The following is a 51,641-nucleotide window of genomic DNA, read 5'->3' on the forward strand; positions in this document are numbered from 1 at the left end:
TGATGGTCGCGGTGCACGGCGGCGGCGCGGAACACCAGCTCGGTAAACGGCAGGTCGAACAATGCGGCGATTTCCTCGCGGCTCCAGTCGGTGCGCACCGTCGGATTGGTGACGGGGGCTTCGAGCGTGGCAAGGTCGGACATCGGGCGACTCCGTTGTGGCGGGACGGGATGAAAGCGGTTTAATCGTGCCCTTAGTCAAAGAGCGCGGACAGGGGAAGGCCCACCGTTGCACGGGGTGAACGCGCGCTTTGCTGTCCTTTGGGTAGGGCAGGGGCCATTTGCGGATTGGTAACGCCATGGGATTATGGCCAAAGGCAATTGGCATCAGCAGGAATGGAACAGGCGTGCAGGGCAACGGGGTGTTTTCGCAGACGGGCGGTCCCAGGATCGGTGTGGTCGGGCTGGGTTATGTGGGCCTGCCCCTGGCGATTGCCTTTGCCCGCAAGTTTGCCGTGGTGGGTTTTGACGTCAGCGCCCATCGCATCGCCACCTTGCGCGCCCATCATGACTATACTGGCGAGGTTTCGGCCGAGGACCTGGCTGCATCCACGCTTGTGGTGACCGACGATGCCACGGCGCTGGCGGATTGCCCGGTGATCATCGTGACCGTGCCCACGCCGGTGGATGAAAGCCGCCGCCCCGATTTCACCCCGGTGCGCATGGCCTGCGAAACGCTGGGCAAGGTGATCCGTCCGGGCACCGTGATCGTGTTCGAATCGACCGTCTACCCCGGCGCGACCGAGGAAGTCTGTGCCCCCACGATCGAGCGGGTTTCGGGGCTGAAGGCCGGCGTCGATTTCAAGCTGGGGTACAGCCCCGAGCGGATCAATCCGGGCGACAAGGAGCATCCGTTCGAAAAGATCGTCAAGGTCGTGGCCGGCGAAGACGCCGAAACGCTGGACCTGCTCGCCGATCTCTATGGCGCGGTGGTGGAAGCGGGCATTCACAAGGCCAGCTCGATCAAGGTGGCCGAAGCCGCCAAGGTGATCGAGAACACCCAGCGCGATATCAACATCGCCCTGATGAACGAGATTTCCAAGATCTGCGATCTGGTCGGCATCCGCACCAGCGAAGTGCTGGCGGCCGCTGGCACCAAGTGGAATTTCCTGCGCTTCTATCCCGGCCTGGTCGGCGGCCACTGCATCGGCGTCGATCCCTATTACCTCACCGCCAAGGCCGAACAGCTGGGCTATCACCCGCAGGTGATCCTGGCCGGGCGGCGCATCAACGATGGTATGGGCGCCTATATCGCGCAGCGCACGGTCAAGATGCTGGCCGGGGCAGGATGCGCGCTGAAAACCGCGCGTGTCGGCATCCTGGGGCTGACGTTCAAGGAAAACGTGCCCGATATCCGCAATTCCAAGGTGGAGGATATCTGGCGCGAGCTGGCCGATTTCGGCATCGCGCCGCTGGTGCACGATCCCCTGGCAGAGCCGGCCGCAGCGGCGCACGAATTTGGCATCACGCTCAGTTCGCTCGATGATTTTGCCGATCTCGACGCGGTGATCTATGCCGTGTCGCACCGTGAATATGCCGCGCTGGGCGGCGCGGCGATTGCCGCGATGCTGCGCCCCGGCGGGGTGTTGATCGACGTGAAATCTGCGCTTACGCCACAAGCGCTTCCGGCTGGGGTGCAGTACTGGAGCCTGTAAGCGGCACGGGCGCCCAAGCAGCCGGGCTGCCTGGCATATGCGGGGGAATCGGTGGGGGCGCCATGGCGAGGCCAGTGGCGCTGCCGCGCACTACGCGGCGGTAAAAGCTGCCGTTGAGCAGCGCCCGCGCCATGATCGTGCGTTCCAGTGCCAGCCACAAGGCGCGGTTCGGCGCCGCCTGCGGTGCTTCGTGCCAGAAGCGGTGCAGCGGGCCTTGGTAGGTCAACCCCGGCATGTCGTAAAAGGCGCGGCCCACGGTCTTGGTCGCGCGGCCGGCGCCCAGCGCGCTCAAGCCAACGGTGCTGTTGATGGTGATCACCCCGCGGCAATGCTGCAACAGCAGCAGGGTGGGCTGATCGTGCAGGCACAGCACCCGTTCGGCGCAACCGTGTCGCCCGGCCTCGCTCGCCACCAGGGCGCGATAGTCGCGATACCCGCGATCCATCGGGTGATGCTTGATCACCAGCAGGCAATCGGGCGGCGCATGGCGTGCAAACGAGGCGATGGTGGATGCGATGAACCCGGCCACGCCGCCGGTATCGGCATGGTGCAGCACCTGCGAATCGTTGTGCACCTGCAAGGGCACCAGGAACCAGCGCCCGCTCTCGGCCCCGGTCAGCCGTGGCAGTAGTGCCCGCTGCGCCCGCGCGCGCAGCGGCTTGCGCCAGGCAGAGCGCAGCCAGGGCAGCGCCTGCACCAGTTCGAGCGGGCGATGGTGGACATAGTGGGGAAACCGCCAGGCAAACAGCGCCCCGGCCGCGAAATAGAGCATGGCCCACAGCGCCATGCGCCAGAACGTGGGCGGGACCGGCACCACCGGCGCCGTGCCTTGCGGCCTTGGCCAGGACGGCCCGGCTGGCGTCGCGCCAACCAGCGCCTGGGCATCACGGGGCAGGGTGCTGTTGGCGTTGACCCCACCCCATTCGAACGTGAGATGGTTGGGCCGCAGATAGCCTTCCTCGAACACGCCCACGGGCACGCCGTGGCGCTGGCACACCGTGCGCGCGGCCTGGTGCACCGGGCGGCAATCACCGAACAGCATCACGCAATCGATCTGCCAGGCGGCCAGGTGCCGCTCCAGCCAGGCCGGCCATGCCGCCATCGGCCCGCGCCAGGTGTGGCCGCCGGGAAAAAACATCTGATCCCCGGCATGGAAGTTCACTTTCCACACTTGGGCCCCGGCGCGGCGCAGATCGCGCGCGAGACGGGAAAAGAACGGCCCGACTGGACCCTGCAACAGCAAGATGCGCTTGCCGGCAAAGCTCGCCCATCCCCCGTCTGCCGCATGGCCACGCCCGCCAGCGCTTGTGGCAATCCGGGCATTGCGGCTTTCGCTGCCTTCGTGCACCGTCCGTCTCCACTCCATCATGGTCGTGCCAACCGGATGATGGGTGATCGCGATCGCGCCGTGTCACCAGCGCGGAAACAACCGTTTCGCAGGCAGTAAACGCCCGATTTCCGTGGGGTTGGTGGCAAGGCAGCGTGCGGCAGATCGCGCAGCACCGTAACGCGCCACCGGAATGGGCCCTATGCCGCTCGCCCGCCTGGCAAAGCCTGTTCGATATGGAGCCATTCCCCCGGCCGTTTGCCGCCGACGTTGCAGGATTAGACCCCGGCCACGGCCGCCACTTCGGCCAGGCGCCGGTCCCAGGTGTGGTGCGCGGCGACATGCGCCGCCCCGGCGCGGGCGCGTTCCAGGTCATCCCGCTGCGGGCCGTGGCGCAACCGGGCAAACAGGTCTTGCGCCTGCGCGCCATCGCGCACCACGTGGCAGTACCGGGCAAACAGCGTATCCACCGATCGCGCGGCAGAGGTGACGGCAATGCCGCCACAGGCCAGGATCTCCACCAGCCGGCGGGAAAACATCGTGGCCGAATCCGTCACCGTGTTGACGTTGAGCGAGACCAGGTTTTCCTTGTAGATGCGCGCGGTTTCGGCGTGGGCTACGGCCGGATGCACGGTCAACCCGGCGCTGGCGGGATAGCGATAGATCGATGATGGCCGCGCTGAATTGCGGTCATAGACCGTCAGCCCCAGGCCACTGTTTACCGCTGCGGCAAAGACCATGTCCTGCCAGGCACGGCGCGCCGGGTGCACATGGGTGGAATAGCTGCCGACGAAATTGGCCTGGCGGCGGGCAAAGGCAAACCCGGTAAAACGGTGATAGGCCGGCTGCACCGGAAACGGCAGCACATGGACCGAAGCACCCGCGCCCATCGCCGCGCGATAGCGCGCCAGGCAATTGGCATCGACGGTAAAGACATGATCGAACAGCCGCGCACTGGCGATGAAACGGTCGAAATGAACCCCGTCTTCCTTGTTCCAGAACACCGTGGGAATGCCCATGTCGCGGGCGATGCGGACCAGCACGCGCAGCCGCCGGTTGGAACGCAGCCAATGATCGGGATAGCTGGCGACGCGATATTGCCAGGTCTGCGCCCACCCGGCCCAGGTGCTTTCCACCAGCAGCATGTCGGGCCGCGCGGCGGCGAGCAGGCGGTGAAAGCCATAGGCTGTGGCCAGTGCCGGCACGTCGATGATCTGGCATTCCGGCGCCAGGCAGGCGCGCGTCAACTCATCAGCCACCAGCGCGATCTTGAGCCGGGCAAAGGGCGCGGGCATCACGGCAGTGTCCGCCCGCCATCGAGCAGAAAGCGCGGCGCCGTGGCGCTGCCCGGCGGACACCACGACAGCGCCACGCGCGATCCGCGCACGATCACGCGGCGGTCTGCCGGCAGGTTGCCGAAATCGTTGCTGGTCACGCGGATACCGGTGGAGGGGCATTCCCCGCCCGCCTTGGTGCAGGCATCGGTGCGCGTCATGTCGCAGAACCACTCCTCGATGGCCGGCGCGCCATCGGCATCGCGGAAATGGTTGGCGCGGATCGTCGCCCCGCCCGATGCATCGCGCAGCTTGATCGCGCTGCCGCAGAAATCCTGAAAGGTATTGCCCTCGATCTGTGCGCCGGTGGAATGACTGGCCAGATAGATCGCGTGAAGGCCGCCGCATTTATCGCGCGGGGCGTTGCGGATGGTGTGGAAGAACACCCCGTGCACCACGGTATCGCGCGCATTGACCAGGCGGATCGCGGCGGTCGACGGGGCCAGGCCTGGCGCGACGCCTGTGTCCGTGCCGATCTGCGCCAGCACCAGGTTTTCCAGCACGGTGCCCCGGTTGAACGCGGCCGGATCGTTGCGGTTGCCGTTGAGGCTGATCGCCGTGGCATAGTGCGCGATGCGCAAGGCCCGCACCGTCAACCCGCTGTCGCGCCCCTCTGCCCCGCGAAAGCGCAGCCACGTGCCGCTGCCATCCCCCACGAACGCCGGATAGGCAGCCGGATCGGCGTTGCTCCCGGCCAGGGTCAACGGGCCATGCAGGCGCCGCCCGTCGATATTGGCACTTTGCCCGCGATAGACGCCGGGCAGCACGATCACGCGGGTTTCCTCGCCCGCCGGTGCCTGCTGCGCACGGGTGATGGCCGCGCCCAGCGTGGCAAGGGGCGCCTTGGCGCTGTGGCCATCGGTCGCATCGTTGCCATCGGCCGCCAGATAGAGCGTGGCCCCGTGCGCAGCAATCGGGGCCAGCAAGGCCAAGGCGACAAGCCAGGCGCGGATCATGCCGCCACCGCCTCTGCCACCGGCAGGCGCAGCGCCAGTGCAGTACCGAACCGAGCATTGTAGGCGGCAATCGCTTCTTCCAGCCGGCCAGCATGGCGCGCCATGTCGTCATGGTCTGCCGCGCCAAGCACCGTGGCCCGCGCGTTGCCGGTGGCGCGCGCCGTGGCGTTGCGGTTGTCTGTCGTGGTGGCGATCCGCGTGAGCTCTTCGGGCGAAGGCGCCAGGCCCAGCGGCGCAAACAGCTGGCACCCCAGCCAGCCCGGTTTGTCTGCCGCCGCGATGAAGGCATCGAGATCGAGCGGGCTGATCCGGGTGTCGAGACCCTCGGCGGCCGGCGCATCGGCAATCGCCCGCGCCTGGTCCAGGCTGTCGCAATAGCGCTCCACGAACTGGTCCATGTCGTCGGAAAACCAGGGCATGGCTTTGAGCGAGAGCCAGCAGTCGGCCGGGTTGCGGATACAGTGCAGCCACACCAGCCGGGCAAATGCCGGCTGCACGATGGCGCTGATCGCGGCGCTCTGCCGCTCCATCTGCGGGCACTTGAAGCCGTGCAGATCAGCCCCTGGCTTGCTGATCCGCCGCGCCTTGGACAGCAGCGTAAACAGGTCGATCACGCCCTGCGCGCGCTTTTGCCGGTAATAGTTGGCGGCATACCCCGTGGCATAGGCGCGATCCCCGGCGGCCAGCGTGGCGCGAATGGTCTGGATCAGGCCGCTGCGGATTTCGCCCTGCAGGCACAGGCGCGGATGGGCATTGAGGAAATCGGCAAACTGGCGCGTGCCGCAGCGAGGCATGCCGCACAGCACGATGAAGGTTTCAAGCGGCAGGCGCTGGGATGGGGGCACGGGCGTCATGGTCCTTGGCCAAGAGGGGGGCGTCACAGGGTCTCGGTAATGCGGCCTTCCTCGCAGATGGCCTCCGGCTCGGCTGCGGCAACGTGGCCCTGCGGGGCAAAGGCTCTGGCCAGCGGGCCGGCGAAGAAATGGCGCATCACCAGATCCACCCCCATCGCGTTCACCGTGCGCAGATCGGGGTTGAAGAACATGCCCCGGCTGGGATGCCCGGTGATGATCTCATAGCTGGGGAAATAGCTGATATCGTGATGATCGGCGGCGAGATCACCCGCCACGGCGCGCAGCACCGATTTGGAATAGACCGTGGCCGGCAGCACATGCTCCGCGCTGGCCGTGGCCATCAGCGGTACGGGCGACACGGTCAACAACATGCGCGCGGCGGGGTTCACCTCTTTCACCAAGGCCCAGAACGCGGCCATGTCGGCCAAGACCTCGTGATGGCGCAGATTGCGAAAGGCGTGGGCTGCGGAATCGAAACTGCCCGCCAGGGTGCCGGGCGCCGTGGGGTAGACCGTGCCATCGGCCAGGCTTTCCCAGCATTCGGTCAGGCCCAGGGTGAACACAATGACATCCATGGTTTCCAGCATGGTGCGCACCGCCCCCAGATGCAGGCGCCGCGCCAGCAGCACCGTGTCGGCCGTGGCGTGCCCGGCGGGATCGACGGCAGGGCGCAGCGCGTCGTAAAAGCGGCCCTCGCGCTCCCACACCACCTCGGCCGGGCGCCGGCGGGCCAGCGCCTCTTGCGCCAGTTGCAGCATCTGCCGCGCGGTATAGACGTTGCCATAGCGGCACGAAAATACGCCATAGCCAAAGCTGCGCGCCTCGGCCGCATCGGCAAAGACCGGCGGCGGCGGCTCGCAATCGAGGAAGTGCGCGCCGCGCGCGGCCAGGGCATGGCCGATATGCTGGGCAAAGCAGCTGCCGGCGGTGGCGATGCGGTCTTCGGGCGAGAGCGCGATCGGGTCCCACAGTTCGGCAATGTCTGCCAAGTGGCGCTCGGCCACGGCGCTCGTCCAGAAGGCGCGCGGCGGCAGGCCGCGATAGGGGTTGCGCATCAGGCAGGTTCCTTGGCTGGTGCAGGCAGTGAGGGGGCAGGCGTGGCGGCATCGGCGCCGGTGAACTGGTGCCGCAGCCAAGCTTCCAGCCGCGTACCGGCGGCCTGCGCGGCGGCATCCACCTGGCCGGGCTTGGCCTTGGCCTTGGCCGGTCCGCCGCGCGGCACTGCGGGTGGGGCCGGGCGCTGGCGCAGCGCATGCCAGGTATCGAGCAGATCGGCCGGCGTGGCGGTGGGGCTGATCACGGCCGCGCGCAACCAGTCGGCATAGGCATCGCGCGGCAGGCTGTGGCCGTGAACACCATGGAATTCGCTGTGGAACACCACGCGATCGGCCTCGGTCAGCCCAGCAATGGCCGCCGCAAACGGCAGCATGTGCGCGCGCCGGTGGTGCCGATCGCCCAGCGACTGGATATAGACCACCAGGTTGCGAAAGCCCGCGCCATAGAGCGCGGTGCAATCGGCCATGGTCACCCCGTCGAGCGCGGCATTGCTGGCCAAGCCTGGCCAGCACGCCGTGCGATAGGCGCTCACCAGCGGGGCGTGATAGCGGGTGATGCGGGTCTGCGGGTTGCCCACCACGGCAATCGATCCGGGCATGGCGTGCGATTGCGCCAGGGCGGCAAATCCGCCACCCGACGTGCCGAAAAAGATCGTGCGCTCTATGCCCCAAGCTTTGGCCATTTCGGCAAAGGCGCGGGTGAGCAGCGCGGGCGTGTCGAAATCCCGGTGTCCGGCAAACCAAGCGATGGCGAAATCGCCCGGCACCTGCAGCGAGGGATCGCTGACCGCCACCTGGATGCAATCGGCCAGATCGGGATTGAAGCCATTGAACGCGCCGCGGTGGCGTCGCGCCGGATCGGCCGCGCCGTGCAGGCTTATCACCATGCGCGTCGCCTGCGGAACAAGGCGCACACGGAATGCGATCGGCACCGTATCCAGGCCGCGCGGGGCCAGAAGCGTGTGGGTGCGCACGTTGAAGCGGTTGTCACCGGGGCGCAGCGTGGCGAGCTTGCGGCGCAGGCTGCGGACAAAGGCGCTCATGTTGGTCATTGCGCCGCCTCCAGCATCAGCGGTGTATGATCCAGTGCCAGCAGCGGGTGCAACAGGCGCGCTGCGCTCTCGCCCACCCCGCGCCAGGTGCGCTCCGCCGCAACCCATGCGCGGCCCTGGCGGCCGAGGCGGGCGCGCAAGCCAGGATCAGCGATCAGCTGCGCCAGCGTCCCCGCCAAGGCAGGCGCATTGCCCTTGGCAAAGGCCAGCCCGGTGTGCCCGTCGGCGATCATGTCGGCCAGCGCGCGCACATCGGAAACCACCACCGCCTTTTCCATCGCCAGCGCTTCCAAGGGTTTCATGGGCGACACCATTTCGCACACCGGCCAGGGCTTGCGCGGGAACGGGCAGATATCGATCAGCGAGTACCAGCTTTCCACTGCCTCATGCGGCACCCGGCCGGGCATGATCAGCCAGTCGGCAAAGCCGCCGTTCTCGGCCATGGCGGCAATGGCTGCGCCAATCGGTCCGTCCATGGTGCTGCTGGTATTCTCGCTGCCCACCAGCAGCAGGCGGAAAACGTGGCCCTGGGCCTTGAGCAGCGCGCAGGCAGCGGCAAGATCGTCCAGCCCTTCGTAATCCACGAAAGTGCCGATGTAGCCGATCACCGGCACGTCCGCAGGAATGCCCAACTGGCGGGCCAGCGCAGCATCGCGTGGGCGTGGGGCAAAGCGCGCCGGATCGCAGGAATTGGGCAGCAGCGCGATGCGGCCCGGTGCCACGCCGCGTGCCGCCAGTTCCTCGGCCATCGGCTCGGTCAGCGTGAACACCTGGTCTGCCGCCTGGGCAATCGCGGCCTCCAGCCGTTCCTGCACCTGATAGGCCGGCGTCGCGCGATAGCTTTCCTCGCGCGACATCTTGGTCACTTCCCAAAAACCGCGCACTTCATAGGCAAAGGGAATGCCCAGCCGTCGCGCCGCGATCAGCGCGGGCAGCGCCACCAGATGGTTCGATGCCGCCATCACCAGCGCCGGGCGCAGCGCGTGATAGCGTTCTTCCAGCGCGCGGGCGGCGGCGGGAATATAGTGCACATAGCGCAGATCGGTGCGGGCCGGCGTGGGCGTGCGCAGATAGGGCACACCGTCGATCACGTCAGCCTCGGGCACGGCGCTGTCCGCCAGGTCTTGCAGCACATCATGGGGAAAGCCCGGCCGCGTCATCGCCAGCACATCGGAACCCGCCGCGATCAGTCCGCCCGCCAAGCCATGGGTGCGCGTGGCATAGCCGCCGGTGGCATAGGGCAGGCTGTTGTGCAGCATGTAGCAGATACGGCCTGGCACCGGCGCGAGCAGCCGTGGCCCGCGTGGGGCGATCAACTGGAGCAGGTCCAGCTGCCCGGCCAGCCCCAGGCCCAGGCGCTCGATCCGGGCCTGCGCGACAGGATTGGCCCGCGCATCGGGATGGTGGCGCATTTCCAGCATCCAGCGCGCGCAGTGGTCAAACGCCCCCGCGCGCTGCGCGGCGGCATAGGCGCCGGCGAGGGTGCTCAGGCCCCGGTCGATCGCCACGGCTTCCTGCGCGGCGCGGCATTCTGCGGCAAGCTGGCCCGCTTCGCCCGCCGCCTTGCCCAGGCGCAGCCACTCGCGCGCGGCCTGTGCCGGATCGGCAAACGGCGTGGCGGCCATGGCGGCGTGCACGCTGGCCAGATCTGCGTCGCCCAATGCGGCGATCAGCCGAGGCGCATCGGCCACGATCCAGCCACTGTCGCCCGCTTCGGCCAGGTCCGCCGCCTCATCCTGCGCATCGATATCGCGGCTGGGCAGCGTCTGCGTGATGGCTTGTGTGATGCTGGCCCAGTCGCGGTGGGCGGTGGCATGGTCGCGGGCGGCCTGGCCCATGCGGTGGGCCATGCCGGGATCACGGGCCAGGGTGGCGATGGCCTGCGCCAGGTCTACGGCATCGCCGGGGGCGAAGAACAGCGCAGTTTCGCCCTCCTGCGCCTCGGCACGGAACACCGGCAGATCGGGCACCACGGCGGGCAGGCCCAGGGCCATGGCGTCGACCAGCTTGATCGGCGGGATCAGTTCGGTCACCGCGCTGCGGCGGCGCGGCAGGCAGGCGATGTGGCAGGCGGCCATGCGTGCCCGCGCGGCATCGGGTTCGAGCCGGCCGGTAAAGCTGACTGCCTGCGCCAGGCCCAGGCGCGCGGCCTGCTTTTCCAGGCTTTCGCGCAAGGGGCCATCGCCCATGATCACCAGGTCGATGCGCAAGCCCTGCTCATGCAGCATGGCCAGGGCATCGAGCAGCAGGTCCAGCCCTTCATAGGCGACCAGCGCCCCGGCATAGCCGATGGTAGTGGTGGCAAGCGGCGCGGCGGCAATCGTGGCAAAGGCGGGCGCGTCGATGCCATTGGGCAGCAGGGCCACGCGGGCGGGATCAAGGCCCCATTGCCCGATGACATGATCGGCCAGCGGCGCCGAGATGGTAAAGACCCGATCGGCTTGGCGCGCCACCAGGGCTTCCAGGTCCAGCCCCAGGGCATGGCGCTCGGTGCCGGCAAAGCCGGGCACATTGGCCGCGCGGCTCATTTCCCACAGACCGCGCAGTTCATAGTGGAAGGGAATGCCCAGGCGCCGCGCCGCGATCAGCGCTGGCAGGGCGTTGACGTGGTTGGACGCGGCGTGGATCGCGGCGACGCGGCGTGCCTTGGCCAGGCGGGCAATGCCGATGCTGGCCCGCTCGATATAGATGTCGAGCGGCAGGGATTGGCTGGGCTGGCGCAAGTGTTGCCAATCGAGGCCTTCATGGCTGCTGGCCAGGGCCTCTGGTGTGCCGGCGCTGTCGGCGCGGTCCCAGGGATAGCCGGCGCGGGTCAGGGCGACCAGATCGACGCCTTGCGCCAGCAGGGCGCGCAGCAGGGCCTGGGTGCGGGTGGTATAGCCGCTGGTGTGCCAGGGCAGGGCGCTGGCGGCGCAATAGAGCAGGCTTTGCGGGCGCGGATCATAGGCCGGCGCGGCCACGGGCGGCAGGTCTGGCAGGGCCTGCGCCATGGCGGCCAGGGCCTGGATCTGCTGCGCGCGGCTGCTTTCCGATCCACTCAACGCGGTATCGGCAGGCAGGCCGGCCAGCAGCGCGGCGGGCCGGGTCAGTTCGCCAGCGTCATAGAGCCGGAATGCCAGCCACTTCGCCCGCCACGGTTGCGGATCGGCGGCATAAGCCCGCTCGCCCAGCCGGGCGGCCGCCAGCGGATCGCTGTCCTGAATCTGGCGCGCCTCTTCGGTCAGGGTGCGGGCCAGTGCCTGGGCCTGTGCCCGTTCCCGCGCCGCTTGCGCGGCGGCCAGTTCCGCCGGATCGGGGGCCGGTTCGGGCGCGGGTGGATGCAGGATCTGCTGGATGCGCCGCGCTTCCGATCGGCTGAGCGGCAGGTCAGCGGGCAGGGTCTGCAGCATGTCTATCGCCCGCGCCGTTTCGCCGGCCTCGTGCAGGCGCAGGCCGAGCCACTTGGCGCGCCAGGGCTGCGGATCGATCGCATAGGCCTGCTCGCCCAGCCGGGCCGCCGCCAGTGGATCGCGGCCTTGAAGCTGCATCGCCTGTTCGGTCAGGGTGCGGGCCAGTGCCTGGGCATGGGCCCGTTCCCGCGCGGCCTGCGCGGCGGCCAGTTCCGCCGGGTCGGGGGCCGGTTCCGGCGCGGGGGGATGCAGGATCTGCTGGATGCGCCGCGCTTCCGATCGGCTGAGTGGCAGGTCTGTGGGCAGCGACTGCAACAGGTCTATCGCCCGTGCTGTCTCACCGGCCTCGTCCAGGCGCAGGCCCAGCCATTTGGCGCGCCAAGGCTGCGGATCGATGGTCTGGGCCTGTTCAGCAATGGCAATCGCGGCTGGCAGATTTGTTCCGGCCAGGGCGCGCGCCTCGCGTGTCCATGTTGCAGCCTGGGCCAGCGCTTGTTCGGCAGCATGGCGCGCAGCATCGCCGTCAGTTGTGGCCGGCAGGGCAGGCTCGGGCAGGGGGGCGGGCGCAGGTTCCGGCTCGCGCAGCGTCTGGGCAATGGTCAGCGCGATGGTGGCCCAGTCGCGATGGGCGGTGGCATGGTCGCGGGCGGCCTGGCCTATGCGGTGGGCCATGCCGGGATCATTTGCCAGGGTGGCGATGGCCTGCGCCAGGTTTGCGGCATCGCCGGGGGCGAAGAACAGCGCGGTTTCGCCCTCCTGCGCCTCGGCACGGAACACCGGCAGATCGGGCACCACGGCGGGCAGGCCCAGGGCCATGGCCTCGACCAGCTTGATCGGCGGCACCAGTTCGGTCACCGCGCTGCGGCGGCGCGGCAGGCAGGCGATGTGGCAGGCGGCCATGCGTGCCCGCGCGGCATCGGGTTCGAGGCGCCCGGTGAAACTGACGGCCTGCGCCAGGCCCAGGCGCGCAGCCTGCTCTTCCAGGCTGTCGCGCAAGGGGCCATCGCCCATGATCACCAGATCGATGCGCAAGCCCTGCGCATGTAGCATGGCCAGGGCATCGAGCAGCAGGTCCAGCCCTTCATAGGCGACGAGCGCGCCGGCATAGCCGATGGTGGTAGTGGCATGGCGCGCGGCGGCAATCCCGGCAAAGGCAGGTGCGTCGATGCCATTGGGCAGCAGGGCCAGGCGCGCAGGATCGAGGCCCCATTGCCCGATGACATGATCGGCAAGCGGCGCCGAGATGGCAAAGACCCGATCTGCCTGGCGCGCCACGAAGGCTTCCAGCTCAAGGCCCAGGGCATGGCGCTCGGTGCCGGCAAAGCCGGGTACATTGGCCGCGCGGCTCATTTCCCACAGACCGCGCAGTTCATAGTGGAAGGGAATGCCCAGGCGCCGCGCCGCGATCAGCGCGGGCAGGGCGTTGACGTGGTTGGACGCGGCGTGGATCGCGGCGACGCGGCGTGCCTTGGCCAGGCGGGCAATGCCGATGCTGGCCCGCTCGATATAGATGTCGAGCGGCAGGGATTGGCTGGGCTGGCGCAAGTGTTGCCAATCGAGGCCTTCATGGCTGCTGGCCAGGGCCTCTGGTGTGCCGGCGCTGTCGGCGCGGTCCCAGGGATAGCCGGCGCGGGTCAGGGCGACCAGATCGACGCCTTGCGCCAGCAGGGCGCGCAGCAGGGCCTGGGTGCGGGTGGTATAGCCGCTGGTGTGCCAGGGCAGGGCGCTGGCGGCGCAATAGAGCAGGCTTTGCGGGCGCGGATCATAGGCCGGCGCGGCCACGGGCGGCAGGTCTGGCAGGGCCTGCGCCATGGCGGCCAGGGCCTGGATCTGCTGCGCGCGGCTGCTTTCCGATCCACTCAACGCGGTATCGGCAGGCAGGCCGGCCAGCAGCGCGGCGGGCCGGGTCAGTTCGCCAGCGTCATAGAGCCGGAATGCCAGCCATTTCGCCCGCCACGGTTGCGGATCGGCGGCATGGGCCTCTTGCGCGGCCTGCGCGGCCGCCACGGGATCAGACTGGCGCAGCGCGCGCGCCCGTGCCGCATGGGCGTCGGCCCGCGCGATCTGCGCGCGGCGTTCGTGTTGCGCTGCCTTGCGCGCGGCCTGGGCCTCTGCCCGTGACAGCGCGGTGGGTGACAGGCGCGGCAGGGGCGGGAGAGCGGCGGGCGGCGAAACCTGTGCCAAGGCATCGTCCTGCGCCGGGGTGGCTTCGGGCAAGGCGGGGATGGCGGGGGAGGGACGCGTTGCCGGACGGCGCAGCGCAAGCAGCGCGGCAGGCATGCCGAGCCAGCGCTGCGGCTTGCGCCAGCGCTGCAACAGCGTGTCTCCCAGGCGATAGGCCGGCGAATCTTCCAGCGCCGCCACGCGTGTTTCGTAGCTGGCGAGGACGCGCTCGTGGCGCTCGGCCTGCTGCGCGGCGGCCAGGCGCGCATGCTGGGCGGCGGCGCGCCACGCTGCCGCCTCTGCGGCATAGGCGGCGAGATCGGCCGCGAGCAGTGCCACGTCGCCAGGGTTGACGCACGGAGCGGCGGCGGCATCTGCGGCAGCGTCGCTGTGGTCGCCATCGCCGGGGGAGATACCGGCGCCGTCATTGCCGCCTTGCATGACCCCGCTTTCCTGGCCCAGCGCTGGTGACAGGGCCAGTGCCGATGCAGTTGCCAGCGCGGGTGCATGGCATGATGGCGCGGGCAGCGCATGGGCAAGGGTTTGCGTGTCGGTCATCGGCTCCCCACGGCGCCCCGGCCAGGCGGGGCGAGCATAGCTGTGGCGAACACCCGATCCGAAACGCATGGCCGGTATCGGTGGCAATGTTGCCACCCTGGCCGCGTTATCCGCCGGCCCGGCTGCGTATAAGGCAGCAGGCCTGGCGGATCGGGTGCTCAGTCTGTCCAGATCCCGCGCGCGTCGACGATCTCCACCCCGTCGCGCCGCTTGGGCGAAACGGTCTTGAACGGACGATGGTCAACCAGCAGGGTCCAGACATCGGCTTGGTCGAGGGCGGCAAAGCCATCGATCAGTTCCACGCCGCAGGCCGCCAGCGCGGGCGGCAGCACGGCAATGTTGGGTTCCACGACCAGCAAGGGCCGGGTGAAATGGGTGGCCAGTTCCTTCACGATATCCACCGCCGGGCTTTCGCGCAGATCGTCGATATCGGGCTTGAAGGCGAGGCCGAAGGTGGCGACGCGCACCTGATCGGCCGTGCAGCCCTTGCGCGCGGCGACGGCGCGGGCGGCGGCCAGCACCTTTTCAACCACCCAGTGTGGCTTGCTGTCGTTAACCTGGCGCGCTGTGTGGATCAGCCGCGCCTCTTCCGGGCTGCGGTTGACGATGAACCACGGGTCCACCGCGATGCAGTGTCCGCCCACGCCCGGGCCGGGCTGCAGGATGTTGACGCGCGGATGGCGGTTGGCCAGCCGGATCAGTTCCCACACGCTGATGTCCAGCTTGTCGCAGATGATCGACAGTTCATTGGCAAAGGCGATGTTCACGTCGCGAAAGGCGTTTTCGGTCAGCTTGCACATTTCCGCCGTGCGCGCGCTGGTCACCACGCATTCGCCCTTCACGAACGTGCTGTAGAGCGAAACCGCCTCGGCCGAGCAGCGCGGGGTGAGGCCGCCGATCACGCGGTCGTTCTCCACCAGCTCGCGCAGGACATGGCCCGGCAGCACGCGCTCGGGGCAATAGGCCACGGCGATATCTGCCGCCCCGCCCGCATCTTGCGGGAACGACAGATCGGGCCGTGCCTGCGCCAGCCACGCGGCGATCTGCTCGGTCGTGCCGACCGGCGAGGTGGATTCGAGCACCACCAGGTTGCCCTTGGCCAAAACCGGGGCGATCGCGTTGGCAGCCGCCTCGATATAGGAAAGATCGGGTTCGTGCCCATCGCGGAACGGGGTGGGCACGGCGATCAGAAAGGCATCGGCCGGTTCGGGGCGCAGCGTGGCGCGCAGGCGACCTTCGCGGGCAGCGGCGTGGACGACCATGTCAAGATCGGGCTCCACGATGTGGATGCGCCCCTTGTTGATGGTCTGCACGGCGATTTCGTTGACGTCCACACCGATCACTTCGATCCCGCGCGAAGCGAAGACGGCGGCCGTCGGCAGGCCGATATAGCCAAGGCCGATCACGGAAACCCGCTTGAAGCGGTGGGCTGGGGTCATCATCTCTTCGGTTTCATCCCTCAAAGGCGCCGCAGTGGCCATGGCGCATGCCCCCTTTCCTACGTGATATCCCGTGGCAAAAGCCTTAAGATTGCAGAGCCCCGGGCTTTGGACGGGATGCCGATGGCGGCACGCCCGGCCAAAGCCGCGAAACCGGTGCGCAGTGGGCCGCCATGGCGGGCGGTGGTTCGGCCAGTGGATGGCAGACCGGAGCCACCGCCGCGCGGGCGACCGTATTGCGAGTGATCGGCGGCGTGTTGCTGCCGGTGAAAGGATCATTCCCCAGTTCCGCCCGCCTCGCGAGCCCAGAAACCTCCGGAAGCAATCAATCGCGGACGCGGCTAAAGCGCCATCCGCACAAATACTGAGTATTTACCTTCGTTTCGGATGCGACCCGCTGCATGCACAAAGCTGGCGCACGATTTCACCCGCGCCACAGGGCGGGAATCGCTGCAGATTCGGATTTCCGGAGGGCGCCTGGAGCCCGTTAGTGGGGCTGCATCATGCCAGGCGGCGGCAATGGTCGAGATAGCCGGCCTCGTGCCGGGCGGCGAGATCGACCACGCTGCGCCACAGCCACGATGGTGCCTGGTCGTCGGCAGGGGCTGGTTGCAATGCGTCTTGCCAAGCGCGGCGCACATCGTCGCTCATCTGCCGGGCATGGGCCATGCCGACGATATAGGCGAGATAGGAGGCCGCCGACACGGCCTGGCGGCGCGAGAACTGCTCCACCTCGATCTTGAGGTCCTGCGGCGCCAGTTCGCGCAGCACCACGGGCTTGCCCAAGAGATGGGCCGGGATCATCCGTTCCCCCAGATTGGGCGCCAGCGCACAGGCCCCCGCAACCACGCGCGCGGCCGGGTTGCTGGGCATCGCCACCCCATCGGCAGCTGGCGCCACGGAATGCACCGCTTCCTTGATATCCACCAGCGCCAGGTATTCCGGGCCTTTGTCCTGCGCGCCAACGCCAAGCACCACGGCATAGCGCAGCCGGCCCAGCGAACTGCATCCCTTGCGCCAATAGGCCGCATCCAGCACGCGCACCCGCCCTTCGCCGGCATGCCCGGCCAGGGCCAGCGCCTTTGTCCGCACGGTTGGATCGTCGAAAAGAGCAGTAATGGCTTCGCGTTCGGCCGCCGCCAAGGGCCAGAAACGCTTGCCCAGCGGCAGGCTGGGCGTGGGGCCGTCGATCCGCTCGTTGGCAAGATGACGCCATTTGCGCCCGGCCGCACGGCGACGCACTGCGCGCACCACCTTTGGCTCGGTGGGATCGTCTTCGGGCTCGGGGGAAAGCGCGCGGGAATAGCCGTCGATCATCGCGGCCAGCATCTGCGCGGTGACAATGCCCGGTAGGTCTGAACTGCGCGCCGCCGTTTCCAGCGAAAGGCCCAGGCGAATAAGATCTAGCGCCGGATTGCCGATCACCGTCTGGTCAAGATCGCGGATCTGGACAGCAAAATCGTGGTGCCGATCGGCCAGCGGCCCGAGATTGCCAAGATGGCAATCGCCACAGATCCACACCTTCGGCCCCACCGGCACTTGGGCCATAGCCGGCGAGGCTTCCAGCCATTCATAAAATTGTGCCGTATTGCCGCGCACATAGGCGTGCACCGAGCGCGCCATTTTCAGCGCCCGGCGAGCCTCCAGCGCGGCATGCCGGCGTTCCGGGGTGATCTTCAACCCGGATGGCCTGCGTGCGCAGCGGCCTTGGCTTCACGGGCCTTCTTGGCATAGTGGTGATGGGCAACGATGCAACCTGCCGCAGCACCGGCCAGCGCATGGCCCTTGCCAACGAAGTGACCGGCAACGCCGCCGGCCATGGCGCCGCGGATGCATCCCTTGGCCATGGCCGGCTGGACCGAAACGGTCGCAGTGGCAGCCATCGCAGCGATCAGAACCAGAGCCTTGCGCATCGAGAAATCTCCTTCGCGGCGATAAAGCGCGGGGTGGAGGATGTGTTCCATGACAATTTGGTCATGGCCGCCCCCCGGCCCGGCCCGCCACGCCTGATGCCACCTTGCCATGCGCCAGCGCCCAGTTCATACAGGTATGATAATTCTAATTTGGAGAGGCCAATGCAAACCCGCCGCGCAACCATCAAGCTCGCGCTCGCCAGTGCCGTGGCAGGCTCGGGCGTCGGGGCGGGCGCGGCGTCGGGGCAGGCGCTGGCAACCGACGACCGGCGTGCCTGCGGCCAGTCGTTCCGGCCTGCCTGGCCGCGCGGCATAGAGGGCCAGCGCAAGGCCGACATGGGTGATGGGCGCTACCTCAACCCCATCCTGGCGGGCGACTATCCCGATCCTTCGGTGCTGAAGGACGGCGATGATTATTACATGACGCATTCGTCGTTCGATGCGGCGCCCGGGCTGCTGATCTGGCATTCGCGCGATTTGGTGAACTGGCGCCCGCTCGGCCCGGCCTTGGCCAAGCCCCTGGGCACCGTGTTCGCCGTCGATATTGCCAAGCACGGCGATCGCTATTTCATCTACATCCCGTTCATGAAGGCGCCGTGGTCACCGCCGCTCGCCAGTTTCGCCAATATCTACGTCATCCACGCGCCGTCGATGGAAGGGCCGTGGAGCGATCCCATCGATCTTGGGATCGGCGAACTGATCGATCCTGGCCATGTCGTGGGCGAGGATGGCCACCGCTACCTGTTCTTCAATGGTGGCAAGCGGGTGCGCCTGACTGCCGATGGCTTGGCCACCGCTGGCCCGGTCGAAACCGCCTATCAGGCATGGCATTATCCCGATGACTGGATCACCGAGGCGTGGTCTCCCGAAGGGCCCAAGCTGTTTCGCCGTGGGCCGTGGTTCTACCTCGTCAACGCAGTGGGTGGCACCAGTGGCCCGGCGACAGGGCACATGGTCGCGGTCGCACGGGCGCGATCGATCAATGGACCCTGGGAGAATTGCCCGCATAACCCGATCGTGCGCGCCACATCGGATGCCGACCCGTGGTGGTCGCGCGGCCATGCCACCGTTGTGGAAGGGCCGGGCGGGCGCTGGTTCATGGTCTATCACGGGTATGAAAACGGCTATCTCACGTTGGGCCGGCAAACCTTGCTCGAGCCCATCGAATGGACCGCCGATGGTTGGTTCCGCGCCACTGGGGGTGATCTCTCACAGCCGCTGGCCAAGCCTGGCGGCCAGGCGTTGCCTCATGGCCTTGCGCATTCCGACGACTTTGCCGCCGATGGACTCGGTCGCCTGTGGTCGCTCTATGCCAGCGCGCCTTCGGACAGCGCACGCGTGCAGGTGTCTGGCAACAGCCTGGCGCTGGCTGCCAAGGGCAGCAGTCCGCAGGATGCAACGGTGCTGACCCAGCAAGTGGGGGACTGCGCCTATGCGATCGAGGTGGATGTCGAACTGCAAGGCGAAACGCAGGGTGGCCTGCTGCTGTTCTTCGATGACCGGCTGTTCCTGGGCATGGGCATCGATGGACGGCGCATGATCAGCTATCGGGGCGGCAAGCCCACCTATTGGCAGGAACCGGCGCCGCCCACGCGCCGCTTGCACATGCGCATCACCAACGAACGGCAGGTGGTGACCTTCTACTACAGCCTCGATGGCCAGGCTTGGACGCGCCATGGCGTGCGCAGCTATGTCGAGGGGTATAACGCCAACACGCTCGACAATCTGCTCAGCCTGCGCCCGGCATTGTTCGCTGCCGGCAAGGGGCAGGTGGTGTTCCGCGCCTTCCGCTATCGCGCCCTGCCGGACCCGGCCTGATGCCGGCACGGTTCAGCCCAATGTCTTGAGCAGCTTGAGCTGAAATTCCGTGGTGCGCTGGCGCCAGGATGATCCCTGCGTGAGCGGCGCGGAGAGTTCCTGGCGCGTGCGCCCCGGCACGCGCAGCGTGGCCGAAAGCGACAGCGTGCGATCAAAGCTGTGCGTCATGATCATGCTCGCTTCGCCCCAGGCGGCGCTGAGTACCTGCCAGGCGCGCGATGGGCTGTTGTAGGACCATTGCAGTTGCGCCACGTCAGCCGGCACGTCGCCCCGGGCGGTGCCGCTCCATTCCAGCGTGCCGTTGGTGCTGGCGCGCATGGTGTGCAGCAACTGCTGCCCGCCCGGCACATCGATCGGGTTGCGCTGGTCGAACAGGTTGGCGCTGGCGCTGAGCTTGACATGGCGCAGCAGCGGCGCGCTCAGATCGAACTGCGCGCCGGCGCTGCGGCTGCGGCCGGCATTGACATAGCCATAGATGCTCGCCCCTGCCGCAGTGGCGGCATAGGTCGTGCTCCACACGTTGCTGGTGGTGCGCCAATAGGCAGTGAGATTGGTTTCGATCGCACCGCGCCGGTATTGCAGGCTGCCTTCCCACGATGCGGTGGTCTGGTCCCGCAACGCAGGGCTGCCCTGGAACAGGGTGAGCGGGTCTTCGACCACGGTATAGGGGCGCAGATAGTCGAGCGGTGCCCGCTCGATCCGCTGGCTGTAGCTGGCCGCCAGGGTCAGCATCTTGCTGCTCGCGAACTGGATATGCAGGCTGGGAAAAACGGCGGTGCGGCCAAGCACCAGGCGGTCTTCACCCGGGCTGTCGATCTGGCGCACGTTGCGTTCGGCGCGCAGACCGGGGGCGATGGTCAGCTTGCCCAGCGTCTGCTGCAGCGTGGCATAGGCCGCCAGCGTGGTGCTGCGCCCGGCAAAGCGATCGTTGGCAAGGGTTGCCGGTGCGCCGTCGCTTGCCTCGCTGCTCAGGGAATAGGCCTGCGATGTGCTGTCGCGGTGCCAACTGGTGCCCAGCGAAAGCAACCGGTGCGCGGCGATCGGGTGCTTCCAGTCCACCTGCCCGTCGATCGTGGTGGTGGGAGTGCGCAAGACCGTGGCAAAGCCACCGCCGTTGCTGAACCGGGCCACGGTTTCATCCCGCACCACGGGGTTGGTATAGAGCTGCGCCGTGGCGGTGAGAGTCTCCCCCTCGCGCGTGCCGCGATGATCGACATCGAGTTCGCCGGTCAGGAAACTGGCCATGCTGCTCAACCGCCGGGTTTCGGCAAAGCTGCTGAAATCGGGGGTGAGGCCCTGATAGCTGGCGCGGGTGTGGGTGATATCGTGGCCGCCTCCACCGCCCAGGCCCAGCGACACGGTGGTCTTGGCGTCGATCTCATAGGTCGCCTTGCCGCTTAGCCGGCCGTCCGTGCCACCGCTATCGCTCTGTCCCGATCGCGTATAGGCCGTGGCCGCACCGCCACCATCGGACTCGACGTGGCGGCTGGCGGCATCGTGTGCGCGCACCATCGTGCCAATATTGCCGCCTGCTTTCAGTTCATAGCTCCACCGCCCGCGTCGGTAATGCAGCGTGGTATCGATCAGGCCATGGCCATAGCTGGAGGTTTCCACGCTGGCATTGCCCGACCAGCCCGCGTGCCGTGCCTGGCGCAGTACAAGATTGATCACGCCGCCCGTGCCTTCGGCGGAAAACTGCGCCGAAGGATTGGTGATCACTTCGATCCGCGCGATATCGCTGCCGTGCAGCGTGCGCAGATATTGCTGCGCATTGCCGGCGTAGGGATGCCCATCGACATAGATCCTGGCGTTCCCGGCGCCCAGCAACAGGATCTGGTCATCAGGGGTTACCGTCACGGCGGGCAGCCCGCGCAGCAGTTGCAGCGTATCCTTCTGCGCCGATTGCGGGGTTTGCTGCACCTGGTAGGTGCGCCGGTCGATATGCAGGGTGGCGGGCGTGCGCGCGGCGGTCACCTCGATCACGTCGGCCGCTGGCGGCACCGGCACTGGCGTCGTGGCCGATACTGCCGGAACGGCCGGTTCGATCGTCGGTGGCAATGCGGCGATCATGCGGTCTCCGGCGGGCTGAGGCACCCAGCATAGGGGCCGCGCGCCAGTCATGAACAGCAAAAAACACAGCGAGGATCAAAGCCCTAGCACCACTTTGGCGCTAACCGCGATCTGATAGAGGATCTGCGTCATGTCCTTGAGGATCTGGCGCGACTTGGTGTCGATGCGTGGCAGCACGAGCAGATCATCGCCGCTGCGCACCGCGCGGCTTTGCGCGGCCACTTCCTCGAAACTGCCATCGGCATGGGCCACCACGATCCGGCGGGCAGCGCTTTTCTGGGTAAAGCCGCCGGCCCGCTCGACGTAGCTGGTGGCGTCAAGCCCGGCCTGCCAGGCCACGGCATTGGGGAACAGCACTTCTCCGCTCACCAGCACCAGCCCATCGCGCGTCGGCACGCGCAGCAGATCGCCGTTTTCCAGCAGCAGGTCATCGCGCGCAGGGCCTTGCCCGATCACCACCTGGCCCAGCGGCTGCACTTTGCGCGCGCGGTCGATCCATTGCAGGATCAGGTCCGCTTCGTTGTGGCGTAGCTGGCTTTCGTCGTTGGTGCCCGATCGCGCGGTCAGCGCGGCCTGCTCCAGGCTGTGCAGGCTGGCGTCGAGCATGGTCTTCTGCCGGTCTCGCACGCTTTGGCGGAACAGCTGGATGCTGGTGGCATCCGATCGTTCGGAAAAGCGGATCTGGCGCAACAAGTCGCCCAGGTGCGCGCCATAGGGCAGCACATATTCCTGCCGGCTTTCATGCTCTCCCTCGATCCGCACGGTGATCGTGCCGTTTTTCTGGTCCGAGGTGAATTCGATGGTATCGCCATTGCCCACTGGCAAAGCGCCGGCCTCGCCCAGCGGGCGATAGTCGACATTGCGGATCGGCCCGGTGGCGCGGGTGATGCGCATGTGGGTGGCAACCGGCTGCGGCCCGGCGAGCAGGGCGACATCGGCCGTGGTGGGATGGGCATTGCGCGGAAATTCAAAGACATTGGCGTTGTTCGCCAGGCCCAGCACCGTCACCGTCTGTTGGCGCGGGCCGACAAAGATCACGTCGCCATCGGCCAGTGGCAAGGGCGGCATCACCCCGCGAAACAGGAACTGGTAGAGGTTCACGTGCGCGCGCACCTGCTCCCCGCGCTTGACCTCCACGTCGATGAACGTGCCGCGATCAGGATCGATGCCGCCGGCCGCATCGAGATAGTGCAGCAAACCGTCCATGCTGGTACCATCATAGAGACCGGGCCGGCGCACGAAGCCGCCGACGAACACCCGCACCGGCTGCGCCTCTGCCAGCGAGGCATAGACATAGACATTGCTGCGAAACGTGCCAGCCGCCGCCCCGGTGATCACGCGCTGGAGATCCTGGTTGCGCACCCCGGCCAGATGGATCGGGCCGATGTTGGGCAGGAACACGTTGCCTTGCGGGTCCACGGTCTGGACCTGGGCATATTGGAATGCGCCCCACAGCCGCAGCACGACCTGATCGCCCGGGGTGATCACGTAATCGGGGTTGAAATGCGCCGCGCCGGCGCGGGCAAACGCGCCGGTGAACAGCTGCGCACCGAACACCGGGCTGATCGCGTTGGCAACATACTGCCCGGAAGCGGCCGCATTGCCCGGCGCCACCGCCGGGGCCGCGCCATCCACCGGCACTGGCTGGGCGGGATTGGGGCTGGCGGTCGGCACGGCAAGCGGCATGGCGGGCAGGCTGGCGCCGCTGCCGCCGGTATTGCCCATGGCATTGGCGATGGCAGCCAGCGTGGCCGGATCGGCGCTTTGCAGCATCTGGCCCATCACGCCAGGCGGCAATCCCTGCGCCAGGGCTGGCAAAGGCGCGGCCAGGGCGGTGAAGGCGAGCGAAAGGCCCAGCGCCAGCCGACCAGGGCTGGGCATGGGGCGGCAGGTGCGGCGCATGGGTAGGCGCTCCTTTTTGGCAAACCGAAGGGTGGGAAAGATCAGTCGACGTGGTCGCGCACCACCGACACCAGCAGCAGTGCGATGGCCGCAGCAAGAAACGCGGCGAGCGTGAAGACCAGGGCGTTGTAGAGCCGGCGCGGGCGCGCGGGATATTCGGGCAGGGTTGGCGCCTGGACCACCGAGATTTGCTTCATCGCCTGCATCGCGGTGATCCGCCCCTTTTCCAGCGCGGCCAGCGTCGTCTGGTAGAGCGACTGGCTGAACTGCGCTTCCTGCTGCAATTGGCGGAACGCATCAGCCCGGCGGTTGAGCGCGCCCGGCTCGGGCGCGGCGGCGCGGGCGCGTTCGCGCGCCAGTTCGGCATCGATCGCACCGATCTGCTGGCGCACGGCCACCACGTCGGGATGGGCCGAAACCAGGTAGGCTTCCAACGTGCCCAATTGCGTCTGCAAGGCGCTTTTGCGCGCTTCAAGCTGGGCAATCGTGCCGGCCACGGCATCGAGCGTGCCATCGGGCGACACCATGCCTTCCTTGCTCTGAAAATCGAGCACGGCCTGGCGGGCCTGCTGGTTGCGCTTGCCCATCTGCGCTGCCTCGCTGGCCAGGAAATCCACCTGGGTCTGGGCCAGGCGGTGATCGTTGGCATTCATGAAAGCGGCGCCTTCGTGCAGCATGGCCGCCACGATTGCCTGCGCCGTGGCCGGGTCATAGGCGCTGGCCTCCACATGAAGCACGCCGGCATTGTCGTCATAATCGACGCGGACGCGCGCTTTCATGTAATCGCGAAAGCGCGCCATCGGCGCGTTGGCGGCGCTCAGGCGCGAAAGCCAGTCGTGGCGATGATCGGCATAGTGCGCGCGCAAGTGCAGCCGCGCGTCGAGCCGGGCGAGCATGTCTTGCGAAAGCAGGTGGTTGCGCAGCAGCATCTGGTCATTGCGATTGCCGCCGCCCGCGCCAGCCAGGCCCGACAGCAGGCCACCCAGCCCGCCCGGATCGATCGCGCCCATGCCGGCCCGCTGCACGACCACGTCGGTTTCGGAAACATAGAGGTCAGAGGCGATCAGGCACCAATAGGCGCTGGCGACAAGGCTGGCAGCGCCGGCCAGGCCCAGCACCAGATGGCGAATCCGCGCCGCGCGCCAGCGTGGGCGCCGGGCGGGCGGCAGCGTGGTGGCGCCAGGGGCTTCGCGCGGGCCCGACAGCGGCAGGGCTGGCGCTTCTCCCGGCCCGGCGTCCTGCTCGGGCAGATCGGCCGGGGGGCGCCGCCGGCGCGCGATCGGCGCGGCAGGGGCCGGGGGGGCAGGCGGATAGGCAAGGTCGGTGCTCATGCGGGCAGGGTGTCCTTGTAGGCCGCGATGGCGTCTCCCAGCCGGTCGAACCAGGTCAGCCTGCCCTGGTGGAGCAGCATGCCGGCAGTACAGAACCGCTTGAGCGTGCCGGGATCGTGGCTGACCATGATCACGCTGGCCTGGTTGGCGCGGCGGCGGAACTCCTCGGCCGCGCGGGCGCGAAAGCTGGCATCGCCGGCAGAGGTCGCCTCATCGGAAATGTAGACGTCGAAATCGAACGCGAGCGAAATGGCAAAGCGCAGGCGCGCCGCCATGCCGGTGGAATAAGTGCGGATCGGCTGGTCGAAGCGGTCGCCCAGTGCGGCAAATTCGGCAATGCGCGCCAGGCGTTCGGGAATGTCATCCTCGTGCCCGTGGATGCGGCAGACAAAGCGCGCGTTCTGGCGCCCGGTCAGCGTGCCTTGCAACCCGCCGCCAAAGCCGAGCGGCCACGATACGCGGCAATGCCGCTCCACCGCGCCGCGCGTCGGCTTGTCCACCCCCGCCAGAATGCGCAGCAGGGTGGACTTACCCGCGCCATTGGCCCCCAGAATCCCCACACTGACCCGTGGCGGGATCACGAAATTGGCGTTGTCGAGCACCCAGGGCCCCGCGCCATGCGCGGTCATGTAACGCTTGGACAGGCCGCGCCCGACGATCATCGCGCACCCACCTTGTGCGCCAGGCGCAGTTGCAGCGCGAGGCCGAGCAGCAGCAGCCCGAGAACCCAGGCAAAGAGATAGCCGGCATCGGTTTCGGGCACGGCCTGATAGCTGTCTGACAAGGCCATGCGCACCAGCTCCACGCCATGGGCCAGGGGATTGAGCATCAGCAGGGCGCGCCAATCAGCCGGTAGCGAGCCGAGCGGAAACATCACGCCCGAAATCATGTAGAGCGGCCGCAGCACGATGTGCAGCACCTGGCGCGTTTCGCGCATCAAGGTGGTGCAGGCCGAAACCACCATGCCGAACGCCACGCCCAGCAGCCACATCGCTGCGCAGGCCCCCATCATCGCCAATGGGAACTGCGGGGCAAAAGGGTGGCCCCATAGCGCCAGGAGCGCGATCAGCAGCAGGGTGATCACCAGCCAGCTCGCTCCTTCCAGAAGGCCGCGCGCCACCAGCGTGTCCACCGGCTTGACCTGGCGATAGGCAAACAGGGCGGAATTGTCGGCCGGGGCGCCGGCCACGTGATCGGCGGTCTTGCGGAACAGGAAGAAGGTCTGGATACCGACCATGATCCACACCGGCGTGTCGAGGTTGCCCACGCTGTGCACCCGCACGGCGGAATAGAGCACGAGCAGGTAGGCGACGTGGAATACCGGCTCGAACAAGACCCAAGCCCAGGAAATACGCGTGGCGAACAGCCGGGTCAGCGCCTCGCGCAGCATCAGCGCGCGCCAGACCGACCAGGTGACGGCCAGTGATGAACGCGCCGGGGCGGCCGGGCCGGCAAGATCAGGAGAAGGCGGCAAGACGGGGAAGGGCATCGCCTCTACGCCGATGCCGCCTGGGCCGGACTATCCCAGGCAAACAGCGCCTGAGGGTTCCGAGGGGGCGGAGGCACCGCTGCCGCGCAGTCGGGCGTGGGGCCAGTGGCGAGCGTGGCGCAGTCTGCCATGCGCACCACGCCGACGGGCAGCAGAGCGCCTGCGCCTTCCACCACGAACAGCGCGGTGACGTTGGCCTGCCTCATCACGGCCAGCGCGTCTGCGGCGCGGGCATCGGCGCGCACCGTGCGCGGGGCGTGGGTCATCACGTCTTCGGCGCAGGAAGTCAGCAGGCCATGGACATGGCGGCGCAGATCGCCATCGCTGATCGCCCCCACCAGGCAGCCGGCGCGATCGACCACACCGGCGATGCCCAGGCTCTTTTCGGTCATTTCCAGCAGCACGTCGCGCATCGGCATGGCCATGGGCACCAGGGGCACGGCATCGCCGCGATGCATGATGTCGGCCACGGTGGCCAGGCTGGTGCCGATGGCGCCGCCTGGATGAAGCTGGCGCAGCTGTGCATGCGTCGTGCCCCGCGCCGCCATGGTGGCAATCGCCAGCGCATCGCCCAGCGCCAGCATCAGCGTGGACGAGGTAGTGGGTGCGACATGGGCCGGGCACGCCTCGCGCGCGGGGGGCAGGACCAGGCCAATATCCGCGCTGCGCAGCAGGATCGAATCCGGCTGCGCGCTGATGCCGATCAGCGGGCAACCCAGCCGCGCGGCATGGGCCAGGATCGGGCGGAGTTCGGGGGTATTGCCCGAATTGGACAGCACCAACAGCAGATCGTCAGGCGTGAGCATGCCCAGGTCGCCATGCGCCGCCTCTGCCGGGTGTACGAAGAAGGCCGGCGTGCCGGTGGCGGCCAGGGTCGCGGCCAGCTTGCGCCCGACATGCCCCGATTTGCCCATGCCGCTCACCACCACGCGTGACTTGGTGGCCAGGAGCAGGTTCACCGCATCGGCAAATCGGGCATCGAGCGTGCGCGCCAGGCGATCGAGCGCGTCGGCTTCCGTCTGGATCACCCGGCGCCCGCGCGCCAGCAGGTCTACCGCCGGCATCGCGCCCGGTGCGGGTTGTGCAACGATCTGGCCCTCTGGCTTCATGAAATCACCGTCCCCCTTGCGCCGGTCCCGAATGCCTGCCCCATGTGCGGGCGTCAGCGCGATCCGTGCCGCCGCCCATCGGGATGGCCCTTAGTAATCCCTACTGGATCGCCATGCGGCGCCTGTTCCCACGGAAATGAAGCGATAACCGCGTCGCCGCTGGCCCTGGCGGCGGCTTTGGGCCATGCCTGCCCGTGCGTTTCGTGATAGAAACAGCCTCTCAATTTTCGAGGGAGTTTGCCCCACTCATGCAACTGCGCCACTTGCGCTATTTCGTGGCCCTGGCGCGTCTGCGCCACTTCGCACGCGCTGCGGCGGAATGCGGCGTGTCGCAGCCCACGCTGTCGGCCGGGCTGGTGGCGTTGGAGCAGGATCTGGGCAAGCGCCTGGTAGAGCGCGACCGGCGTTTCATCGACCTGACGGCGCAGGGCCAGGCCATGCTGCCGTGGGCCGAACAGATTCTGGGCGCGATGGGCAGCATGGCCCAGGCCGTGGCTGCCACCGCTGCACCATTGGCGGGGCGGTTCCGCCTTGCCGCCATTCCCGCCGCGCTGCCGCTCGTCGGCCGCTTTGGCGATGCGCTGCTGGGCCGCTATCCCGGACTGCACCTCGCCGTCCACCAGGCCACCAGCCGGGTGATCGAACAGGATCTCCAGGCGTTGTCGTGCGATGCCGGCTTGACCTATCTCGATCACGAGCCACCCGCCAACGTCATCGCCGTGCCGTTGGCGCAGGAACGCTATCTCTTTGTAACCCATGGCGATGCCGCGCGCGAAAGCGGCGCGGCGATGGATTGGGCAGAGGCGGCTGCCATGCCGCTGTGCCTGCTGCACCAGGGCATGCAGTATCGCCGCATTCTCGACGCGCAGTTCGCCGCCCGTGGCCTGGCCCTGGCGCCGCGTGCCGTGGCAGACAGCTATGTCGCGCTGCTGTCGCTGGTGCAGTCGGGCCGCTTTGCCACGATCATCCCCGATAGCTATGCCGCGCTGTTGACCGGGCTGGACTGGGCGGCGATCCAGCCGATGGAGGGCGTCGAAACCGCGCGACGGCTGGGGCTGGTCGTGCTCGATCGCCAGCCGATGGGGCCATTGGCGCTGGCTGCGCTCGACGTGGCGCGCGCTCTGGCGGCGTGATAGAGAAATTCTATCAAACTTTGCGCAATTCGATTTGACCGCGCGCGTCGACGGGGCGACATTTCGCGCCATGACCGAACCTGCCGAACTGGACCGGATCCTTGCCGCGCACGCCGGGCGCGAGGGATCCCTGCTGCCGATCCTGCATGATGTGCAGGCCGTCTTTGGCCATGTGAGCGAGGCGGCCGAACGAGCGATCGCCCACGCGCTCAATCTCAGCCGCGCCGAAGTGCATGGTGTGGTCAGTTTCTATCACGATTTCCGCACCGCGCCCGAATCGCGCCCGGTGGTCAAGCTGTGCCGCGCGGAAAGCTGCCAGGCACGCGGCGTGGAGGCACTGGCCGCGCGCCTTCGCGCCGATGGGCCGGTGAAGGTGGAAACGGTCTATTGCCTGGGGCTGTGCAGCGTGGGGCCGAACGCGATGGTGGGCGACACGCTCCACGCCCGGCTTACGCCTGAAAAGCTCGATGTTCTGGTGGGAGGCCTGGCATGAAGGACGTGGGCATGAGCACGACCGTGCGCATTTCCGACGACGCACTGGCCCTCGCCTGTGGCGCCGATGCCGTGGCTGCCGCCTTCGCAGCGGCGGGCTGCACGGTGGAGCGGGTATCGAGCTGGGGCATGCACTGGCTTGAACCCCTGGCCGAGATCGACGGCGCCGGGTTCGGACCGCTTGATGTGTCCGACGTGCCTGCCGTGCTGGCCGGCACCAGCGACAAGGGCATCGGCCCGATTGCCGATCACCCGTTCATCGCCGGCCAGCAGCGCTTTACCTTCGCGCGCGCCGGCAAGACCCGGCCGTTGAGCCTGGAGGATTACGCGGCGCATGGCGGCTGGGCGGGCCTTGCCCGTTCGCGCGAAATGGGGCCGGAAGCGACGATTGCGGAAGTCATGGCCTCGGGCCTGCGCGGCCGGGGCGGGGCAGGCTTTCCCGCCGCGATCAAGTGGACCACCGTGGCCAAGGCGCCGGCCACGCCCAAATACATCGTCTGCAATGCCGACGAGGGCGACAGCGGCACCTTTGCCGATCGCATGGTGATGGAAGGCGATCCCTTCATGCTGATCGAAGGCATGGCGATTGCCGCCCATGCCGTCGGCGCGGCGAAGGGCTATGTCTATATCCGCAGCGAATATCCCCATGCCATCGCCAAGATGCAGGCTGCGGCCCAGGCGGCACGTCCGCACATCGCCCCGTTCGAGGTGGAAGTGCGCGTGGGCGCGGGCGCCTATATCTGTGGCGAGGAAACCTCGCTGCTCAACAGTCTGGAGGGCAAGCGCGGCGAAGTGCGGGCCAAGCCGCCACTACCCGCATTGGAAGGGCTGTTTGGCCAGCCCACCGTGGTCAACAATGTGCTGACGCTGGCGGCGGTGCCGTGGATTCTGGCGAACGGCGGTGCGGCTTATGCCGATGTCGGTTTTGGCCGGTCCAAGGGCACGATGCCGATCCAGATCGCCGGCAACGTGAAGTATGGCGGGCTGTACGAGGTCGGTTTTGGCATCACGCTGGGCGAACTGGTCGAGGTGGTCTGTGGCGGCACGGCCTCGGGCCGGCCAGTGCGCGCGGTGCAGGTGGGCGGGCCATTGGGCGCCTATCATCCGCCGGCCGATTTCCACTTGCCGTTCGATTATGAAAGCTTTGCTGCCGCCGATGGCCTGATCGGCCACGCCGGCCTGACCGTGTTTGACGATAGCGTGGATATGAGCGCGCAGGCGCGCTTTGCCATGCAGTTCTGCGCCGCTGAATCCTGCGGCAAATGCACGCCCTGCCGCCTGGGTTCCACGCGCGGCGTCGAAGTGATCGACCGCATCCGCGCCCGCCAGGGCCGCAGCGCCGATGCGGTGGAAAGCCTGCCGCAGATCCATAACGCGAAAAAGCGCGCGCGGGGCCTGGCCGACGAGATCGCCCTGCTCGAAGACCTGTGCGAGACGATGAAGTTCGGCTCGCTCTGTGCGCTCGGCGGGTTTACGCCCTATCCCGTGCTTTCGGCCTTGCGCCGATTTCCCGAGGATTTCGGTGCGGTGTCTGCTGACGCTGAGGCAGCCGAGTGATGGCGCCTTGCCGCCAGGGGGCTTCGACAAGCTCGGCCCGAACGGGTTTCAAGGGCGTGAAAACCCAAATCCGGTTCGCCCTGAGCCTGTCGAAGGGCGCTGACGACAGCGCAATGGTGCGCCCATGATCCTGGGCGCCGTCCTTGCCGGGGGCCAATCCACCCGCTTTGGCAGTGACAAGGCTGTGGCCGAACTGGCAGGGCAAAGCCTCCTCGCTCATGCCGTGAATACCCTGCAGCAGCAGTGCGACACGGTCGTGGTTGTGGGGCGGGACGATGCACCGGCGCCCTGTCTGCCCGATCGCCCGCGTGCCGGCATGGGGCCGCTGGGTGGCATCGCCGCCGCGCTCCACCATGCCGCTGGCCACGGGTTTGATACGGTGCTCACGGTCCCGGTCGACAGTTTTGGCTTTGCCGCCGATACGGCTGCCCAGCTCTCCCCCGCGCCGGCTTATTGCGAAAGCCAGCCGGTGATCGGGCTGTGGCCAACCAGCGCCGCGCCTGCGCTCGATGCCTTGCTGGCCAGCCCGGCCAAGCACAGCTTGCGCGCCTTTGCCCAGGCGCTAGGCGCGCGCCCAGTTGCGCTGACGAATATTCCTCACAATATCAACACCCCGGCGGATCTTGCCGCCGTGCAGGAGCATGCCCATGGGCTATGAACGCCAGGCCGATTTCGGCACCCCCGAGGTTCGTTCCGACAGCCAGGTGACGCTGGAAATCGATGGCCGCGCCGTAACCGTGCCGGCCGGCACCACCGTCATGCGCGCGGCGGCGGTTTCGGGCGGGTCGATCCCCAAGCTGTGCGCCACCGACAACCTCAAGCAGTTCGGCTCGTGCCGCCTGTGCCTGGTTGAAATCGACGGCATGCGCGGCACGCCGGCGTCGTGCACCACGCCGGTGGCCGATGGCATGAAGGTCCACACCCAAAGCGAAAAGCTGGCCAGGCTGCGGCGCGGGGTGATGGAGCTTTATATCTCCGACCACCCGCTCGACTGCCTTACCTGCAGCGCCAACAACGATTGCGAGTTGCAGGACCAGGCCGCTGCCGTGGGCCTGCGCGATGTGCGCTATGGCTATGAGGGGGCCAATCACCTGGAGGCGCAGACCGACGCCAGCAATCCCTATTTCGATTTTGACGCGACCAAGTGCATCGTCTGCTCGCGCTGCGTGCGCGCCTGCGATGAAGTGCAGGGCACCCTGGCGCTGACGGTGGAAAGCCGCGGCTTCGGCTCGCAGATTTCGGCGGGCGTGAAGTCTGACGATTTCCTCTCGTCGGAATGCGTATCGTGCGGCGCCTGCGTGCAGGCCTGCCCGACGTCGGCGCTGATGGAAAAGGCCGTGACCGAAATCGGCAAGCCCGAGCGGGCCGTCGTCACCACCTGCGCCTATTGCGGCGTGGGCTGCACGTTCCGCGCCGAAATGCGCGGCGAACAGCTGGTGCGCATGGTGCCGTGGAAAGACGGCAAGGCCAACCGTGGCCATTCCTGCGTCAAGGGCCGCTTTGCCTGGGGCTATGCCCAGCATCAGGACCGCATCCTCAAGCCGATGGTGCGTGACAGCATCGACCAGCCCTGGCGCGAGGTCAGCTGGGAAGAGGCGCTGGGCTTTGCCGCCAGCCGCTTCAAGGCGATCGCCGCCAGCCATGGCAACAATGCCCTGGGCGGCATCGTATCGAGCCGCTGCACCAACGAGGAAGGCTTCCTCGTGCAGAAGCTGGTGCGCGCCGGCTTTGGCACCAACAACGTCGATACCTGCGCCCGCGTCTGCCATTCGCCCACCGGCTATGGCCTCAAGACCACGTTCGGCACGTCTGCCGGCACGCAGGATTTCGATTCGGTCGAAGACAGCGACGTGATCCTGGTGATCGGCGCCAATCCCACCGATGGCCATCCGGTGTTTGGCAGCCGGATAAAGCGCCGCCTGCGCCAGGGCGCCAGGCTGATCGTGATCGATCCGCGCCGCACCGATCTGGTGCGCAGCCCGCATGTGGAGGCAGACTATCACCTGCCGCTGCGCCCCGGCACCAATGTCGCGGTGCTGTCCGCGCTGGCGCACGTGATCGTGACCGAGGGCCTGGTCAACGAGGCGTTCGTGCGCGAACGCTGCGATTGGGACGAGTTCCAGCACTGGGCCGAATTCGTGGCGCAAGAGCGCAACAGCCCCGAATTCCTCGAACCCGTCACCGGGGTTCCCGCCGATCTCGTGCGCGGGGCGGCGCGGCTCTATGCCACGGGCGGCAATGGCGCGATCTATTACGGGCTGGGCGTGACCGAACACAGCCAGGGCTCCTCCACCGTGATGGCGATTGCCAACCTCGCCATGGCGACCGGCAATATCGGTCGGCGCGGCGTGGGGGTTAACCCCTTGCGCGGGCAGAACAACGTGCAGGGCGCCTGCGACATGGGCAGCTTCCCGCACGAGCTTTCGGGCTATCGCCATGTGTCTGATGCCGCCACGCGCGCGCTGTTCGAGGCGGAATGGGGTGTCAGGATCGATCCTGAACCGGGCCTGCGCATTCCCAACATGCTCGATGCCGCCACTGACGGCCTGTTCAAGGGGCTCTATATCCAGGGCGAAGACATTCTTCAGTCAGACCCGGATACCAAGCACGTTGCGGCGGGCCTGGCGGCGATGGACTGCGTCATCGTGCATGACCTGTTCCTCAACGAAACCGCCAACTATGCCCACGTCTTCCTGCCGGGCTCCTCGTTTCTGGAAAAGGATGGCACGTTCACCAATGCCGAACGCCGCATCCAGCCGGTGCGCAAGGTGATGGAGCCGCTCAACGGTTATCAGGACTGGGAAGTGACGCAGGAACTGGCGCGCGCCATGGGCCTCGATTGGAACTACACCCATCCCAGCGAGATCATGGACGAGATCGCGCGGCTCACCCCCAGCTTTGCCGGGGTAAACTATGCCCGCCTCGATGCCGAAGGCTCGTTGCAGTGGCCGGTCAACGATACCGCGCCCGATGGTTCGCCGATCATGCACGTCGATGGCTTCGTGCGCGGCAAGGGCAAGTTCGTGGTGACCGACTATGTGCCCACTGACGAGCGCACCGGGCCGCGTTTCCCGCTGCTGCTGACGACGGGGCGCATCCTCTCGCAATACAATGTCGGCGCGCAGACCCGGCGCACCGAAAACAGCGTGTGGCACGCCGAAGACGTGCTGGAAATTCACCCGACCGACGCGGAAAACCGCGGCATCAACAGCGGCGACTGGGTGCGCCTGGCCAGCCGGTCGGGCGAAACCACGCTGCGCGCCACGGTGACCGATCGGGTGGCGCCCGGCGTGGTCTATACCACGTTCCACCATCCCGCCACGCAGGCCAACGTGGTGACCACCGACTATTCCGACTGGGCCACCAATTGCCCGGAATACAAGGTGACGGCGGTGCAGATCACCCCGTCCAACGGGCCGAGCGAATGGCAGGAAGACTATGCCGCGCAAAGCCGCCAGGCGCGGCGCATCGCCGGCAGCGCGATGGAGCCAGCCGAATGAGCGGGCAAACCGAAGCCAAGCTGGTCTACATGGCCAACCAGATCGCCCGCAACCTGGTGCACGAGCCGCACCCGGCGGCGGCTCTGGCCGATCACTTGCACGCGTTCTGGACGCCGGCGATGCTGCGCCAGATCTTTGCCCACCTTGCCGCCCATGGCGAGGATGGGCTCGATCCTATCGCGCGCACGGCCTTGGCCGAACTGGCCGCCGGCCACGCCCCGCCACCGCAAACCAAGGCGACCGATCCCGCGCACCATGGCGCCGATGCCGGCTGACCTGCCGCCCGGCGCGGTCGACCACGCCTTTGTCGAACATTTCGCCGATGGCCGCCCGCCCGTGCCGCGCGCTCGTGCGCTGGCGCAGGAAGCGCCCGTGGCGATCGAGATCAATGGCCTGGGCTATGCCGTGATGATGGCCACGCCCACCGATCTTGAAGACTATGCGCTGGGCTTTTGCCTGTCGGAACAGTTGATCGCCGATCCTTCCGGGTTCGTGGCAGCGCAGGCTGCCGAGATCGAGGGGCGCGGCTGGATTCTGCGCATCACGCTGGCCATGGCCGATGCTGCCCCGCTGATGGAGCGCGCGCGGCTGCGCCTGTCCGAAGGATCGTGCGGCCTGTGCGGGATCGAAAGCCTTGAGCAGGTCTTGCGCCCCTTGCCGCAGGTAGGCGCGGCACTGGCCGTGAGTGATGCGGCACTCTTTCGCGCCACCGCAGCCATGGGCGATCACCAGGCGCTAGGCCGTGCCACCCGCGCCGCCCATGCCGCCGCATTCTGCACGGGCGATGGCACGATCCAGGCGCTGCGCGAAGACGTTGGTCGCCACAACGCCTTCGACAAGCTGGTCGGCGCTATGGCGCGTGCCGGGATCGATCCGGCCAGCGGCTTTGTCGTGCTGACGGCGCGGTGCAGCTATGAACTGGTGCAGAAGGCGGTGATCGCCGGGGTGCCGCTGCTCGTCACCGTATCGGCGGCCTCGACCCTCGCGGCAGAGCGCGCGCAGGCGCACGGGCTGCGGCTGGTCAGCCTGGCGCGGGACGACAGTTTCCTGGAAAGTTGAGCGGCTGGCGCTTGCGCTCAGCGCGCGTCAGCCAGCGTGGACAGCGCCTCGCGCAGGGCTTCAAGGCTGACCGGCTTGGGCAGCATCGGCGCTTCGGGGGCGCCGGCATCGGGATCGAACGAGGCATGCCCCGACAGATAAAAGAACGGCGTGCCTTCCTCGCGCAGGCGCAGCGCTACTGGCACCGAGGTGGTGTCGCTGCCCAGTGAAAAATCGAGCAGGGCGGCATCGACCGGGCCTTCGTCCAGCGCCGATAGCGCCTGGTCCACCGTGGCCACTGCCGTTACCTTGTCATGGCCGAGGTCTGCCAGGTTTTCCTCCAGCAGCATTGCGAGCAGGGGCTCGTCCTCGACAACCAGAATTCTCATCATTGCAATCCTTGGTGGCGTTTGTTGGTGCCGGGCGCGAAGGCGCGGCACAACGCCAATTCCACAAAACCCTACCCCATCTGCGGCATACGCGAAACTGCCGATGATACGAATAGGGTTGCATCCAGGGGGTCTATCCCCTGATTGCAACGCTTTGGCCCGTTTTTCGCCCGGATCATGCCCTTGGGAACCAGCGCGATGCGCCAGGGATTATGGCTTGGCCATGGCCCCGCGCGCGATTCGTTTTCCTTACGAGACCCCCGGTCTGGATGTCCGCTGGCAGCGCCAGCTGTTGATCGGCGGTGTGGTTGCGCTGCTCCATGTCGGCCTGATTCTGGCGCTGGTGCACGGCCTGGCTGGGGGCATTGTCGCGCTGCGCCTGCCCAATCCGGCATTCGTGCTCTATGCTCCGCCCGAACCCACACCCACGCCCACCCCGCCCAGCAGCAGCATGCGGCCAAGCCATGCCGCTTCGGGGGCTGCCGGGGCGATGGGGCGCAAGGCGCGGCCCAAAGAAATCATGGCCCCACCGCCGCGCATCATTATCCCGGCCTTGCCGGCCGCCCCGGTGGCGGGGACTGGCGACGCGGCACGGTCGGGCGCCGGCCCCACTGGCACGGGCAACGGCGGCGCCGTCGCGGGCTCGGGAACGGGTAGCGGCGCTTCAGGCAATGGCGATGGTGATGGCGCGGCGCAGCGCGTGGCCAAGATCGCCGGAGACATCACCGCCGCCCGCGATTATCCCGCCGCGGGCCGCGCCGATCGTGCCGGCCGCCAGGTGGTGATCGTGCTGCGGGTGGATACGCAGGGCAATCCGGTGGCGTGCCGCGTGCAACAGGCCAGCGGCAACGATGAAGCCGATGCCATCACCTGCCGCCTGGCTATGCAGCGCTTCCGCTTTCGCCCGGCGCGCGACGCGCAAGGCCAGGCGATAGAAGCCGAATATGGCTGGCGCCAACGCTGGTGGGCGCCCTAACATGTGTTAGCGTGGCGCGGAAACCTTGTTGTTTTTGCAGCGCCGCACCTGTGAGTCGCCTTTTTTCAGCGACAAAATCAGCACGTAACGTGACGATGACGTTGCGGCGCAATGCAACTTTATCCCGGTTCCATCGTTGGTTCATCGAACAGACATATTCGGGGCGAGCCAGCCAGATGACACGTGACCTTTCCACTTCCTTGCGGCGCGCCACCCCTGTTGCAGGGGCCGTGCTTGATTTCTTCGGTACCGATGCAGCTTCCCGTGCACCCGCCCGCCGCGTGGCGCTGATTGGGGGCTTCGCGCCGCGCAAGTGCGGCATTGCCACGTTTACCACCGACGTGTTCGAGCAGCTGGGGCTGCATCACCCCGAGCTGTCGGTCGACCTGCATGTCATCGACAGCCCGACCGAGCCGCTGCCCTATCCCGATGCGCGCAGCGTGATCCGGGCCGATCAGCCCGAAGACTATCGCATTGCCGCGCGACGCATCAACGAAGATGCCGTCGATGCGGTGTGGCTCCAGCACGAATACGGCATCTTTGGCGGCGAAGCTGGCGCCATGGTGCTCGAACTGCTCGATCGCGTCGCTGCCCCCCTGATCGTTACGCTGCACACCGTGCTGGCCAGCCCTTCTGCCGAGCAGCGCGCGGTGCTCGATCATATCCTCGATCGCGCCAGCGGCGTCATGGTCATGAGCGAACATGGCCGCGATGTCCTGGCCGCGGTCTATGGCGTCGATCCCAAGCGGGTTACCGTGATTGCCCACGGCGCACCCGATCGCCCGTTCGGGCGCCATGCCCAGTTCAAGGCCCGCGCCGGTCTTGAAGGCAAGAACGTGATCATGACCTTTGGCCTGCTGGGCCAGGGCAAGGGCCTGGAAACCGCGATCGAGGCCTTGCCGGCGATCGTCGCGGCACACCCCAACACGGTGTATCGCATTGTCGGCGCGACGCATCCCAACCTGGTTGCCGCAGAAGGCGAAGCCTATCGCGACAGCCTGATGGACCTGGCGCGCCAGCTGGGTGTGGCCGATCACGTGATGTGGGAAAACCGCTTCCTCGAAACCAGCGAACTGCTTGACCAGCTTGAAGCCTGCGACATCTACCTGACGCCCTATCCCAATCTCCAGCAATCCACCTCGGGCACGCTCAGTTATGCCGTGGCGCTGGGCAAGGCGGTGGTTTCCACCCCTTATCTTCACGCGCGTGAACTTCTCGCTGATGGTGTCGGCGCGCTGGTGCCGCCGCGCTCGGCGCAGGCGCTGGCGGATGCCGTCAACGCGTTGCTGGGTGATCCTGCGGCGCTCGATGCCATGCAGCGCCGCGCCTATGCGCGTGGCCGCGAAACGATCTGGCCGCGCTTTGCCGAAAGCTGCGCCCAGCTGGTCAACACCGTGGCCGCCACCGCGCCGCAGCTGCCGCCGTTGACTGCCACGCCTGGCACCAGCGGGGTTTGGGCGATGTGTGACAGCACCGGCATGTTGCAGCATGCAATCGGCGTGGTGCCTGATCGCCGCCACGGCTATTGCCTGGATGACAATGTCCGCGCGCTGATGCTGATGGGCGTGGCCGATAGCATTCCCCTGGCCGAGCGCCAGCGCTGGGCCACGGTCTTCGCCTCGTTCGTCCAGCACGCCTGGAATCCCGAGGCCGGCCGCTTCCGCAACTTCATGGCGTTCGATCGCTCGTGGTGCGAAGACGTCGGCTCGGAAGACAGCAATGGCCGCGCCCTGTGGGCCTTGGGCCATGCCGTGGCCCACGCGCCGGACGCCGGCCTGCGCGCATGGGCGCGGCAGTGGTATGATATCGTGCTCGATCCGCTGGGCAGCGTCGAATACCCGCGCAGTATTGCCTTTGCCGTTCTCGGCGCGGCGCAGGTTCTGGCGGTGGAGCCCGATCACCGTCCCAGCCGGGAGTTGGTCGAACGCGGCGGCGCGGTGCTTCATGCCTTGCTGGCGGAAGGGCGCCGCCCCGATTGGGCGTGGTTCGAAGCCATGCTGGGCTATGACAATCCGCGCCTGCCCGAAGCGCTGATCCGTGCAGGCCATCTCATGAACCGGGCAGACTGGCTGGAAAGCGGGCTGGAAGCCTTGCGGTTCATCGTGGCGCAACAGACCACTGCCACAGGTCAGTTTCGTGCGATTGGTTCGGAAACCTTCACCCCGCCTCATGCCGTATCTTATGAAGCCAAGCCATTCGACCAGCAGCCGCTGGAAGCCTGGGCCGCGGTGGAAGCATGCGCGGCAGCCTGGCAGGCCGAAGCCAGCCGGGACGAGCACGGTGCCCGCGGCGCGTCGCAAGCGCTGTGGCGCAGCCATGCCCAGGCCGCCTATCGCTGGTTCCTGGGCGCAAACGACCGTGCCCAGCCGCTCGGCGATCTGGCTAGCGGGCGGTGTCGCGATGGCATTACCCCGCGCGGCATCAATGCCAATTGCGGTGCCGAATCAATCCTGGCATTCCAGCTGGCACATTATGCGCTTGCCGAGTTGGAACGGGCCAGCGGCCCGCGCGTTGGCAGCGAAACCGCAGCCCTTGGCCAATCGTTTGGCCCATCCAGCAAGGTAAGGAGTGTCCTTGGCGACCGAGCCTACAAATCCCAGTCTCACGCCAGCTGACACGGTGGCGGCCAACCCTGTGGGAACGCGCCCCGACGGGGTGGGCAATGGCCTGCGCATTCTCGAGCAACGGCTTCATGCCGATCCGTCACGCGTCGTCCTGCGGCCCTTTCACTTGGGCTGGCAGGGTGGCGCGGGCGGCGGCTCGCGCGCGGCGCGGCTGGTCGCCGATGTCCTCTCGCTGGACGAGGCAGAAGCGGCCGAGGAATACGCCCGCGTCTTGCGCGATTTCGAGGAGCGTCATTGGCAGACCGAGCAATTGTTCGAGGAACGCTATGTCGAGGTGCGCCAGGCGCTTGACCTGGATGACGGCGCCATTCCGCCGGTGCGGCGGCGCCTGATCGGGGCCTATTTCTGCCACGAATATACTTATGCCGCGGCAGCCTTGATGAACCCGTCGATCGTGCCCCATCCCGATCAATCGGGGATGCTCGATGGCGCGGTGCGCTTTGTCATGAGCCTGCGCGCGGTGGGCGAAGGGCATATCAGCTCGATCGTGTTCCGTGAGGGCGTGGCCAATGCGGATGGCAGCTTCCAGCTGTGGCCGCAAAGCGCGTTTGCCACGGCCATGCTGCCCGACGCCAGCACTCCGCCCGCCGGTGACCAGATCGTGGCCTTGCATCGCCATGCCGAAAGCACCCTGTCGAACAGCGTGATCTTCCCCGTGACCGAGCAGCAGCGCGGCGGGCTGGAAGACCTGCGGCTGGTGCGGTTCGATCACGGAGGCGGCGATTACGAATGGATCGGCACCTATACCGCCTATTCGGGCAGCTCGATCCGCTCGGAGCTGCTGCGCACGCGCGATTTCCGCCGCTTCGGGCTTGAGCCGATCCAGGGCCGCGCCGGGCGCAACAAGGGCATGGCCCTGTTTCCCCAGGCGATCGACGGGCGCTATGCCATGGTCGGGCGCCAGGATGGCAAGAACCTGTTCCTGCTCCGCTCAGACCGGCTGGATTGCTGGGACGATGATGGCGTCTTGCTGATGGAGCCGAAATTCCCGTGGGAATTCGTGCAGATCGGCAATTGCGGCAGCCCGATCCTCACCGATCAGGGCTGGCTTCTGCTTACCCATGGCGTAGGCGCCATGCGCAAGTATGCGCTGGGCTGCGCGTTGCTCGATCGCGATGACCCTTCGCGCGTGATCGCGCGCAGCAAGGTGCCGTTGCTTACCGCCATCGATGCCGATCGCTACGGCTACGTGCCCAACGTGGTCTATACCTGCGGTGCGCTGATGGTGGAGGACAACCTGTTGGTGCCCTACGGTATTTCCGATAGCGCGGTGGGTTTTGCCACGATCGGCGTGGATGATATCCTCGATCTGATGGAATGACCGTGCTTGCCAGTGCCGCGTTCTTGGCCGCAAGAGGGACGGCATGATCGCGCAAACCATCCAGCTGTCGCTCGCCCCAGTCTTCGTGCTGGTGGCGATCGGCAATATCATGAACATCCTGACCACCCGGCTGGGACGCATCGTCGATCGGTCACGCCACTTGCAGCAGCTGCATGCCGAGACGACCGGCGTGGCGCACGATGCCGTGGTGGTGGAAATGCGCTATGTTGATCGGCGCATCCAGCTCATCGGCCGCGCGCTCCTGCTGCTGGTGCTCTCGGGCCTGGGCATCGGGGTGACGGTGGGCTCGCTGTTCTTCAACCAGATCACCGGCATCGCGCATCTGGGCGATGTCACGGCCACCACGTTCTTCATCGCCATTGCGCTGTTGATGGTGGCGCTGATCTATCTGCTGCTGGAAACGCGGCTGGTCGCCAGCACCCTGCGCCTGCCGCCCGAGTTTCTCGAACTGGAACGCAAGGACCTGTGAAAAAATCGCTGCCGAACGCGCAAAGTTCGGCAGCGATCTGGCCCCGTATCAGGCCAGCAGCTTTTCGCCCTTTTCGCGGATCATCCCCTCGATCATGCCACGGGCAAAGCCAAGCCCGGCGGGAATGTCCACGTCAAACAGCACCTGGGTATCTTCCAGCGTCACCTGGCTGGGGATGGTAAAGCCCATGGCCGATACCGTCATGGTCAGGTGATCGGCATCGTTCCACTGCGTTTCGACCTGGGCCATGCCGCCGATCAACTCGCTGGCCTTGCCCGAGGCATCGCCCAGGCGGGCCTGCATGCGCGCGCGGACCTCGTCCTTGCCAAGGGAATGGGGCAGGGCAATTTGCATCATGTCTTCTCCACTGGCGGAACAAGGCGCACGGGGAGCGCGCCGTTGTCGGCCAAAGCATCGCCTTCCAGCGCATCGCCATAGCGATAGTCAAGATAGCGGCCGCGCACGGCCAGGGCATCGATGTCTCCGGCGGCAAGCTGGCGGGTAATCTGGTCGATCTCGCCACTGATGCGGGCCAGGCCATCGGCCAGTTGCTGATCGGCATTGCGGCCGCCGCGCTCTTCCTGGCGCAGATGGGTCGGGATGCGCCGCCAGCTTTCCACCATGCCGGGCAAGTGTTCGCCCACCAGGCTGCGCACTTCGGCCACGGCCGGCTGGCTGGCGTCGATCCCTTCCAGCTGCGCGCCCAGCCCATCGAGCTGTGCGCCGATCTGATCCACCAGCCGCACCGCCGGGGCGGGCAGGGCAGGTGCCTGCGCTTCCAGCCACAGCTGCGTGCGGCCCACCATGGTGCGCACGTCACCCCGGTTGATCGTCGCGAGGTCCGGCACCTTGAGCCGGGGATAGGTAGCAAAGAAACCCACCACGCCGATCACCGCCAGGATGGTCAGCAACAGCCCGAGCAGCCCGATCCCGTCGATCACCAGGCCCACGGCCATTGCCGCCAGCAGCACCACGCCCACGGCCATCGCCATGCGCGTGGCTTTCCTGGCGACATGCTGCCGCTTGAGTTCGGCCGAGCGCAAGCCGATCGACCGCCGCCGCCCGCCGGCGCGCTGGTGCGCCAGGCTGTCGCGCGCGGCGCGCAGGATTTGGTCGGATTGCGAAGCAGTCATGGTTTGGCCTGTTGTGTTTTGACGATTGCGCTGGGCCAGCACCACCCCCCGGCCCCCTCCTCTGAAGAGGAGGGGGAGAAGGGCGATAAAAGCCCGCTACTCTTCAGAGAAGGGCGTTGGGAGTGGTGGAAACCTGAAGCTGCCATCACCCCTCCAGGCTCAACAGCGAGGGTGCGCTGGCCTGGGTGGTGTTCTTGGCCGCGCCTTCGGCCCGGGCGATATAGCCCTTGGACTTTTCCACCTCGCCCGACAGCGTGTCGACCGTCTGCTTCATGGCGTCGAGCGCCTTGAGCTTGAAGGTGTCGATCGTGTCCATCGTGTCATAGATGTTCTGGAACGCGCGCTGCAGCGTTTCCAGCGGGATTGTGCTGGACGCCGCCATTTCGTGGATACGCCCGGTCTGCTCGCGCAGCAGCTTGCCGGTGGAATCGATGATGTTGGCGGTGGTGGTGTTGAGCGCGGTGATCTGCTCCAGCACCAGGCGCTGGTTGGTCATCGCCTGGGCCACGGTCACGGCGGTGCGCAGCGCGGCCACCGTGGTGGTGCTGGCGCGGTCCACGCCCTTGACCAGTTCGACGTTGTTCTTCTTGACCAGGTCCAGCGCCAGGTAGCCCTGCACGGTTACCGCCATCTGCGTCAGCAGATCCTGCAGGCGCTGGCGGGTATAGAACAGCGCGCTTTCGCGGATCGCCTTGGCCTTGGCCGGGTCGGTATGATCGAGATCGGCGGCGGCATCTTCCAGTTTGGTATCGAGCAGGCGGGCAATGGTGATCATCTGCTCCAGCTGGCCCATCCCTTCCCACAGCTTCTGCCGCTCCACATCGATCGCGGCATTGTCCATCAACAGCTCGTCCTTGCCGGCGGCCAGCCGTTCCAGGATCGCCTTGATATGGCCTTGCGCGGAAACATAGCCGTCGAAATACTTCTTCATGCTGTTGCCAAAGGGGATGATGCCCAGGATCTTGCGCCCCGAAGACAGGTTGCCCTTGCGCGCCGGGTCCAGCTCTTCGATCGTTCGGCGCAGCTGCGCCAGGTCGGCACCGACCCCCGAATCCTTGTCCATCGCGCGGATCGGGCGATCGAGGAAGCGGTTGGACATGCCCGCCGCCTGGGCGATTTCCTTGCGGCCCATCGCCGTCAACTGGTCCACCCGCTTGCCGAATTCGGGGCTGGCCGCGTCCTGGGCCAGCAGTTCGGTGACAAAGGCGTCGGCCTTGGCCTCCAGCTTGCCGCGCGTTTCCTCGGCCACGGGCACCAGCCCGGCGGCCTGCTGCGGGGCCACGACCGGCACGGGATCGGGCGGGGTCAGCGTAATACCGGGCGCCTGCTCTGCGGTGGTGGTCGAAGGGGTCGATGCCATGACGCGGTCCTGTCTTTTCCTCTGCGGATCGGGAGCTTGCCCTCCGCGCGTGGAAGATGGCCCCGGCCCGCGCGCTGCGCAAGGCGCTATTCCGATGAACGGCCCATGCGTTTCGCCCGGCGGCGCAGGCGTGCCCTTTCTGCCCGCTCGACAGCCAGAGCCATGGCGCGCAGGCTTTGTCCATGACAGTACACGATGAGCAAGCGCGGGGCCGCCATGTGGTAGTGTTCGGCGCATCGGGCGGGATCGGCGCCGCGCTGGTGGCGGCGCTGGCGCGGAAAGACGATGTTGCCGTGGTCCATGCCGGCGCGCGGCGGCGCGTCGACGCCATCGCCAAAGTGCGGCCCTTCACCTTCGACTATGCCGATGAAGCCAGTGTGGCGCAGGCTTGCACCGTGCTGGCGCAGCAAGGCCCGCTCGACATGGTGCTGGTCGCCACCGGGCAATTGACGCTGCCCGATGGCACGCCGCCCGAGAAAAGCGTGCGGTCTCTGGGCCAGGCGGCGCTGGCCCAGCAGTTTGCCGTCAATGCCATCGGCCCGGCCCTGATCATGGCCCATGTCCCGGCCCTGCTGCCCCGCGATCGGCGCGGGGTCTTTGCCGTGCTTTCGGCGCGGGTCGGCTCGATCTCCGACAATCGCCTGGGCGGCTGGCACGGCTATCGCGCGGCCAAGGCGGCGCTCAACATGCTCCTGCGCGGGCTGGCGATCGAACTGGCCCGAAGCCATCCCCAGGCTGTGGCCGCCGCGCTTCATCCCGGTACGGTGGATACGGCGCTGTCTGCCCCATTCCAGCGCGGGGTGAAGCCCGAAAAGCTGTTTAGCCCAGACTATTCAGCCGGTGCCCTGCTGGATGTGCTGGAGCAGCTGCAGCCGGCCGACAGCGGCAAGCTGTGGGCGTGGGATGGGACGGAAATTCCGTTTTGAGCTGAGCTACAAGCCCTCCCCCCGACCCCCTCCCGCCTGCGGGAGGGGTTGGGGGAGGGCCTGTTCCCCCCTAGAAACCGATCAAGCCGCCAGGCTATAGGGCTCGATCTCGCCCGACAGGTACAGCTTCTTGGCCTTGGCGCGGCTCAGCTTGCCCGAGCTGGTGCGCGGCAGGGTGCGGGGCGGCACCAGTTCGACCACGCAGTTCATGCCGGTGATCGAGCGTACCTTGTCGCGGATCTGGTCGCGCAGCTTCACCCGTTCTTCCGGGTCCGAGACGCGGCAGTGCACCAGCACGGCCGGGGTTTCCTCGCCATTTTCGGTTTCCACCGAGAACGCGGCAATGTCACCCTGGTGGAAGCCGGGCAGCTGTTCCACCGCCCATTCGATATCCTGCGGCCAGTGGTTCTTGCCGTTGATGATGATCATGTCCTTGGCGCGGCCAACGATGAACAGGTAGCCCTGCGCGTTGACGTAACCCATGTCGCCAGTGTCGAGCCAGCCGTCGACCATGCAGGCCGCGGTCGATTCGGGATCGCGGAAATAGGAGTGCATGACCGAGGAACCGCGGCACCACACCTTGCCGATGTGGTGGTGGGTCAGTTCTTCGCCATTCTCGCCACGAATCGCCACTTCCATGCCCAGCACCGGCACGCCGCAGTTGACGATGGCGCGATAGCGGGCCGGGCGTGACAGGTCGCGCGGACTGCCCGACAGGCGCTCTTCCTCCACCAGTTCCACGCGGATGCCTTCGCCCGGCGGCATCACCGTGACGGCGAGCGTCGCTTCGGCGAGGCCATAGCTGGGCAGGAAGGCGCTGGCCTTGAACCCGGCATCGGCAAAGGCATTGACGAAGCCCTGCATCACGTCGGGGCGGATCATGTCGGCGCCGTTGCCGGCCACGCGCCAGCGCGACAGGTCGAACCGGTCGGCCACGCTGGTCTGGCTGGAGATGCGGCGGGCGCAGATGTCATAGCCAAAGGTTGGCGAATACGACAGCGTGGTGCCCTGGTTGCGGCTGATCAGGTCGAGCCAGGCGAGCGGGCGGCGGGCGAAATCCTCGGTCTTGAGGTAATCGACCGAAACCTGGTTGGCGATCGGCGAGAGGAAGCAGCCGACCAGGCCCATGTCGTGATACCACGGCAGCCAGCTGACGCAGCGATCGCCGTCGCCAATGTCCATGCCATGCGAATGGCCGGCCAGGTTGGCGAGCAGCGCGCGGTGGGTGACGGCCACGCCATGGGGAAAGCGGGTGGAGCCGCTGGAATACTGCAGATAGCAGATCGCATCGGGATCGGCGGTGGGCAGTTCGCCATCGGCCAGCGCGCCCTCGTCGAAGGCAGCCCAGCTCAGGCCCGGGCAACCCTGGCGCGCGGCGGCCTGTCCGCACATCTCGGCCAGTTCGCCGGGATAGACCAGCAGGCACGGATCCGAGCTGGCCAGCTGCACGGCGAGCTGGTCGATATAGTTTTCCTTGCCGCCAAAGCTGGTGGGCAGGGGCAGCGGCACTGGCCAGGCACCGGCATAGACCGCGCCGCAGAACAGCGCGGCAAATTCCGGGCCGGTTTCGGCGATCAGCGCCAGCCGGTCACCCGGCTTGACCCCGCGCGCCACCAGGCGACGGGCCGCAACCAGCGCATCGCTGCGCAGCTGGGAAAACGGATAGACCTGCGTGAGCGTGCCGCGCGGATCGTGGAAGTTGAACCCGCGCTCGCCCTGGGCGGCATAGTCCAGCGCATCACAGAACGTGGCAAAATCCGCATAACGGCGCGGCTGCGCATCGTCGTTTGGCGTTGGAACAAGAGCCATCTTCTCTGCGACGGCGGCCGTAACGGTCATGCGGTACCCCAGGTATGGAACAAGATATCGGTCTTAAAACAGTCGGTCTGTGCCGCCACTTCCGCCCAAGGCAGTGAATGGTGGCTGACTGGCTGCGGCTCCTTGCGTGGGCAGCGCCTTGGCGCAAGCCCCCATGGTCAAGAAACCGTAACCCGAGGTTCTCATTTAGTCCGGAGTGTGGCACGAATATGGCGTGAACCGCCCTGATGTACCAGATCGTCGCACACGGCGGCCTCCTCGTCCGCTCGATGCGGCGCTGCTCGATGAACTGGCACTGGGTTACGTCGCCCGCTTTGCCACCAGTACCGGCAAGCTGTCGGCCTATCTCAACCGCAAGCTGCGCGAACGCGGCTGGGATGAAGATGCGCCCAGCCCGCCCGATGTGGCCGCGATCATCGCGCGCATGGCCGACGCGGGCTATGTCAGCGATGAAGGCTATGCGCGCATGCGCGGCGCCAGCCTGCGCCGGCGCGGACTGGGGGCGCGGCGCATTGCCCAGGATCTGGGCCAGGCTGGCATCGCGCCCGATCTGCGCGAAGAGGCGATGGGGTCGGCCCAGCAGGCCCGCGCCGCCGCGCTCGCCCTGGCGCGCAAGCGGCGGCTGGGCCCGTTCGGCCCGCGCGATGACGATGGGCGGATCGACCCGGCCGTGCGGGAAAAGCAGGTGGCCGTGTTCCTCAGGGCAGGGCACCCCCTTGCCATGGCGCGCGCGCTGGTGAATGCAGCGGGCGAACGCGAAGCGGAAGATTGGGTTTATGACGCAGACGATTAAGACCGGGATGATGGGCGCGGCACTCGCCCTGGCACTGGGCATCATGGCCTGTTCCCCGGCCACGGCCGACGCTGGCCATCACAAGTCCGATGCGATGCCCGCGCCCACCGGCGCGGTTGGCGTCCATCCCATCTCGGGCCTCAAGGTCATTCCCCTGGCGATCGCCACCAAGGGCGGCACCCACCAGTTTCGCGTGGAAGTGGCCGTGACCGGCGAGGAGCAGGAAAAGGGCCTGATGTTCCGCACCGCGATGGGCGCGGACGAAGGCATGATCTTTCCGATGGACCCGCCGCGTATGGCCGCGTTCTGGATGAAGAACACGGTGATCCCGCTCGACATCATCTTCATCGGCCCCAACCACCGCGTGCTCAACGTGGCGGCCAACGCCGTGCCCTATGACCTCACCCCGTTGCCCTCCACCGGGCCGGCGGCGGCCGTGCTCGAACTCAATGGCGGGCGCGCCGCGCAGATCGGGCTCAAGCCCGGTGACAAGATCGCCTGGTAAACGCCTCGAGGGATCGTCGGCAACGCAGGTGCAACAGCACCCTTGCCGACTCCCCCTCGCAGAGGCTAGGGGCAAGGAAACCCGCCGCGGCGGGCGGCAACTGGAACAAGAGCTTCATGAGCATTCTCGGTAAGATCTTCACCTGGTGGGACGGCGCCACCTTCGGCACCCTGCTCGACAGCGCCCGCAATGGCGAACTCGTGGGCCACGATGCCCGGGGCAACAAGTATTACCGGGCCAAGAAGCCGTATCCCAAGGGACATCCGTTCCAGGGGCGCGAGCGTCGCTGGGTGATCTACAACGGTGCCAACGACGCCAGCCGCGTGCCGGCCGAATGGCATGGCTGGCTGCACGGCTCGCTCGACGGCGTGCCGGAAAGCAACCTGCCGCCGCCGCGCATCTGGGAAGTGGAATTCACCCCCAACGCCACGGGCACGGCCGCGGCCTATCGCCCGCAGGGCGCGCTGGAACGCGGTGGCCATCGCGCCGCTGCCACCGGCGATTACGAAGCCTGGTCGCCCGAAGGCTGATGCCTGCCCGCCGCGCGCTGTCGGTTGCGGTCCTGCTGGCCGGCGGCACGCTGTTGCTGGCCGGCTGCAACCACCGCGAGCCGGCCGAAACCGCCCCTCCGGGCGAGGCGACAGCCGCCGCGCCGATGCCGGCGGCCAGCGGCGCGGCCGAAAGCGATTACGGCACCCCGGTCAAGGACCGCGTCGCCACGCTGGGCTTCCTCAACAAGCGCAACAACATCACGCAGGACATCGTGCTGCGTTCGGGCGAGGCGCGGCGCATCGGCAATGCCATCGTGCGCCTGGGCACGTGCGAGCGCACCGCGCCGTGGGAAGACCCGGCCGAAACCGGCGCTTTCGTCCAGCTGTTTGTCGAAGAACGCGCCACCACCGAACAGAAGCTGACCTGGCACAAGGTCTTTTCCGGCTGGCTGTTCAAGAATTCGCCGTCGCTCAACGTCGTCGAGCATCCGGTCTATGATGTTTGGGTCAAGAACTGCGCGATGAAGTTCCCCGGCGAGGAAGACAGCCCAGCCTCGGCCGCTGCGGCCAAGAGCGCGGCAAAGCCTGCCGGCAAGCCCGCCGCCGCCCCTGCGGAAGAGCCCGATGACAACGCCCCGGCCGATGATGCCCCGGTGATGGAAGACGGCGGCACGCCTGCCGATTCGCCCACGCAGTAACGCCCCGCGTCGTCCAGCCGGGCAAGATAATCGGCCTGCGGGATTTCCACCGCCCCCAGCGAGGCCAGGTGCGGGGTGGAAAACTGGCAATCGAGCAAGACCACGCCGGCATGGCGCAGCGCCGCGACCAGCCAGGCCAGCGCCACTTTCGAGGCATCGCTTTGCCGGCTGAACATGCTTTCGCCGCAGAATACGCGGGCAAAGCCCACGCCATAAAGCCCGCCCACCAAAGTGCGCCGGCCATCTGGCCCGGTTGCCCAGGTTTCGATCGAATGGGCATGGCCCAGGGTGTGGAGCGTGCGATAGCTTTCGCGGATACGCTGCGAAATCCAGCTGTCCTGCGCGCCATCGCGCGGGGCCGCGCACGAATCGATCACGGCATCGAACGCGGCGTTGCAGGTGACGGTAAAGCGCCCCCGGCGCAGCGTGCGTGCCAGCGAGTGCGAGCAATGAAAGCCATCGAGCGGCAGGATCGCGCGCAGGCGCGGCTCCACCCAATAGACATCGGGATCGTCGCGGCTATCGGCCATGGGAAAGATCCCGGCGCGATAGGCCCTGAGCAGCAGATCGGGCGGAATGATGGAATTCACAGGTTGCAACATGATCGTTGAAAATCTTCATCCGCCGGTTGCGCTGCCCGCGTCAACCCATTAAGGGGCCGTCACGAGCACAGGAGCGTAGCTCAGTTGGTAGAGCATCGGTCTCCAAAACCGAGGGCCGTGGGTTCGAGTCCCCCCGCTCCTGCCACTTCCCAGCGCAAAGCTAGGAAGTACAGGCACCTGTGACAAGGTTAGCCAATCACGACTTCGGGCGGTTAGCCAAATCGAAGTCGATCACAGGAGCCATGGCCTGGCGGGCCATGCGCTTTTGTTCCACCGCAGCGGTGTAAACTGCCACCTGGCGATCAGTGGTCCAGCCTCCCACAGCCTTGAGTTCCTGATTCGACGCTCCGTTTTCGGCTGCGCGGCGAGCGGCGGCTTTGCGCAGGCCGTGGGCGCTGCAATGGGGCAGGCCGGCATCGTTGCACCATTTGCGCATACGCTGGCCCAGGCCGGCGCGCGTGAACGGCAGGCCGTAATCGGTGACGAGGAAGGTTTCGGTGCCTGTGACGGGCATGGCCTCGATCGCTTCGACCAGCTGCGGCGCAGCAGGCAGCCACAGAACTTGGCCGGTGCTGTCCTTGGTTTTGGACGGGGTCACCTCGATCTTGCCGTCTTTCAGGTGCTTGCGGCCAAAGGATGATGCGTCACCACGGCGCAGGGCCGTCCAGAGGAATATCTCGAGCGCCAGGCGTGGCTTGGTGCCCAGCGGGTGGTAGGCACGGTATTGCTGGATCTCTTCCTCCGTCCATGTGTGGAAGCCGCCCTTGGGAACGGAGATTGAGGCGGCCTGGTCCACCGGGTTGGGGCGCTGCAGGCCGAGCAGCTTGATCGCATAGTCGAAGAACGTCTTCAGTTCGCCGCGCAGATTGTTCGCGGCACTGGGGCCACCGATCATGCGGCCCTTTTCGTTCTGCCGCTTCTCGGCCGCGCGCAATAGCAGCGCCTCAATGTGATCGAACCTGAAATTCGTGATCAGGTCGTGCGCTACCTCGGCCACGAACTTTTCGAGGATCAGGGTAGCGGTGCGCGCAGTGGCCGGGCTCTTGCCGCCGAGGAAGGCGGCCGAGCTGTAATAGCGACCGGCAACCCATCCGACGGTGCCATGAGCATAGCGGGGCGCCGGCTCGGCCGTGCGCTTGGAGATGAAGCCTTCCAGTTCTGCCTGGCCCTCGGGCGTATTGGGGTGCGCCTTGAAATAGGAAGATCGCCCGGCAAGTCGCCAGCGGTAGCGGCGCTTGCCATGGCGGTCGACAAATGAGCTGACGTTTGCGGGGAGCTTTTCTTTACGGGCCATTCTACAACAGGCGATCGAGGGGATTGGCGGTGGCTGGGGGCGGAACTCTCGATTCGCCCTTGGCATATATCACGATGTCGCCGCCGGCCGACACTTGCACAGAGCCCACGTCCATGCCTGCACGGATCGCGGCTCTTACGGCGCGCTCGATGTCAGCCTGGGCAACGCGGGCTTTTGCAGTCAAGCGGCCTCCTGCATGGCCAGGTGGGCTTCGGTGCAGCGGCGCACCGCCGTGGCGAAGTGCTGGGGGTTGTGCTCGATCCCCTCGAATCGCTTGCCGGCGCGGATCGCGGCCACGCCGGTGGAGCCGGTGCCCATGAAAGCATCGCAAACCGACACGCCGCGCACGTTGCGTATGATCTTGTCCATGACGAGATCCGGCTTCACCGTGGCGTGGCCGAAATCCTTGAGGGCGCGCGATCGGCATTCGACCACCCGCTTGAGATCGGCCAGGGCGCCGGCGGGGTGATATCCGCGGCTCCAGGCATGCACATAGGTTTCGATCTCTGGCACATAGTGCTTGTTGGCCACCGGCATGGGCGTGAGCTTCCGCCAGACGCACAGGACGAAGCGCGAAAAGCTGCCGGCGCAGTGTTGCAGCACCTGCGGCAGCTGATCATTGTGACAGAACACCACGACGGCACCGCACTGGAGCGGGTTGATGATCCGCAGTTCGAAGCCCTGATCGAGCTTTTCCGCGCGGATCTGGTCCAAGTGCGGGCGCCGCGCGCGGAAGGTGCCGCCCCCGGCCGCGCGGAACTTGTACGGCGGATCGATGACGTCGGCATCGAACCAGCCCAGCAGCGGGCGCAGAGCATAGGCATCGCCTAGCCAGAGCCGGTGCGGGCCGATCTGGACGAACTGGAATCCATGGGCTTCCTGCAGGGGCAGATCGTCAATCATGCTGACATGCTCCGCCGGCCTGGGCGCATTGGCGCAAGCCAAAGTCCATCCGGCAGCGCCGGAGCGCAGAATTGAGCGGGCGACCTTCATGCCCGTCCGCCCAGGCGCAGCGCACGGCCCACTCAACATAGCCGCGCCGGATCATGTCGGCGGCGTGGATCTCGGCCGGCGTGGGCTGGGCTGGT

General features: G+C 67.2%; 42 protein-coding genes, 1 tRNA gene and 2 pseudogenes. 19 read left to right on the forward strand and 26 right to left on the reverse strand.

Going from position 1 to position 51,641, the window contains the following annotated elements:
• Positions 1 to 143 (reverse strand): annotated as a pseudogene (locus C8K14_RS20350) (biotin synthase); the annotation flags it as partial.
• Positions 144 to 346: 203 nt separating this feature from the next.
• Between C8K14_RS20350 and C8K14_RS20355 the strand changes: the two are divergent.
• Positions 347 to 1,654 (forward strand): nucleotide sugar dehydrogenase, encoded by a 1,308-nt coding sequence (locus C8K14_RS20355; RefSeq protein ID WP_233251166.1) that lies wholly within the window; start codon positions 347 to 349, stop codon positions 1,652 to 1,654.
• Here C8K14_RS20355 and C8K14_RS20360 read toward each other — a convergent pair.
• From C8K14_RS20360 to C8K14_RS20405, 10 genes are all read right to left on the reverse strand, one after another.
• Positions 1,608 to 3,023: a capsule biosynthesis protein gene (locus C8K14_RS20360; RefSeq protein ID WP_107718773.1), complete on the reverse strand. Its 1,416-nt coding sequence runs from the start codon at positions 3,021 to 3,023 to the stop codon at positions 1,608 to 1,610. The two genes, C8K14_RS20355 and C8K14_RS20360, sit on opposite strands and share 47 nt — an antisense overlap.
• A gap of 236 nt (positions 3,024 to 3,259) precedes the next feature.
• Positions 3,260 to 4,276: a glycosyltransferase gene (locus tag C8K14_RS20365; protein ID WP_062788775.1), complete on the reverse strand. Its 1,017-nt coding sequence runs from the start codon at positions 4,274 to 4,276 to the stop codon at positions 3,260 to 3,262.
• Positions 4,276 to 5,271, reverse strand: a complete 996-nt coding sequence (locus tag C8K14_RS20370) for a hypothetical protein (protein WP_107718776.1) — start codon at positions 5,269 to 5,271, stop codon at positions 4,276 to 4,278. The genes C8K14_RS20365 and C8K14_RS20370 overlap by 1 nt, the downstream gene beginning before the upstream one ends.
• Positions 5,268 to 6,116, reverse strand: a complete 849-nt coding sequence (locus tag C8K14_RS20375; RefSeq protein ID WP_133726899.1) for a hypothetical protein — start codon at positions 6,114 to 6,116, stop codon at positions 5,268 to 5,270. Before C8K14_RS20375 ends, C8K14_RS20370 begins: the two co-directional genes overlap by 4 nt.
• A 32-nt stretch (positions 6,117 to 6,148) precedes the next feature.
• Positions 6,149 to 7,180 carry a GSCFA domain-containing protein gene (locus tag C8K14_RS20380; RefSeq protein ID WP_107718781.1) on the reverse strand — a complete coding sequence of 344 codons (1,032 nt, stop codon included), beginning with the start codon at positions 7,178 to 7,180 and terminating at the stop codon, positions 6,149 to 6,151.
• Complete coding sequence (locus tag C8K14_RS20385) at positions 7,180 to 8,232, reverse strand: hypothetical protein (RefSeq protein ID WP_107718783.1); 1,053 nt, start codon at positions 8,230 to 8,232, stop codon at positions 7,180 to 7,182. Before C8K14_RS20385 ends, C8K14_RS20380 begins: the two co-directional genes overlap by 1 nt.
• Complete coding sequence (locus C8K14_RS20390; protein WP_107718785.1) at positions 8,229 to 14,411, reverse strand: glycosyltransferase; 6,183 nt, start codon at positions 14,409 to 14,411, stop codon at positions 8,229 to 8,231. The genes C8K14_RS20385 and C8K14_RS20390 overlap by 4 nt, the downstream gene beginning before the upstream one ends.
• 89 nt (positions 14,412 to 14,500) lie before the next feature.
• On the reverse strand, positions 14,501 to 15,784 hold the full coding sequence (wecC, locus tag C8K14_RS20395) for a UDP-N-acetyl-D-mannosamine dehydrogenase (protein WP_369974072.1): 1,284 nt from the start codon (positions 15,782 to 15,784) through the stop codon (positions 14,501 to 14,503).
• 498 nt (positions 15,785 to 16,282) lie between these two features.
• On the reverse strand, positions 16,283 to 17,461 hold the full coding sequence (locus tag C8K14_RS20400) for a DUF2252 family protein (RefSeq protein WP_255420085.1): 1,179 nt from the start codon (positions 17,459 to 17,461) through the stop codon (positions 16,283 to 16,285).
• Positions 17,458 to 17,694 carry a hypothetical protein gene (locus C8K14_RS20405; protein WP_028657447.1) on the reverse strand — a complete coding sequence of 79 codons (237 nt, stop codon included), beginning with the start codon at positions 17,692 to 17,694 and terminating at the stop codon, positions 17,458 to 17,460. Before C8K14_RS20405 ends, C8K14_RS20400 begins: the two co-directional genes overlap by 4 nt.
• A 162-nt stretch (positions 17,695 to 17,856) precedes the next feature.
• On the opposite strand from C8K14_RS20405, the gene C8K14_RS20410 reads away from it, so the two are divergent.
• The gene (locus C8K14_RS20410; protein ID WP_107718787.1) at positions 17,857 to 19,512 is read left to right on the forward strand and encodes a family 43 glycosylhydrolase; all 1,656 of its coding nucleotides are present in this window, start codon (positions 17,857 to 17,859) and stop codon (positions 19,510 to 19,512) included.
• 12 nt (positions 19,513 to 19,524) lie between these two features.
• Here C8K14_RS20410 and C8K14_RS20415 read toward each other — a convergent pair whose 3' ends face one another.
• From C8K14_RS20415 to C8K14_RS20440, 6 genes are read right to left on the reverse strand one after another with little or no spacing between them, the layout of a single operon-like run.
• A complete protein-coding gene (locus C8K14_RS20415) occupies positions 19,525 to 21,606 on the reverse strand; it encodes a TonB-dependent receptor (RefSeq protein ID WP_158272953.1) in 2,082 nt (693 codons plus the stop codon).
• A 51-nt stretch (positions 21,607 to 21,657) separates the two neighbouring features.
• The gene (locus C8K14_RS20420; RefSeq protein ID WP_199223788.1) at positions 21,658 to 23,484 is read right to left on the reverse strand and encodes a polysaccharide biosynthesis/export family protein; all 1,827 of its coding nucleotides are present in this window, start codon (positions 23,482 to 23,484) and stop codon (positions 21,658 to 21,660) included.
• 41 nt (positions 23,485 to 23,525) lie between these two features.
• Positions 23,526 to 24,815 carry a chain-length determining protein gene (locus tag C8K14_RS20425; RefSeq protein ID WP_107718791.1) on the reverse strand — a complete coding sequence of 430 codons (1,290 nt, stop codon included), beginning with the start codon at positions 24,813 to 24,815 and terminating at the stop codon, positions 23,526 to 23,528.
• The gene (locus C8K14_RS20430) at positions 24,812 to 25,477 is read right to left on the reverse strand and encodes an ABC transporter ATP-binding protein (RefSeq protein WP_107718793.1); all 666 of its coding nucleotides are present in this window, start codon (positions 25,475 to 25,477) and stop codon (positions 24,812 to 24,814) included. The genes C8K14_RS20425 and C8K14_RS20430 overlap by 4 nt, the downstream gene beginning before the upstream one ends.
• Positions 25,474 to 26,304 carry an ABC transporter permease gene (locus C8K14_RS20435; RefSeq protein WP_051146424.1) on the reverse strand — a complete coding sequence of 277 codons (831 nt, stop codon included), beginning with the start codon at positions 26,302 to 26,304 and terminating at the stop codon, positions 25,474 to 25,476. The genes C8K14_RS20430 and C8K14_RS20435 overlap by 4 nt, the downstream gene beginning before the upstream one ends.
• A gap of 5 nt (positions 26,305 to 26,309) precedes the next feature.
• Positions 26,310 to 27,413, reverse strand: coding sequence for an SIS domain-containing protein (locus tag C8K14_RS20440; RefSeq protein ID WP_233251167.1), 1,104 nt, complete (start codon positions 27,411 to 27,413; stop codon positions 26,310 to 26,312).
• 248 nt (positions 27,414 to 27,661) lie between these two features.
• Here C8K14_RS20440 and C8K14_RS20445 point away from each other — a divergent pair, with 248 nt between their 5' ends.
• From C8K14_RS20445 to fdhD, 7 genes are all read left to right on the forward strand, one after another.
• A complete protein-coding gene (locus tag C8K14_RS20445) occupies positions 27,662 to 28,546 on the forward strand; it encodes a LysR family transcriptional regulator (RefSeq protein ID WP_107718795.1) in 885 nt (294 codons plus the stop codon).
• A gap of 70 nt (positions 28,547 to 28,616) precedes the next feature.
• Positions 28,617 to 29,039 (forward strand): NAD(P)H-dependent oxidoreductase subunit E, encoded by a 423-nt coding sequence (locus C8K14_RS20450; protein ID WP_022677489.1) that lies wholly within the window; start codon positions 28,617 to 28,619, stop codon positions 29,037 to 29,039.
• Between the two features lie 11 nt (positions 29,040 to 29,050).
• On the forward strand, positions 29,051 to 30,595 hold the full coding sequence (locus tag C8K14_RS20455) for an NADH-ubiquinone oxidoreductase-F iron-sulfur binding region domain-containing protein (protein WP_107718823.1): 1,545 nt from the start codon (positions 29,051 to 29,053) through the stop codon (positions 30,593 to 30,595).
• A 124-nt stretch (positions 30,596 to 30,719) separates the two neighbouring features.
• Positions 30,720 to 31,253, forward strand: coding sequence for a molybdenum cofactor guanylyltransferase (locus C8K14_RS20460; RefSeq protein ID WP_107718797.1), 534 nt, complete (start codon positions 30,720 to 30,722; stop codon positions 31,251 to 31,253).
• The gene (gene fdhF / locus C8K14_RS20465) at positions 31,243 to 34,095 is read left to right on the forward strand and encodes a formate dehydrogenase subunit alpha (protein ID WP_107718799.1); all 2,853 of its coding nucleotides are present in this window, start codon (positions 31,243 to 31,245) and stop codon (positions 34,093 to 34,095) included. The genes C8K14_RS20460 and fdhF overlap by 11 nt, the downstream gene beginning before the upstream one ends.
• Positions 34,092 to 34,370 carry a formate dehydrogenase subunit delta gene (locus C8K14_RS20470; RefSeq protein WP_084391101.1) on the forward strand — a complete coding sequence of 93 codons (279 nt, stop codon included), beginning with the start codon at positions 34,092 to 34,094 and terminating at the stop codon, positions 34,368 to 34,370. The genes fdhF and C8K14_RS20470 overlap by 4 nt, the downstream gene beginning before the upstream one ends.
• Positions 34,351 to 35,154, forward strand: coding sequence for a formate dehydrogenase accessory sulfurtransferase FdhD (gene fdhD, locus C8K14_RS20475; RefSeq protein ID WP_233251168.1), 804 nt, complete (start codon positions 34,351 to 34,353; stop codon positions 35,152 to 35,154). The genes C8K14_RS20470 and fdhD overlap by 20 nt, the downstream gene beginning before the upstream one ends.
• A gap of 17 nt (positions 35,155 to 35,171) precedes the next feature.
• On the opposite strand, the gene C8K14_RS20480 is transcribed toward fdhD, so the two are convergent.
• Entirely contained in the window at positions 35,172 to 35,522 is a 351-nt protein-coding gene (locus C8K14_RS20480; protein WP_158271983.1) for a response regulator, read from the reverse strand.
• Positions 35,523 to 35,745: 223 nt separating this feature from the next.
• On the opposite strand from C8K14_RS20480, the gene C8K14_RS20485 reads away from it, so the two are divergent.
• The 4 genes from C8K14_RS20485 to C8K14_RS20500 all read left to right on the forward strand — a co-directional run bounded on the left by C8K14_RS20485 (position 35,746) and on the right by C8K14_RS20500 (position 40,933).
• On the forward strand, positions 35,746 to 36,498 hold the full coding sequence (locus C8K14_RS20485) for a TonB family protein (protein WP_233251171.1): 753 nt from the start codon (positions 35,746 to 35,748) through the stop codon (positions 36,496 to 36,498).
• A 230-nt stretch (positions 36,499 to 36,728) separates the two neighbouring features.
• Entirely contained in the window at positions 36,729 to 39,113 is a 2,385-nt protein-coding gene (locus tag C8K14_RS20490; RefSeq protein WP_369974073.1) for a glycosyltransferase family 4 protein, read from the forward strand.
• Between the two features lie 52 nt (positions 39,114 to 39,165).
• The gene (locus tag C8K14_RS20495) at positions 39,166 to 40,443 is read left to right on the forward strand and encodes a glycoside hydrolase family 130 protein (protein WP_054132130.1); all 1,278 of its coding nucleotides are present in this window, start codon (positions 39,166 to 39,168) and stop codon (positions 40,441 to 40,443) included.
• A gap of 43 nt (positions 40,444 to 40,486) precedes the next feature.
• Positions 40,487 to 40,933, forward strand: a complete 447-nt coding sequence (locus C8K14_RS20500) for a DUF2721 domain-containing protein (protein ID WP_022677479.1) — start codon at positions 40,487 to 40,489, stop codon at positions 40,931 to 40,933.
• Between the two features lie 48 nt (positions 40,934 to 40,981).
• On the opposite strand, the gene C8K14_RS20505 is transcribed toward C8K14_RS20500, so the two are convergent.
• From C8K14_RS20505 to C8K14_RS20515, 3 genes are all read right to left on the reverse strand, one after another.
• Entirely contained in the window at positions 40,982 to 41,290 is a 309-nt protein-coding gene (locus tag C8K14_RS20505) for a polyhydroxyalkanoic acid system family protein (RefSeq protein ID WP_022677478.1), read from the reverse strand.
• Positions 41,287 to 42,066: a hypothetical protein gene (locus C8K14_RS20510; protein WP_233251169.1), complete on the reverse strand. Its 780-nt coding sequence runs from the start codon at positions 42,064 to 42,066 to the stop codon at positions 41,287 to 41,289. Before C8K14_RS20510 ends, C8K14_RS20505 begins: the two co-directional genes overlap by 4 nt.
• Positions 42,067 to 42,211: 145 nt before the next feature.
• Positions 42,212 to 43,426, reverse strand: coding sequence for a toxic anion resistance protein (locus tag C8K14_RS20515; protein ID WP_054132067.1), 1,215 nt, complete (start codon positions 43,424 to 43,426; stop codon positions 42,212 to 42,214).
• Between the two features lie 182 nt (positions 43,427 to 43,608).
• On the opposite strand from C8K14_RS20515, the gene C8K14_RS20520 reads away from it, so the two are divergent.
• Positions 43,609 to 44,352 carry an SDR family NAD(P)-dependent oxidoreductase gene (locus tag C8K14_RS20520; protein WP_107718805.1) on the forward strand — a complete coding sequence of 248 codons (744 nt, stop codon included), beginning with the start codon at positions 43,609 to 43,611 and terminating at the stop codon, positions 44,350 to 44,352.
• A gap of 81 nt (positions 44,353 to 44,433) precedes the next feature.
• Here the strand turns inward: C8K14_RS20520 and C8K14_RS20525 are convergent, their stop codons facing one another.
• Positions 44,434 to 46,191 (reverse strand): fatty acyl-AMP ligase, encoded by a 1,758-nt coding sequence (locus C8K14_RS20525; protein WP_107718807.1) that lies wholly within the window; start codon positions 46,189 to 46,191, stop codon positions 44,434 to 44,436.
• A gap of 193 nt (positions 46,192 to 46,384) precedes the next feature.
• Here C8K14_RS20525 and C8K14_RS20530 point away from each other — a divergent pair, with 193 nt between their 5' ends.
• From C8K14_RS20530 to C8K14_RS23080, 4 genes and pseudogenes are all read left to right on the forward strand, one after another.
• Positions 46,385 to 46,963 (forward strand): RecX family transcriptional regulator, encoded by a 579-nt coding sequence (locus C8K14_RS20530; protein ID WP_054132131.1) that lies wholly within the window; start codon positions 46,385 to 46,387, stop codon positions 46,961 to 46,963.
• Complete coding sequence (locus tag C8K14_RS20535) at positions 46,947 to 47,468, forward strand: DUF192 domain-containing protein (RefSeq protein ID WP_233251170.1); 522 nt, start codon at positions 46,947 to 46,949, stop codon at positions 47,466 to 47,468. The genes C8K14_RS20530 and C8K14_RS20535 overlap by 17 nt, the downstream gene beginning before the upstream one ends.
• Positions 47,469 to 47,584: 116 nt before the next feature.
• Positions 47,585 to 47,998 (forward strand): NADH:ubiquinone oxidoreductase subunit NDUFA12, encoded by a 414-nt coding sequence (locus C8K14_RS20540; protein WP_107718809.1) that lies wholly within the window; start codon positions 47,585 to 47,587, stop codon positions 47,996 to 47,998.
• A 125-nt stretch (positions 47,999 to 48,123) separates the two neighbouring features.
• Positions 48,124 to 48,417, forward strand: a pseudogene (locus C8K14_RS23080) (DUF2155 domain-containing protein); the annotation flags it as partial.
• Positions 48,418 to 48,452: 35 nt separating this feature from the next.
• Here the strand turns inward: C8K14_RS23080 and aat are convergent.
• Positions 48,453 to 49,259, reverse strand: coding sequence for a leucyl/phenylalanyl-tRNA--protein transferase (gene aat / locus C8K14_RS20550; RefSeq protein ID WP_171794976.1), 807 nt, complete (start codon positions 49,257 to 49,259; stop codon positions 48,453 to 48,455).
• A 69-nt stretch (positions 49,260 to 49,328) separates the two neighbouring features.
• Between aat and C8K14_RS20555 the strand changes: the two genes are divergently transcribed.
• Positions 49,329 to 49,404, forward strand: a tRNA-Trp gene (locus C8K14_RS20555).
• 51 nt (positions 49,405 to 49,455) lie between these two features.
• Here C8K14_RS20555 and C8K14_RS20560 read toward each other — a convergent pair.
• The 3 genes from C8K14_RS20560 to C8K14_RS20565 are packed head-to-tail and all read right to left on the reverse strand — an operon-like array spanning position 49,456 to position 51,456.
• Positions 49,456 to 50,553 (reverse strand): tyrosine-type recombinase/integrase, encoded by a 1,098-nt coding sequence (locus tag C8K14_RS20560; RefSeq protein ID WP_158271985.1) that lies wholly within the window; start codon positions 50,551 to 50,553, stop codon positions 49,456 to 49,458.
• Between the two features lies 1 nt (position 50,554).
• Positions 50,555 to 50,737 carry a hypothetical protein gene (locus C8K14_RS22740; protein ID WP_158271986.1) on the reverse strand — a complete coding sequence of 61 codons (183 nt, stop codon included), beginning with the start codon at positions 50,735 to 50,737 and terminating at the stop codon, positions 50,555 to 50,557.
• Complete coding sequence (locus tag C8K14_RS20565) at positions 50,734 to 51,456, reverse strand: DNA methyltransferase (RefSeq protein WP_107718813.1); 723 nt, start codon at positions 51,454 to 51,456, stop codon at positions 50,734 to 50,736. The genes C8K14_RS22740 and C8K14_RS20565 overlap by 4 nt, the downstream gene beginning before the upstream one ends.
• Between the last annotated feature and the right edge of the window lie 185 nt (positions 51,457 to 51,641).

The organism is Novosphingobium sp. GV079, assembly GCF_003058045.1.
In the GTDB taxonomy this organism is placed as follows: Bacteria; Pseudomonadota; Alphaproteobacteria; order Sphingomonadales; family Sphingomonadaceae; genus Novosphingobium; species Novosphingobium capsulatum.

Bases quoted from the DNA above. Each gene is read 5' to 3' on its own strand.
- C8K14_RS20360 (WP_107718773.1), bottom strand. From the start codon at position 3,023: ATGATGGAGTGGAGACGGACGGTGCACGAAGGCAGCGAAAGCCGCAAT.
- C8K14_RS20365 (WP_062788775.1), bottom strand. From the start codon at position 4,276: ATGCCCGCGCCCTTTGCCCGGCTCAAGATCGCGCTGGTGGCTGATGAG.
- C8K14_RS20370 (WP_107718776.1), bottom strand. From the start codon at position 5,271: ATGATCCGCGCCTGGCTTGTCGCCTTGGCCTTGCTGGCCCCGATTGCT.
- C8K14_RS20380 (WP_107718781.1), bottom strand. From the start codon at position 7,180: ATGCGCAACCCCTATCGCGGCCTGCCGCCGCGCGCCTTCTGGACGAGC.
- C8K14_RS20385 (WP_107718783.1), bottom strand. From the start codon at position 8,232: ATGACCAACATGAGCGCCTTTGTCCGCAGCCTGCGCCGCAAGCTCGCC.
- C8K14_RS20390 (WP_107718785.1), bottom strand. From the start codon at position 14,411: ATGCGTTTCGGATCGGGTGTTCGCCACAGCTATGCTCGCCCCGCCTGG.
- wecC (WP_369974072.1), bottom strand. From the start codon at position 15,784: ATGATGACCCCAGCCCACCGCTTCAAGCGGGTTTCCGTGATCGGCCTT.
- C8K14_RS20405 (WP_028657447.1), bottom strand. From the start codon at position 17,694: ATGCGCAAGGCTCTGGTTCTGATCGCTGCGATGGCTGCCACTGCGACC.
- C8K14_RS20410 (WP_107718787.1), top strand. From the start codon at position 17,857: ATGCAAACCCGCCGCGCAACCATCAAGCTCGCGCTCGCCAGTGCCGTG.
- C8K14_RS20420 (WP_199223788.1), bottom strand. From the start codon at position 23,484: ATGCGCCGCACCTGCCGCCCCATGCCCAGCCCTGGTCGGCTGGCGCTG.
- C8K14_RS20425 (WP_107718791.1), bottom strand. From the start codon at position 24,815: ATGAGCACCGACCTTGCCTATCCGCCTGCCCCCCCGGCCCCTGCCGCG.
- C8K14_RS20430 (WP_107718793.1), bottom strand. From the start codon at position 25,477: ATGATCGTCGGGCGCGGCCTGTCCAAGCGTTACATGACCGCGCATGGC.
- C8K14_RS20435 (WP_051146424.1), bottom strand. From the start codon at position 26,304: ATGCCCTTCCCCGTCTTGCCGCCTTCTCCTGATCTTGCCGGCCCGGCC.
- C8K14_RS20440 (WP_233251167.1), bottom strand. From the start codon at position 27,413: ATGAAGCCAGAGGGCCAGATCGTTGCACAACCCGCACCGGGCGCGATG.
- C8K14_RS20445 (WP_107718795.1), top strand. From the start codon at position 27,662: ATGCAACTGCGCCACTTGCGCTATTTCGTGGCCCTGGCGCGTCTGCGC.
- C8K14_RS20450 (WP_022677489.1), top strand. From the start codon at position 28,617: ATGACCGAACCTGCCGAACTGGACCGGATCCTTGCCGCGCACGCCGGG.
- C8K14_RS20455 (WP_107718823.1), top strand. From the start codon at position 29,051: ATGAGCACGACCGTGCGCATTTCCGACGACGCACTGGCCCTCGCCTGT.
- C8K14_RS20460 (WP_107718797.1), top strand. From the start codon at position 30,720: ATGATCCTGGGCGCCGTCCTTGCCGGGGGCCAATCCACCCGCTTTGGC.
- fdhF (WP_107718799.1), top strand. From the start codon at position 31,243: ATGGGCTATGAACGCCAGGCCGATTTCGGCACCCCCGAGGTTCGTTCC.
- C8K14_RS20470 (WP_084391101.1), top strand. From the start codon at position 34,092: ATGAGCGGGCAAACCGAAGCCAAGCTGGTCTACATGGCCAACCAGATC.
- fdhD (WP_233251168.1), top strand. From the start codon at position 34,351: ATGGCGCCGATGCCGGCTGACCTGCCGCCCGGCGCGGTCGACCACGCC.
- C8K14_RS20480 (WP_158271983.1), bottom strand. From the start codon at position 35,522: ATGAGAATTCTGGTTGTCGAGGACGAGCCCCTGCTCGCAATGCTGCTG.
- C8K14_RS20485 (WP_233251171.1), top strand. From the start codon at position 35,746: ATGGCCCCGCGCGCGATTCGTTTTCCTTACGAGACCCCCGGTCTGGAT.
- C8K14_RS20500 (WP_022677479.1), top strand. From the start codon at position 40,487: ATGATCGCGCAAACCATCCAGCTGTCGCTCGCCCCAGTCTTCGTGCTG.
- C8K14_RS20505 (WP_022677478.1), bottom strand. From the start codon at position 41,290: ATGATGCAAATTGCCCTGCCCCATTCCCTTGGCAAGGACGAGGTCCGC.
- C8K14_RS20510 (WP_233251169.1), bottom strand. From the start codon at position 42,066: ATGACTGCTTCGCAATCCGACCAAATCCTGCGCGCCGCGCGCGACAGC.
- C8K14_RS20515 (WP_054132067.1), bottom strand. From the start codon at position 43,426: ATGGCATCGACCCCTTCGACCACCACCGCAGAGCAGGCGCCCGGTATT.
- C8K14_RS20520 (WP_107718805.1), top strand. From the start codon at position 43,609: ATGACAGTACACGATGAGCAAGCGCGGGGCCGCCATGTGGTAGTGTTC.
- C8K14_RS20525 (WP_107718807.1), bottom strand. From the start codon at position 46,191: ATGACCGTTACGGCCGCCGTCGCAGAGAAGATGGCTCTTGTTCCAACG.
- C8K14_RS20535 (WP_233251170.1), top strand. From the start codon at position 46,947: ATGACGCAGACGATTAAGACCGGGATGATGGGCGCGGCACTCGCCCTG.
- C8K14_RS20540 (WP_107718809.1), top strand. From the start codon at position 47,585: ATGAGCATTCTCGGTAAGATCTTCACCTGGTGGGACGGCGCCACCTTC.
- aat (WP_171794976.1), bottom strand. From the start codon at position 49,259: ATGTTGCAACCTGTGAATTCCATCATTCCGCCCGATCTGCTGCTCAGG.
- C8K14_RS20560 (WP_158271985.1), bottom strand. From the start codon at position 50,553: ATGGCCCGTAAAGAAAAGCTCCCCGCAAACGTCAGCTCATTTGTCGAC.
- C8K14_RS20565 (WP_107718813.1), bottom strand. From the start codon at position 51,456: ATGATTGACGATCTGCCCCTGCAGGAAGCCCATGGATTCCAGTTCGTC.